General features: G+C 70.5%; 52 protein-coding genes and 2 pseudogenes (2 of these 54 cut by a window edge). 25 read left to right on the top strand and 29 right to left on the bottom strand.

The annotated features are described in order from the left end of the window. Nucleotides 1–776, top strand: partial view of a Gfo/Idh/MocA family protein gene (locus SM447_RS20115; RefSeq protein WP_474574377.1) — the 3' portion only. It extends 358 nt beyond the left edge of the window; the window shows 776 of its 1,134 coding nt (coding positions 359–1,134); its start codon lies beyond the left edge, outside the window; it ends in the stop codon at nt 774–776. Nucleotides 777–895: 119 nt separating this feature from the next. After that, nucleotides 896–1,849: an NAD(P)-dependent alcohol dehydrogenase gene (locus SM447_RS20110; RefSeq protein WP_474574376.1), complete on the top strand. Its 954-nt coding sequence runs from the start codon at nt 896–898 to the stop codon at nt 1,847–1,849. Nucleotides 1,850–2,163: 314 nt separating this feature from the next. Here the strand turns inward: SM447_RS20110 and SM447_RS20105 are convergent. From SM447_RS20105 to SM447_RS20095, 3 genes and pseudogenes are all read right to left on the bottom strand, one after another. Beyond that, nucleotides 2,164–2,247 (bottom strand): annotated as a pseudogene (locus SM447_RS20105) (hypothetical protein); the annotation flags it as partial. A 31-nt stretch (nt 2,248–2,278) separates the two neighbouring features. Next, nucleotides 2,279–2,815 carry a GNAT family N-acetyltransferase gene (locus tag SM447_RS20100; protein WP_474574375.1) on the bottom strand — a complete coding sequence of 179 codons (537 nt, stop codon included), beginning with the start codon at nt 2,813–2,815 and terminating at the stop codon, nt 2,279–2,281. 8 nt (nt 2,816–2,823) lie between these two features. Beyond that, a complete protein-coding gene (locus tag SM447_RS20095; RefSeq protein WP_474574374.1) occupies nt 2,824–3,507 on the bottom strand; it encodes an alpha/beta fold hydrolase in 684 nt (227 codons plus the stop codon). A gap of 54 nt (nt 3,508–3,561) precedes the next feature. On the opposite strand from SM447_RS20095, the gene SM447_RS20090 reads away from it, so the two are divergent. Further along, nucleotides 3,562–4,542 (top strand): helix-turn-helix transcriptional regulator, encoded by a 981-nt coding sequence (locus SM447_RS20090; RefSeq protein WP_474574373.1) that lies wholly within the window; start codon nt 3,562–3,564, stop codon nt 4,540–4,542. Between the two features lie 196 nt (nt 4,543–4,738). On the opposite strand, the gene SM447_RS20085 is transcribed toward SM447_RS20090, so the two are convergent. Continuing rightward, a complete protein-coding gene (locus tag SM447_RS20085; protein WP_474574372.1) occupies nt 4,739–4,918 on the bottom strand; it encodes a hypothetical protein in 180 nt (59 codons plus the stop codon). Here SM447_RS20085 and SM447_RS20080 point away from each other — a divergent pair, their 5' ends adjacent. The 3 genes from SM447_RS20080 (at nt 4,919) to SM447_RS20070 (ending at nt 8,603) form a co-directional block, all read left to right on the top strand. Next, entirely contained in the window at nt 4,919–6,058 is a 1,140-nt protein-coding gene (locus tag SM447_RS20080; RefSeq protein ID WP_474574371.1) for a hypothetical protein, read from the top strand. A gap of 65 nt (nt 6,059–6,123) precedes the next feature. Next, nucleotides 6,124–7,368, top strand: a complete 1,245-nt coding sequence (locus SM447_RS20075; protein WP_474574370.1) for an AAA family ATPase — start codon at nt 6,124–6,126, stop codon at nt 7,366–7,368. Beyond that, nucleotides 7,365–8,603, top strand: coding sequence for a vWA domain-containing protein (locus SM447_RS20070; RefSeq protein ID WP_474574369.1), 1,239 nt, complete (start codon nt 7,365–7,367; stop codon nt 8,601–8,603). The genes SM447_RS20075 and SM447_RS20070 overlap by 4 nt, the downstream gene beginning before the upstream one ends. Before the next feature lie 51 nt (nt 8,604–8,654). On the opposite strand, the gene SM447_RS20065 is transcribed toward SM447_RS20070, so the two are convergent. The 3 genes from SM447_RS20065 to SM447_RS20055 form a co-directional block, all read right to left on the bottom strand. Beyond that, on the bottom strand, nt 8,655–9,365 hold the full coding sequence (locus tag SM447_RS20065; protein WP_474574368.1) for a hypothetical protein: 711 nt from the start codon (nt 9,363–9,365) through the stop codon (nt 8,655–8,657). A 73-nt stretch (nt 9,366–9,438) separates the two neighbouring features. Continuing rightward, nucleotides 9,439–9,594, bottom strand: coding sequence for a hypothetical protein (locus tag SM447_RS20060; RefSeq protein ID WP_474574367.1), 156 nt, complete (start codon nt 9,592–9,594; stop codon nt 9,439–9,441). 88 nt (nt 9,595–9,682) lie between these two features. Further along, on the bottom strand, nt 9,683–10,906 hold the full coding sequence (locus tag SM447_RS20055) for a cation:proton antiporter domain-containing protein (RefSeq protein WP_474574366.1): 1,224 nt from the start codon (nt 10,904–10,906) through the stop codon (nt 9,683–9,685). Nucleotides 10,907–11,067: 161 nt separating this feature from the next. Here SM447_RS20055 and SM447_RS20050 point away from each other — a divergent pair, with 161 nt between their 5' ends. Both SM447_RS20050 and SM447_RS20045 read left to right on the top strand, forming a co-directional pair. Continuing rightward, the gene (locus SM447_RS20050) at nt 11,068–11,343 is read left to right on the top strand and encodes a BON domain-containing protein (RefSeq protein WP_474574365.1); all 276 of its coding nucleotides are present in this window, start codon (nt 11,068–11,070) and stop codon (nt 11,341–11,343) included. Between the two features lie 55 nt (nt 11,344–11,398). After that, nucleotides 11,399–11,914, top strand: coding sequence for a DUF421 domain-containing protein (locus SM447_RS20045; RefSeq protein ID WP_474574364.1), 516 nt, complete (start codon nt 11,399–11,401; stop codon nt 11,912–11,914). Nucleotides 11,915–11,978: 64 nt separating this feature from the next. On the opposite strand, the gene SM447_RS20040 is transcribed toward SM447_RS20045, so the two are convergent. Both SM447_RS20040 and SM447_RS20035 read right to left on the bottom strand, forming a co-directional pair. After that, nucleotides 11,979–12,386 (bottom strand): four-helix bundle copper-binding protein, encoded by a 408-nt coding sequence (locus SM447_RS20040; RefSeq protein ID WP_474574363.1) that lies wholly within the window; start codon nt 12,384–12,386, stop codon nt 11,979–11,981. Between the two features lie 266 nt (nt 12,387–12,652). Continuing rightward, nucleotides 12,653–13,255 (bottom strand): TetR/AcrR family transcriptional regulator, encoded by a 603-nt coding sequence (locus tag SM447_RS20035; protein ID WP_474574362.1) that lies wholly within the window; start codon nt 13,253–13,255, stop codon nt 12,653–12,655. A 52-nt stretch (nt 13,256–13,307) separates the two neighbouring features. Here SM447_RS20035 and SM447_RS20030 point away from each other — a divergent pair, with 52 nt between their 5' ends. After that, complete coding sequence (locus tag SM447_RS20030; RefSeq protein WP_474574361.1) at nt 13,308–13,814, top strand: GNAT family N-acetyltransferase; 507 nt, start codon at nt 13,308–13,310, stop codon at nt 13,812–13,814. A gap of 7 nt (nt 13,815–13,821) precedes the next feature. On the opposite strand, the gene pflA is transcribed toward SM447_RS20030, so the two are convergent. Both pflA and pflB read right to left on the bottom strand, forming a co-directional pair. Beyond that, a complete protein-coding gene (gene pflA / locus SM447_RS20025) occupies nt 13,822–14,601 on the bottom strand; it encodes a pyruvate formate-lyase-activating protein (RefSeq protein ID WP_474574360.1) in 780 nt (259 codons plus the stop codon). Further along, on the bottom strand, nt 14,601–16,856 hold the full coding sequence (gene pflB / locus SM447_RS20020; RefSeq protein WP_474574359.1) for a formate C-acetyltransferase: 2,256 nt from the start codon (nt 16,854–16,856) through the stop codon (nt 14,601–14,603). Before pflB ends, pflA begins: the two co-directional genes overlap by 1 nt. A gap of 170 nt (nt 16,857–17,026) precedes the next feature. On the opposite strand from pflB, the gene adhE reads away from it, so the two are divergent. The 5 genes from adhE (at nt 17,027) to SM447_RS19995 (ending at nt 27,074) form a co-directional block, all read left to right on the top strand. Next, nucleotides 17,027–19,687, top strand: coding sequence for a bifunctional acetaldehyde-CoA/alcohol dehydrogenase (gene adhE, locus SM447_RS20015; RefSeq protein WP_474574358.1), 2,661 nt, complete (start codon nt 17,027–17,029; stop codon nt 19,685–19,687). A gap of 121 nt (nt 19,688–19,808) precedes the next feature. Further along, nucleotides 19,809–20,570: a DNA-formamidopyrimidine glycosylase family protein gene (locus SM447_RS20010; RefSeq protein ID WP_474574357.1), complete on the top strand. Its 762-nt coding sequence runs from the start codon at nt 19,809–19,811 to the stop codon at nt 20,568–20,570. A 121-nt stretch (nt 20,571–20,691) separates the two neighbouring features. Then, nucleotides 20,692–23,784, top strand: a complete 3,093-nt coding sequence (locus tag SM447_RS20005; protein WP_474574356.1) for a type 2 lanthipeptide synthetase LanM family protein — start codon at nt 20,692–20,694, stop codon at nt 23,782–23,784. 76 nt (nt 23,785–23,860) lie between these two features. After that, nucleotides 23,861–24,070: a hypothetical protein gene (locus SM447_RS20000; protein WP_474574355.1), complete on the top strand. Its 210-nt coding sequence runs from the start codon at nt 23,861–23,863 to the stop codon at nt 24,068–24,070. A gap of 112 nt (nt 24,071–24,182) precedes the next feature. Further along, nucleotides 24,183–27,074 carry an ATP-binding protein gene (locus tag SM447_RS19995; protein ID WP_474574354.1) on the top strand — a complete coding sequence of 964 codons (2,892 nt, stop codon included), beginning with the start codon at nt 24,183–24,185 and terminating at the stop codon, nt 27,072–27,074. Between the two features lie 22 nt (nt 27,075–27,096). On the opposite strand, the gene SM447_RS19990 is transcribed toward SM447_RS19995, so the two are convergent. From SM447_RS19990 to SM447_RS19980, 3 genes are all read right to left on the bottom strand, one after another. Then, nucleotides 27,097–28,617: an ATP-binding cassette domain-containing protein gene (locus tag SM447_RS19990; protein WP_474574353.1), complete on the bottom strand. Its 1,521-nt coding sequence runs from the start codon at nt 28,615–28,617 to the stop codon at nt 27,097–27,099. Further along, a complete protein-coding gene (gene lanKC, locus SM447_RS19985; RefSeq protein WP_474574352.1) occupies nt 28,614–31,295 on the bottom strand; it encodes a class III lanthionine synthetase LanKC in 2,682 nt (893 codons plus the stop codon). The genes SM447_RS19990 and lanKC overlap by 4 nt, the downstream gene beginning before the upstream one ends. A 96-nt stretch (nt 31,296–31,391) precedes the next feature. Then, nucleotides 31,392–31,505, bottom strand: coding sequence for a class III lanthipeptide (locus SM447_RS19980; protein ID WP_474574351.1), 114 nt, complete (start codon nt 31,503–31,505; stop codon nt 31,392–31,394). A 231-nt stretch (nt 31,506–31,736) separates the two neighbouring features. Between SM447_RS19980 and SM447_RS19975 the strand changes: the two genes are divergently transcribed. Next, nucleotides 31,737–32,522 carry an SDR family oxidoreductase gene (locus SM447_RS19975; protein WP_474574350.1) on the top strand — a complete coding sequence of 262 codons (786 nt, stop codon included), beginning with the start codon at nt 31,737–31,739 and terminating at the stop codon, nt 32,520–32,522. Between the two features lie 131 nt (nt 32,523–32,653). Here SM447_RS19975 and SM447_RS19970 read toward each other — a convergent pair whose 3' ends face one another. From SM447_RS19970 to SM447_RS19960, 3 genes are all read right to left on the bottom strand, one after another. Then, a complete protein-coding gene (locus SM447_RS19970; RefSeq protein ID WP_474574349.1) occupies nt 32,654–33,739 on the bottom strand; it encodes a hypothetical protein in 1,086 nt (361 codons plus the stop codon). Beyond that, nucleotides 33,736–34,302, bottom strand: a complete 567-nt coding sequence (locus SM447_RS19965) for an RNA polymerase sigma factor (RefSeq protein WP_474574348.1) — start codon at nt 34,300–34,302, stop codon at nt 33,736–33,738. The genes SM447_RS19970 and SM447_RS19965 overlap by 4 nt, the downstream gene beginning before the upstream one ends. Nucleotides 34,303–34,610: 308 nt before the next feature. Next, nucleotides 34,611–35,342 carry a phosphotransferase gene (locus SM447_RS19960; RefSeq protein ID WP_474574347.1) on the bottom strand — a complete coding sequence of 244 codons (732 nt, stop codon included), beginning with the start codon at nt 35,340–35,342 and terminating at the stop codon, nt 34,611–34,613. A gap of 61 nt (nt 35,343–35,403) precedes the next feature. Between SM447_RS19960 and SM447_RS19955 the strand changes: the two genes are divergently transcribed. Beyond that, nucleotides 35,404–35,631: a hypothetical protein gene (locus SM447_RS19955; protein WP_474574346.1), complete on the top strand. Its 228-nt coding sequence runs from the start codon at nt 35,404–35,406 to the stop codon at nt 35,629–35,631. Between the two features lie 36 nt (nt 35,632–35,667). Here SM447_RS19955 and SM447_RS19950 read toward each other — a convergent pair. From SM447_RS19950 to SM447_RS19940, 3 genes and pseudogenes are all read right to left on the bottom strand, one after another. Then, a pseudogene (locus tag SM447_RS19950) lies at nt 35,668–35,996 on the bottom strand (hypothetical protein). A gap of 82 nt (nt 35,997–36,078) precedes the next feature. Next, nucleotides 36,079–37,314, bottom strand: coding sequence for a serine hydrolase domain-containing protein (locus SM447_RS19945; protein WP_474574489.1), 1,236 nt, complete (start codon nt 37,312–37,314; stop codon nt 36,079–36,081). Nucleotides 37,315–37,515: 201 nt separating this feature from the next. Continuing rightward, nucleotides 37,516–38,202, bottom strand: a complete 687-nt coding sequence (locus SM447_RS19940; protein ID WP_474574345.1) for an HAD family hydrolase — start codon at nt 38,200–38,202, stop codon at nt 37,516–37,518. Nucleotides 38,203–38,421: 219 nt separating this feature from the next. Between SM447_RS19940 and SM447_RS19935 the strand changes: the two genes are divergently transcribed. Both SM447_RS19935 and SM447_RS19930 read left to right on the top strand, forming a co-directional pair. After that, entirely contained in the window at nt 38,422–39,420 is a 999-nt protein-coding gene (locus SM447_RS19935; RefSeq protein ID WP_474574344.1) for an RNA polymerase subunit sigma-70, read from the top strand. 175 nt (nt 39,421–39,595) lie between these two features. Continuing rightward, a complete protein-coding gene (locus tag SM447_RS19930; protein ID WP_474574343.1) occupies nt 39,596–40,051 on the top strand; it encodes a DUF6069 family protein in 456 nt (151 codons plus the stop codon). A 140-nt stretch (nt 40,052–40,191) separates the two neighbouring features. Here the strand turns inward: SM447_RS19930 and SM447_RS19925 are convergent, their stop codons facing one another. From SM447_RS19925 to SM447_RS19910, 4 genes are all read right to left on the bottom strand, one after another. Next, nucleotides 40,192–40,746 carry a hypothetical protein gene (locus SM447_RS19925; protein WP_474574342.1) on the bottom strand — a complete coding sequence of 185 codons (555 nt, stop codon included), beginning with the start codon at nt 40,744–40,746 and terminating at the stop codon, nt 40,192–40,194. Between the two features lie 83 nt (nt 40,747–40,829). Beyond that, entirely contained in the window at nt 40,830–41,612 is a 783-nt protein-coding gene (locus tag SM447_RS19920; RefSeq protein ID WP_474574341.1) for a dienelactone hydrolase family protein, read from the bottom strand. A gap of 182 nt (nt 41,613–41,794) precedes the next feature. Further along, nucleotides 41,795–42,709 (bottom strand): DUF2470 domain-containing protein, encoded by a 915-nt coding sequence (locus tag SM447_RS19915; protein ID WP_474574340.1) that lies wholly within the window; start codon nt 42,707–42,709, stop codon nt 41,795–41,797. A gap of 107 nt (nt 42,710–42,816) precedes the next feature. Continuing rightward, complete coding sequence (locus SM447_RS19910; RefSeq protein ID WP_474574339.1) at nt 42,817–43,113, bottom strand: DUF1540 domain-containing protein; 297 nt, start codon at nt 43,111–43,113, stop codon at nt 42,817–42,819. A gap of 315 nt (nt 43,114–43,428) precedes the next feature. On the opposite strand from SM447_RS19910, the gene SM447_RS19905 reads away from it, so the two are divergent. Next, on the top strand, nt 43,429–44,391 hold the full coding sequence (locus SM447_RS19905) for a hypothetical protein (RefSeq protein WP_474574338.1): 963 nt from the start codon (nt 43,429–43,431) through the stop codon (nt 44,389–44,391). 35 nt (nt 44,392–44,426) lie between these two features. Here the strand turns inward: SM447_RS19905 and SM447_RS19900 are convergent, their stop codons facing one another. Then, nucleotides 44,427–45,008, bottom strand: coding sequence for a GNAT family N-acetyltransferase (locus SM447_RS19900; protein ID WP_474574337.1), 582 nt, complete (start codon nt 45,006–45,008; stop codon nt 44,427–44,429). A 36-nt stretch (nt 45,009–45,044) separates the two neighbouring features. Beyond that, complete coding sequence (locus SM447_RS19895) at nt 45,045–45,920, bottom strand: SDR family NAD(P)-dependent oxidoreductase (RefSeq protein WP_474574336.1); 876 nt, start codon at nt 45,918–45,920, stop codon at nt 45,045–45,047. 231 nt (nt 45,921–46,151) lie between these two features. Here SM447_RS19895 and SM447_RS19890 point away from each other — a divergent pair, with 231 nt between their 5' ends. The 3 genes from SM447_RS19890 to SM447_RS19880 all read left to right on the top strand — a co-directional run bounded on the left by SM447_RS19890 (nt 46,152) and on the right by SM447_RS19880 (nt 50,342). Beyond that, entirely contained in the window at nt 46,152–48,458 is a 2,307-nt protein-coding gene (locus tag SM447_RS19890) for an LLM class flavin-dependent oxidoreductase (protein WP_474574335.1), read from the top strand. Then, nucleotides 48,448–49,554: an LLM class flavin-dependent oxidoreductase gene (locus tag SM447_RS19885; protein WP_474574334.1), complete on the top strand. Its 1,107-nt coding sequence runs from the start codon at nt 48,448–48,450 to the stop codon at nt 49,552–49,554. The genes SM447_RS19890 and SM447_RS19885 overlap by 11 nt, the downstream gene beginning before the upstream one ends. 89 nt (nt 49,555–49,643) lie before the next feature. Continuing rightward, a complete protein-coding gene (locus tag SM447_RS19880; RefSeq protein WP_474574333.1) occupies nt 49,644–50,342 on the top strand; it encodes an NADPH-dependent F420 reductase in 699 nt (232 codons plus the stop codon). A gap of 10 nt (nt 50,343–50,352) precedes the next feature. On the opposite strand, the gene SM447_RS19875 is transcribed toward SM447_RS19880, so the two are convergent. Beyond that, a complete protein-coding gene (locus tag SM447_RS19875) occupies nt 50,353–50,880 on the bottom strand; it encodes a MarR family winged helix-turn-helix transcriptional regulator (protein WP_474574332.1) in 528 nt (175 codons plus the stop codon). Between the two features lie 92 nt (nt 50,881–50,972). On the opposite strand from SM447_RS19875, the gene SM447_RS19870 reads away from it, so the two are divergent. The 3 genes from SM447_RS19870 to SM447_RS19860 all read left to right on the top strand — a co-directional run bounded on the left by SM447_RS19870 (nt 50,973) and on the right by SM447_RS19860 (nt 53,190). Continuing rightward, nucleotides 50,973–51,185 (top strand): helix-hairpin-helix domain-containing protein, encoded by a 213-nt coding sequence (locus SM447_RS19870; RefSeq protein WP_474574331.1) that lies wholly within the window; start codon nt 50,973–50,975, stop codon nt 51,183–51,185. Between the two features lie 211 nt (nt 51,186–51,396). Next, on the top strand, nt 51,397–51,936 hold the full coding sequence (locus SM447_RS19865; RefSeq protein ID WP_474574330.1) for a GNAT family N-acetyltransferase: 540 nt from the start codon (nt 51,397–51,399) through the stop codon (nt 51,934–51,936). A 60-nt stretch (nt 51,937–51,996) separates the two neighbouring features. Continuing rightward, nucleotides 51,997–53,190, top strand: a complete 1,194-nt coding sequence (locus SM447_RS19860; RefSeq protein ID WP_474574329.1) for an MFS transporter — start codon at nt 51,997–51,999, stop codon at nt 53,188–53,190. Between the two features lie 289 nt (nt 53,191–53,479). Here the strand turns inward: SM447_RS19860 and SM447_RS19855 are convergent, their stop codons facing one another. Next, entirely contained in the window at nt 53,480–53,830 is a 351-nt protein-coding gene (locus tag SM447_RS19855) for a histone-like nucleoid-structuring protein Lsr2 (protein ID WP_474574328.1), read from the bottom strand. Nucleotides 53,831–54,224: 394 nt separating this feature from the next. After that, on the bottom strand, nt 54,225–55,964 hold the 3' portion of the coding sequence (locus tag SM447_RS19850) for an SAM-dependent methyltransferase (protein WP_474574488.1). It continues 399 nt past the right edge of the window; 1,740 of the gene's 2,139 nt are visible here — the last part of the coding sequence; the start codon falls outside the window, past its right edge — the gene reads right to left on this strand; the stop codon is at nt 54,225–54,227.

Raw genomic sequence — 55,964 nt, 5'->3', positions numbered from 1 at the left:
GATGTGCGCCGGACACCGTCCTGGGCACCGGTACGCAGACCGCCCGAGCGGCGATCGACGGTGGACTGATCGGACGCCCGCTGTCCGCATCGGCCGTCATGGTCACCCCGGGACACGAGCGCTGGCACCCTGACCCCGACTTCTACTACGTCCCGGGCGGTGGCCCGCTGTTCGACATGGGGCCCTACTACATCTCCGCCCTGGTCCACCTGCTCGGGCCGGTCCGGGCGGTGATCGGGGCGGCCAGCCAGCTGCGTGACACCCGGGTCATCGGCTCGGGCCCCCGCCTCGGGCAGCGGATCCCCGTCGAGGTGGCGACCCACGTGACCGGTGTCCTGGAACACGCGGGCGGCGCCCTGAGCACCCTCACGACCAGCTTCGACGGTGTCGCGACGACGGCCGCGCCGATCGAGGTGCAGGGGGAGGACGGCACCCTCGCCGTACCGGATCCGAACAACTTCGACGGCGAGGTCCGCCATCTCGCGCTCGACAAGCCCGGGTGGCGCGCCCTCGAACCACGGGCCGGCTACGTCGCCGCCTCCCGGGGGGTCGGCCTGATCGATCTGGTCCGGGCCGACGGGACGCGTCCGCCACGGGCCAGCGGCGAGATGGCACTGCACGTACTCGACATCATGACCGCCCTGCTCCGGTCGGCCGCCGAGGGTCGGCGGATCTCGCTGACCACTGTTGTCGAACGCCCCGCACCCGTCCCGTTGACCCCGGCCGAGGACTGGCTCTCAGCCCCGCGCCCGGCCGCTGAAGACGCCGACATCTGAACCTCGCCGCATCGGCGGGTCGCCGGTTGCTTGTCGCTGTGTGCTAACAAGAAAGCCGCGCTTGCGAACCGTGGACGTGCTGTGCCGGAGTGCCTTTGTGGAAGGCTAGGAGTACGCGGATGAGAGCGATCGTCTACGACCGGTACGGGCCCCCGGATGTGCTGCGGATCGAAGACGTGCCCCAGCCGTCTCCAACGGCCCGGCAGGTGCTGGTCAAGATTGCGGCGACCTCGGTCAACCTGAGCGACTGGGAGACCCTGCGGGGCTCACCGCTGTATTCGCGTATCGGTGGGCTGCGGTCACCGGCACGCCGGACACTCGGCTCGGACATCGCCGGCCGGGTCCATGCGGTCGGTCCGGACGTCACCCGCTTCCGACCCGGTGACGAGGTGTACGGCGACAATCTGATGCTCAAGGGTGGCTTCGCGGAGTACGCGATCGCTCCCGAGTCGGTTCTGGCCCACAAGCCCGCCGACCTCACCTTCGCCGAGGCCTCAGCGATCCCGCAGGCGGGCGTCATCGCGTGGCAGGGAACCAGAGGCGCCGCCGCCGGGCAGCGGGTCCTGATCAACGGTGCCGGCGGAGGATCCGGCTCGTTCGCCATCCAGTGCGCCAAGCAACTCGGCGCCGAGGTGACTGGCGTCGACAACGCCGGCAAGCTCGACTTCATGCGATCGGTCGGCGCGGACAAGGTGATCGACTACGGCTGCGAGGACTTCACCCGCAGCGGTCCGTACGATCTCATCCTCGATCTGGTCGCACACCGGTCCGTGTTCGCCTACCGCCGGGCACTGGCCCCCGGCGGTCGCTACCGGTGCGTCGGCGGATCGGTTCCGGCGCTGCTGCGCGTACTGACGATCGGTGCCGCGGCTGGCCGGCTCACCCGCCGCCGACTGGGTGTGCTCGCCGTCAAGGAAGGGCCGGCGCATTTCGAACCGGTGGCCGACCGCTGCGCCAGGGGCGACCTCGCCATCCACATCGACCGGACCTTCACCCTCGACGAGGTGCCCGAGGCGTTGGCCCATGTCGGAGAGGGACGCGCACTCGGAAAGGTCATCGTGACCGTCAACTGACCAACGGGGTCCGCACCTGCCGCCGCGCTTCCGCGCGAACCGTCAGCAGGTGTCGGCGTCGGGACCGGACGGGTGTCAGGTCACCGGCGCGTACCAGTGCGCGCCGGTGACCCGGATCCGTCTGGATTGTTGCCGGTTCCACTCCACCCGCATGCCGTGCTTGCGGAGCACCGGGAATGCGATGTCGTCCAGGAGCCGTTCCAGGCCGGCCTGGTACCGGGCCTGCTGTGCGGCCTCTGGTAGGGCGTCGTAGGCGGCCTCGTCGAAGTCCGCCGGGGATAGACGCCGTAGCCGAGGTAGACCTCGCCGTCTCCGCTCGCGAGCAGCGCCTCGGTGTCCTGCTGGTGATACCAGAGGTATCCGTGCCAGTGCCGGGAATCGTCGCGCTCGTCGTGGATCTCGGCGGCCGCGCAGGTGCCGCAGCAGCTGCTACGGGCCGGGCGCCAGCTTCTCGAACAGTTCGTTCGGCGTGTCGTAGTACCTCGTCGTCCGGCCGAGATGCGTCATGCCGAGCCGACGGCAGACGGCCTGGGAGGCACGGTTGTCGGGATCGGTGACCGCCACGACCCTCGTCAGGCCCTGGCCGAACGCGTCGTCCAGGACTGCCGCCGCGGCTTCGGTGGCGTAACCGTGCCCCCAGGCGTCCGGATGCAGGTGCCAACCGATCTCCACCTCGGTCGGCCCGTCGGCCGATTCACCCGCCGACAGGGGAATCGGTTTGAGCAGGAGGTTTCCGACCAGCCGGCCGTTCGCGGCTGTGGTGATGGCCCAGATTCCGTGGATCGGGTCGTCGATCGCGCGTCGGCGTGCGATCGAGGCGAGGGCGTCCTCGCGGTTCTTCATGACGGTGGGCTGCGCGCCCAGGAACCGTACGACCTCCCAGCGCGACTCGAGATCCAAAAGGAAGTCGGCGTCCGCCTCGCGCCACGGGCGCAGCAGGAGTCGGTCGCTCGCGATGGTGCGCATGCCGCCTCTTAGACCCTCGCCAGGATCGTCGCCAGTTCCGCCGGACGCGTGATCATCGGCCAGTGGCCGGAGTCGATGTCGACCAGGGTGACGTGCTTCGCGCGGGCCAGCTCGGGCACGTCTCCCGCGGCGATACACTCGCGTGCCTGGCTCGGCGTGAACTCGGGGCAGACCACCACGACGGGTACGTCGAACCGCCGCTCGTCGGTCAGCCGCACGACGCCCCTGGCCACGCCCTCGGGGACCGGGACCGCCGCCGCCGCGAACGCCTGCCGCGCCGGCTCGTCGAGGTCGGCCGCGTCCGCTCCCTCGAACGGCTCCCAGCCCGGGAACGGCATGACGCCGTCGACGATCGGGAAGAAGTCGGCATACGGCTGCCCGCTGCCCGACGGGAACCCGCCGATCAGCACCACCTTGGTCACCCGTTCGGGCCGCGCGTCGGCCGCCAGCCACGCCAGGGTGCAGGCGGCGGAGTGCCCCACCACCACGGACCCGCCGGGCTCCGCGTCGACGGCGGCGAGCACCGCGGCCACCTGGTCGGCGAGGGTCGCCGAGGTAAGCCCGTCGCCCTGGCCCGGCAGGGTCACCGGCACCGCGTGACGCCCCCGTTCCGTCAGCTCGGACGCGACGTCGGTCCACGCCGAGCCGTCCAACCACAGGCCACCCAACAGCACGATCTGTTCGTCGGTCATGCGATCAATCTAGGACCGGTTCCGGACGATCTACTTCCGGTATTCTGCTTTCTTGTGTCGACCGGTCCGAGCCCGACCGCCCGGGCGCTGCGCGCTCTCGAGATCCTGCAGGCCCGTCCCGGCGTGACCGCCGATCAGCTCGCCTCCTCGCTGGGCGTGACGGAGCGGGCCGCGCGGCGCTACGTCGGCATCCTCCGCGAGGCCGGCATCCCGATCGAGTCGGCTCGTGGCCCGTACGGCGGCTACCGGCTGGGCCGCGGCACCCGGCTGCCGCCGGTCGTCTTCACCGAGGAGCAGGCCCTCAGCCTGGTGATGGCCGTGCTCGACGGACAACCGGCCGCGATCGACGCCGACGACCTGGTCGGCTCGGCGCTCAGCAAGGTCATCCGGGCCCTTCCGGAGAGCGTCGGACGGCAGGCGGCGGCGCTGCGTGCCCACGCCTCGGCCGCTCCGGACCGGCAGTCGACCCGTCCCGACCTCACCATCATGAGCGCGCTGGTCACCGCCGTCGCCGACCGCCGGCGCGTCCTGGTCACCTACCGCAGTGAAAGCGGTGAGGAGTGGGACGCCGAGGTCGACCCGTGGGCGGTCGTAGCGAGGTACGGGCGCTGGTACCTGCTGTGCCACTCGCACCGCGCAGACGCGATCCGCACCTACCGGATCGACCGGATCCGAGCCACGCGGCACACCCCGCACGGCTTCACACCGCCCGGCGACCTGAATCCGGTCGCTCTCCTCGAGGAGAACCTGGGCAGCGGCTGGAAATACCCCACCCGCGTGGTGTTCCACGCGCCACAAGAGGAGGTGGCACCGTGGATCCGTCCCCCGATGGGCCGCCTCGAACCAAACGGCGACCGGTGCGTGCTGGTCGGCAGCACCCGAAACCCCGCGATGTACGCCCAGGAGTGGCTCGCCACCGTCCCGTTCGATTTCGTCGTCGAAGGGGGGCCCGAACTACGCGCCGCCGTGGCCACGGTCGCGGCCCGCTTCGGCGCGGCACTCTCACCCGCGTCGGAAACACCGTCGCGAGGCTGACCCTGATATCGACGCTGTCGACGGCGGCGGGCCTTGGCGTGGTTCAGGACGGGGCGATATGATCCGCCGCGATGAATCCTTCTCTCAGATTGGGGGTCCGGTTCGTGCAAGGTGAGTGCTGATGCGCTCCCCGACCGCGAATGCGGATACCCGCCTCTCCCTCTGGCGACGCGTACGCGAATACGCCGTGCCGCCCTCAATGATCGAATCCGCGACCGCTCGTCGTCGCGTCGGTGACTGGGCCGGCGCGTGCGCCGCCGCGAACGTCGATGTCGACCTGGACCTGCGCGCCGTAGTTCGCGGCCACGGCCGGGATCTGGCTGCCCGTTTGCGGGCCGATCTCCGGCACCTCGCGCCTGACCTGTTGCGCTGGCACATGCCCAGGATCGCTCCTGACGGGCTGCTGCGCCCGGGCCTGACTATCTCGCTGACGCGGTACGGCCTGACGGAACACGACGGCGCTGAGCCGGTGCACCTCGTGGCCCGGACGCCACCGGCCTGGGCGGATGCGGGCCAGCGGATCAGCCTCGCCCTGTGGACCGGGACCCGAGACGAGGGCACCCATCCGCATCCGCGACCCGACCACCGGTTCCGCCTCGACCTGCACCGTCACCTGTGGGACGTACGGAGAGCCGACGAGCTGCGGAGTCGTTCGGGCGCCCAGCAGCCGACCTCTCATTCCGTGTGCGCGACGCGTTCTGACCCGACCTGGGACGCGCTGCGCGAGTGCGGTTACGCGGTGCACCGGTGGGCGGCCGAAGCGGCGCTGCTGCTCCATGCCGAGGGTGGCAACAGCGGTGCCGTGGCGGTCCGCCTCGGCACTCGACGTCGTCTGCGCCTGGACGTCGCTCCGGCCGGAACCGACCTGCGAACGCCCCCGGTACGTATCGCCGGAGCGTCCCGGGCGGGAGCCGTCGCCGGACTGCCCGTGTTGCCCCATGCGGCGACCTGGACGGCGCCTGACCTGGAGTTGCTGCACCGCGGGCTGATCGAGGTCGACCGGCTTCACCCGCTGGTGGCCGCCGCACTCGCGCCGGGTCACCCAGCGGTCGGCGCGCCGGCTTCCCCGGGGTTGGCAGCGGCGCCACGCCTCGTGGCCTGCCGGGGAGCCTGGCACCGCATCGGCCTGGTGAACGGGGCACTCACCGCCCTCGACCACGACCCGGCGGAAGTCCGCCGAGAGGAACTGTTGGCCGCGCTGACCGGCACCCCGCTGCCCTGCCTGCGAGCTGTCGACGAAGCGCGTCGCCGACCGGAGAACCTTCCCGACATCCGTGCCCGCCTGGATCACGGGGACACCGCCGGCGCGCTGGCCGTCGTCGAGGCGTTGCTCGGACCCGACGCCCTGCTACCCGACGGGGAACTGCGGCAGGAACTGGAGAACGCCGCGCTGCGGCGGATCACGCACGGGCTGTTCCGAGCCGGGCTGACCGGACACGGACCTGCTCCCTGCTCCAGGGACTGGCAGCGCAAGCGTGACCAACGCAGCCGTCCACGTCACGCGACCGCCCGCTGACCAGCGGAACCTTCTCCCTCCCCGGCTCCAGGCCGGACCCACCGAAACCTCACAGGTGATCTCACATGCTGTCCATCCGTACCTCCGTGGAGCCCATGCCCGTGACCCAGCTCGACATCGCCGCCGACCTGGTCGCGCTGTTGAATGACACCAACACCGAGATCCACTGCAACCCGCAGTTGGAGGCACTGACCCTGGCGGTGGCCGCTGACCTGCCGGTGCTGCTCTGGGGTGAGCCGGGAATCGGCAAGACCGCCGCGTTGACCCAGCTCGCCGCCACTCTGGACCTGCCGCTCACGACGGTGATCGCCAGCGTTCACGAGCCCTCCGACTTCTCAGGGCTGCCGGTCGTCGGCGACGACCCGACGACCCAGGGCGTCCCGATGGCACCGCCGGACTGGGCCGTGCGCCTGGTACGCGGCGGTCGCGGACTGTTGTTCCTGGACGAACTTTCCACCGCCCCGCCTGCCGTGCAGGCCGCCCTGCTGCGTCTCGTGCTCGAGCGACGGATCGGCAGCCTGCGCCTGCCGGCCGGGGTCCGCATCGTGGCCGCGGCCAATCCACGATCCTCGGCCGCCGATGGCTGGGAGCTGAGCCCGCCGCTCGCCAACCGCTTCGTCCACCTGCAGTGGACCCACGACCAGGCAGTTGTGGTACGCGGCCTGGGCGGTACCTGGCCCCGGGCGACGCTGCCCCGGCTCGACCCGGCGCGGCTGCCGGAAGCCGTCGCCTTCGCCCGTCTTGCGGTGTGTGGGCTCCTGTCGGCCCGCCCCGGGCTTGTGCACCGGCTACCCACGAGTGAGGCTGGCCGCGGTGGTCCGTGGCCATCACCCCGCAGTTGGGAGATGACCCTGCGCCTGATCGCCTTCGCGACCGCGGCCGATGCCTCCCGAGATGTTCTGTCGATGCTGGTCAGAGGCACTGTGGGCGACGGCCCGGGACTGGAGCTGCTGGCCAGCCTGGACCGGTTGGACCTCCCGGACCCCGAATCGTTGCTCGCCGACCCGGCCGCCGCCGTCCTGCCGGAGCGAGGCGACCTGTGCCAGGCCGTCCTGGACGCCGTGGTGCAGGCGGTTCGACGGCGGCCGGAACGGTCCCGCTGGGACGCGGCCTGGGAGTTGCTGGTCCGGGCGATGGAGACGGGCGCCCCGGACCTGGTGGTCGTACCCGCGTCCACCCTCGCCCGGCTGCGCCAGGAAGACTGGGACGTGCCCGCGTCGATGGATCGGCTCGCCGGGGTGGTGTCCCTGTCTCGGCGCGCCGATCAGGCGGCGGCCCGAGTCGCGACCACCGCGGGAACCGACCGATGACCGCCCGGATGCTGGACCGGGACAAGCTGTTCACCGCCCGGCTGCACGCCGTCCGGGTCCGGCCCTACCTGGCGACGGCACTGTTCGCCCTGCACGTGGTCGAAACGCGGCGGGTACCGACGATGGCGGTGGACCCGCACTGGCGGTGCTACGTCTCGCCCGCGTTCGTGGACCGGACGCCCGTGGAGGAACTCGCCGGCGTGTGGGTGCACGAGGTGTCGCATCTGTTGCGTGACCACCACGGCCGCGGCGACCGGTTCGCCCGGAAACACGGGCTGGCCGGGCCGGGGGAGCGGCTGCGGATGAACATCGCCGCGGACTGCGAGATCAACGACGACGTCTTCGGTGACGGGCTGGCCCGTCCGGACGGCGCGGTCGAGCCGAGCCTACTGCTGCTGCCCGAGGGACAGTTGATGGAGGACTACCTGCGGCAGTTCCGGCTCGGGCCGCGCACCCAGCACTGGGCCTGGCTGGACTGCGGCAGCGGCGCCGACGGGCGGCGGCGGGAATGGGACCTCGGACCGGACGGGGCGCAGGCCCTCAGCCCGCAGGAGCAGGACGCGGTGCGGTTCCGGGTGGCCGAGGGCATCACCGGCCGGCCCGGGAGCGTTCCCCAGGGCTGGCGGCGATGGGCGGAGCAGGCATTCCATCCACCGCAACCGTGGCGGGAACTACTGGGAGCGGCGGTGCGCTCGGCGGCCTCCGCGGCCGGCGTGGGCGAGGACTACACCTACGGCCGACCGTCGCGGCGTTCCGCCGGCGTAGCTGGTGTCGTCCTGCCGGCACTGCGTCGCAGGCACCCACGGGTCTGCGTCATCATCGACACCTCCGGCTCGGTCAGCGACGCCGAACTCGGTAGTGCCCTGCTCGAGGTCGCCGCGATCGCCCGGGCCGTGGGCGGCCGCCGTGACGTGGTGACCGTGCTGCCATGTGACGCGACGGCCCAGGTCGTCCGCCCACTCTGCCGGACCGAGGACATCGCACTGGTGGGCGGTGGGGGCACGGATCTGCGTACGGGCTTCGCCCGCGCGCTTCGGCAGAACCCGTGCCCGGACGTCATCGTCGTGCTGACCGACGGGCAAACGCCCTGGCCGGCGGCGCGGCCGCCCTGTCGTACCGTCGTGGGGCTGTTTCACCGCGCTGGCGGGTGGAAGGAGGACGATCCGGACTACCGGCCGGACTCCCCGCCCGAGTGGGCACGGGTGGTCACCATCGGATCCGCTCCCGCCGGGTGATGCGCTGCCAGCGTCAGCAGGTCGCGGTGCACGAACCCCTCGACGGAGCCGTCACTGCGGTGCCTGGGGGGCCGTCCGTCCCGGCTCCGCCTCGTCCCGTTGGCGGCTGAGGAAGAACGCGCCGAGCGCGCCGGCGAGGGTGCCGAAGACGAGCACGGAGTAGGCGGCGAGGACCAGTTCGAGGACCTGGGAGAAGGTGTCGGAGGCGGTCAGCGGCTCGCCGGTGATGGTGGTCAGCGCGACATCGTGCAGGGCCTGCCCATACGTCCGGTAGGAGCCCGTGACGACCAGGAGTTGCCCGGCCGCGAGGATGATCGTGGTGGTCACCACCGCGAGCCAGGCCAGCCGGTCGGTCAGGAGGCGGCCCGCCGATCGGGAGCCGCGGACCGCGGCGGCGACCACGCCGGTGCCGCGGGCGGCGCGCAGCGCGGTGGCGGCGCGGGCGAACCGTAGGAAGGGTACGGCGAGGAAGATCACCTGCCACCAGTTGCGCTTCCAGAACTCGCGGGCGCAGTGACGGGCCAGCCACGCACGCAGCCCGAACTCGGCGACGAAGACCGCCCACAGCACCCAGCTCGCGACGGTGAGCACCGAAGCGAGAGGTTCGTCATCGGTGAGGGCCTGGCCGAGCACCAGCAGCAGGAACAGCAGGCCGAGGACGCCCATCGGCTTGTCGAGCCGGCGAGTGAGGCCGTTGAGCCGGGCGTCCTCCTCCTGCCGGGTACGGCCCACATCACCGTCGTGGCGGGGATGATCGGTCATCGTCCGGCCCGTCGGCTCACGCCTGACCCGGACTTCTCGACCCGGTTCGGCATGCGCAACGTCGCCCGGATCGCTACCTCTTGGCCTGCGTGGCCATCTGCGTCCGTTCGCCCTTGTCGACCTTGCGCAGCGTTCCGCGAAGTTGCCCCTCGGTCATCTTGGAGTTGCCCTCGATGCCCGCGTCGTGGGCCTGCTGGCGAAGCTCGCGCAGGCGTTCCCGGTCACCCATGTCAACCTCCCCGTGGTCTGGCGGCGGGGCCCGGCGTCCGCGCCCGGTAGTCCCCGCCGCGTTCCCGGTGGTCGCGGGTGCAAACGCCTCAATCGGCCCCTGGGCTGCTCGATGCCGGCGATCGCCGGGCGTACCAGCGACGGCCCGGGGCGGCGGTGACACCGTGCACCACCGTGCTCGCCACCACCGCCAGGCTGCCGGCGGCCCACAGCCGGGGGTCGCGGACCCCCTCCTCCTGGCTGTGCGCGAGATAGAACAGCGCCGACACCCCGATCGGCCCGAACCAGCCGAGGAACACCATGCTCCGCCAGGACATTCCCAGGACCGGCTTCAGCGTGAGCACCACCGGCAGCCGGCGCAGCACCAGCACCGTGACGGCGAAGACGCCGAGCGGCCAACCGAGATCGACCCAGTCGTGCCATGGCACCTCGACACCGAGCAGGAAGAACAGTGGCAACACCAGATAGCGGGTCAGTGCGTCGTCGAGCCGTTGCTGCGACGCGCGCGACCGGTCGCCGACAACCGCGTTGTAGGCGAGACCGGCGACGAATACCGCGAGGATCCCGTCCGTGTGTGCCAGCCGGGCGACTCCCAGGGTGGCGACGCCGAGCACGATCGTGAAGATCAGCAGGGAACCCAGGTCCACGTCTTCCCGGCTCTCCGCGGCCAGGACCGCCCGGCCCGCCGTGTAGCCGACCGCCACGCCGATCACCAGAGCTCCGACGACCGTCCAGGCGACCTCGACAAGATCACCACGGAGGGACCCGGACGTCACGATGGACAGGGCGAGCACGACGAGGGCGAAGGCGAGACCGTCGTTGGCGCCCGACTCGGCGCTGATCACCTGACGTAGCCGTGCCGGGAGCTGCCGCTCGGCGGGCCCGCCGGAGACGACGCTGGATGCCAGGACCGGGTCGGTCGGTGTCACGCATGCGCCGAGCAGCACCGCGAGGGCCACTGGGAGGCCGAGGACGAACCACGCCAGACCGGCGCTGATCAGTGCCATGCCGACCATCGCGACGGCGAGCAGCACACCGACCGGACGGACCACCGACCGGTAGTCCGACAGCGGGAAGCGCAGCGCGACCGCCATCAGCGAGATGGCCAGCAGTACCCGGCTGGCCTCCAGCATCAGCGCGGTGGCCTCGGGACCGGGCAGATCGATCAGTCCGAGAACCGGACCGGCGAGCACGCCCACCAGCAGCGCCAGCAGCGGCTCACTGACCGGCACTCGACGGATGGAGCTGGACCAGAAGGCCAGCAGCACCGCCAGTATCCCCACCAGGGCGTAGCTGAGGTGCAGCCGGTTCATCCCTGGTCGCTACCCTCTTCCTCCCACCGCATACCCGTTTGATTTCTTCCGGGCGGGTGGGATCGTCATCGGGATGGGTAGGAATCGTCATGGATTCGTCGTGTTGTGCGACGCGGCCGCCGGGTACGGCAGTCGGATAGACCCGTCCCGAGGAGTCAGCCATGACCCATCCCTGGTTCTTCCCGCACGACCTGCCCGCGTTGTTCCACGCCGAGCCCACCACGGAGGACGGCCGGCTGGCCTGTCAGGTGCTCGAACAAATGCAGCGGCACGCCCTTCTGCGCAACGAACGCATCTGCATCGAGGTGCAGAACCGGGTGGTGATCCTCGACGGCACCGTGAGCACGGCCGAGCTGAGCGCCGAGGCTCGTGCCGTCGCCTGGCGTACCCCCGGCGTGCGCGACGTCAGCAACCGGCTCCGCTGGCTGGGCCGGTGACCACGCCGACCGACCGCGGCCCGGTCGGCGGCGAGCTTTCGGGTACGTCAGCGCCATGTTGCTGAACGATCCTGCCGAGCTGGTGCGTCTGCTCGTGATCGCGGCGATCATCTACCCGGCGCTGGTGGTGATCCTGCGGGTCTCCGGCAAGCGGACGTTGTCCAAGCTGAACGCCTTCGATTTCGTCGTCACTGTGGCGTTGGGTTCGACGCTGGCGACGATCCTGCTGTCACGCGACGTCTCGCTGGTGGAGGGGATCCTCGCCCTGACCCTGCTGGTGGCGTTGCAGTATGGCGTCGCACTGCTCGCCGTACGCTGGCCGCCGTCGCAGAAGCTGCTGAAGGCCCGGCCGACGATGTTGCTGCGGGACGGGCAACTACGGCAGCGGACCTTGCGGTCGACCCGGGTCGCGGAGAGCGAGATCCGGCAGGCCGCCCGGAGCCGGGGCGCCGGCGATCTCCGCGACCTCGCGGCCGTGGTCCTGGAAACGGACGGCAGCCTCAGCGTCATCACCCGCGCCCAACTCGGCGACGGCAGCACCCTCGCCGACGTCCGCGACGAAGGACGCTGACCGGGGAGGGCGGGCGGCTGACGATCAGCGCATACTGCTTCGCCCCGGTGCCCGCGCTTGCGGTTCAGCTGATGGTGGACAGCAGGTCCCGGCAGGCCTGCTCGCAGGCGCGGCACGCCTCCGCGCAGATCCGGCAGTGTTCGTGCTTGTCGGCGTGGCCGGCACATTCGTCCCCGCACGACCGGCACGCGGTCGCGCACGCCTCCAGCAGGCTGCGGGTGATGTTCGCGTCGTAGCCGGTGTGCCGGGACAACACCCGGGCCGTGGTCGTGCAGATGTCAGCGCAGTCCAGGTTCGTTCGCACGCACGTGGTCAGCTCCGCGACCATGTCCTCGCTCAGGCAGGCGTCCGCGCACGCGGTACAGGCCTGAGCGCAGTTGTTGAGGGCGTCGATCACCGCCGCCAGCCTGGCACGGTCCAGGTTGATCGACTTCGGGTACGTGTCGAGCATCGGCATGGTGGTGCTCTGCATCGGAAATTCCCTTCGGTCGGTTTCCTCTGCCCTACCCGAAGACTCCTGATGCACACTCGCCGCCGGACAACTCCTCGTCGCCGACAGGGTCGTCAGTCGGCGACGACGAGCGCCTGAGGTGCGGCGGCCTTCATCCGGGTGCGTAGCCACTTGGGCTGGGTGGCGGTCTCTCCTTCGCAGCGCTTGACGACCGCGAGCAGCTCCTCGTCGCGGGCACCGTAGGCGGCCTGTCCGGGTGGGTGTCCGATCGGTCCACTGAGCGGACGTCAGGGTGCCGTGTCGGCGGCGCGGCCGAGGAGGTGCAGTTGATAGCGGACCGCGGCCGACACGCGCTCGTGATCGGCGGTGGCCAGCAGGTCGAGCAGGGCGCCTCTGAGCACCGCCAGGGCGAGGGTGCGGCGCGCCGCGCCCTCGGCGCTGTCTCTTTCCCGGGGTGGCTGGTGGGCGGCCAGGACGGTGAGCCAGTCGTGCACCGTCGCCGCGGCGAACCCGCCCCACACGCCGTCAGGCTCGACGAGGGAGCTGGCGTAGGTCTCGGCCCACAGCTTCAACAGTTGCTGATGCTCTGCGGCGGCCAGCCATTCCCACAGCCGCTCGACCGCGGTGGTCAGGTCGCCGCCGGCCGGGTCACCCGACATCGCGGCCTGGTCGAGGAGCGCGAGTTCGTCGGCGCGGGCCCGGGCCAGTACCGCACTCACCAGGCCCTCCTTGTTTCCGAAGAGGAAGACCAGTACGCGCGGGCTGGAGCCGATGGCCGTGGCAAGTGGGCGCAGAGACAGACGGGCCAGGCCGTTCTCCAGCACGTACCGGTAGGTGGCTTCCAGGAGTTCCAGCTTGCGCGCCGACGGGATCGCCGTTTCCTCGGACATCGGGGTAGTCTACCCTCCACTGAAACAGTCGTTTCACTGCGAGGGGAGCCGCATGAGACGGGATCGTTCGCCGGCCGACATCACCGTGCGCCCCGCCGACCGTCCGGGCGACCTGGGCTGGGTGGTCATGACCCACGGCGAGGTCTACCACCAGCAGTTCGGCTGGAACACGGCATTCGAGGCGCTGGTCGCGAAGATCGTCGCCGACTACGCCCTCGACCATGACCCGTCCCGCGAGGCGGCCTGGATCGCCGAAGCCGATGGCGAGCGCGCCGGATGCGTCTTCCTGGTCACCGGCGACGAACCCGAGACGGCCCGGCTACGCGTCCTGCTGGTGACCCCGGCCGCCCGCGGCCTCGGCGTCGGCACCCGCCTCGTCGAGCAGTGCCTCTCCTTCGCCCGCCGCGTCGACTACCGGCACGTCGTGCTCTGGACCAACGACGTGCTCCACTCCGCCCGCCGGATCTACCAGGCCGCCGGATTCACCCTCACCGAGGAGGAACCCCACCACAGCTTCGGACATGACCTGGTCGGCCAGACGTGGACCCTGAAGCTGTGACGAGTGGTCACAGGGCCAGCAGGCCCCGCTCCGCGAACCGGGCACGCACCCGGTCGAGCAGTTCGGGCGTGGGCGGCTCGGTGTCGGCGCAGGGAAACGGCACCCCCAGCGCGCGGTACTTGTGCTCGCCGAGCCGGTGGAACGGCAGCACCTCCACACGCTGCACGGTCGGCAGGGTGGCGACGAAGTCGGCGACGCCGGCCACATTGGCCGGGTCGTCGGTGAGGCCCGGCACGAGGACGAAGCGGATCCAGATCGGGGTGCCCCCCTCGGCGAGACGGCGGGCGAAGCGCAGCGTCGGCGCGACCGCACCGGTCCGGGTGACCCGGCGGTAGGTCGCCGGATCCCAGCTCTTGATGTCCAACAGCACCAGATCGGTCGCGTCGAGCAGTTCCGGGGTGGCGCGATCGCCCAGGAAACCGCTGGTGTCCAGGGCGGTGTGCAGGCCCATGTCCTTGCACCTGCGCAGCACGGCGGCGGTGAACCGTGCCTGTTGCAGCGGCTCGCCGCCGCTGAGCGTGACGCCACCACCGGCCACCTTGATGAACCGCTCGTACCGCCGGATCTCGGTGACCAGCTCGTCGACGGTCATCGGCCGGCCGCTGCGCTGGTACCAGGTGTCGGGGCTGTGGCAGAAGCGGCAGCGCAGCGGGCAGCCGGCGAGGAAGGCGACGAATCGGGTGCCGGGTCCGTCCACTCCGGTCGACGTGTCGAAGGAGTGGACGGACCCGACCACCGCACCGGCGGGGACGACGTGCGGGCGCGACGGCCAGACGATCGTCGTCATCAGAGCCGGCCGTGGAAGGTACGGGAGATGACGTCGCGCTGCTGCTCGCGGGTCAACCGGACGAAGTTCACCGCGTACCCGGAGACCCGGATGGTCAGTTGCGGGTACCGCTCGGGGTGCGCCATGGCGTCTTCGAGGGTGGCCCGGTCGAGGACGTTGACGTTGAGGTGGAAGCCGCCCGAGTCGGCGTAACCGTCGAGCACCCCGACCAGGTTGTCGATCTGCTCGTCGCGGGTGCGGCCCAGCCCGTCCGGGGTGACCGTGCTGGTGAGGGAGATGCCGTCGCGGGCGCTGGCGTACGGCAGCTTCGCCACCGACAGCGCCGCCGCGACCAGGCCGTGCGTGTCCCGGCCGTTCATCGGGTTCGCGCCGGGGGCGAACGGCTCGCCGGCCCGGCGACCGTCCGGGGTGTTGCCGGTGTGCTTGCCGTACACCACGTTCGACGTGATGGTGAGGACCGACAGGCTCGGCTCGGCACCCCGGTAGGTCGGCTGCGCCCGCACCTTCTCCATGAAACGCTCCACCAGGTCGACGGCGATCGCGTCGGCCCGATCGTCGTTGTTGCCGAAGGCCGGGTAGTCACCGTCGATGGTGTAGTCGGTGACCAGGCCGGTCTCGTCGCGCAGCACCTTCACCTGGGCGTGCCTGATCGCCGAGAGGCTGTCCACGGCGACGGAGAGCCCGGCGATTCCGGTGGCGAGGAAGCGGTGCACTGGGTGGTCGTGCAGCGCCATCTCCAGCCGCTCGTAGGCGTACTTGTCGTGCATGTAGTGGATGACGTTGAGCGCGCGTACGTAGGTGCGCGCGAGCCAGTCGAGGGTCCGGTCGAACGCGGCCAGGACGGTGTCGTAGTCCAGCACGTCGTCGGTGACCGGCGGCGTGGCGGGCGCGACCTGCTCGCCGCTGATCTCGTCCCGACCGCCGTTGATGGCGTAGAGCAGGGCCTTGGCGAGGTTGGCGCGGGCACCGAAGTACTGCATGTCCTTGCCGACGCGCATCGCCGACACGCAGCAGGCGATCGCCGTGTCGTCGGAGTACACCGGCCGGATCAGGTCGTCGTTCTCGTACTGGATGGCGCTGGTGTCCAGCGACACCTGGGCGCAGAAGCGCTTGAAACCGCTGGGCAGGTCGGCCGACCAGAGCACGGTCAGGTTCGGCTCCGGCGCCGGACCGAGGTTGTACAGCGTCTGCAGGTACCGGAAGCTGGTGCGGGTCACCAGCGGCCGACCGTCCGCGCCGACGCCGCCGATCGCCTCGGTGACCCAGGTGGGGTCGCCGGAGAACAACTCGTCGTACTCCGGGGTACGCAGGAACCGGATGATCCGCAGCTTGATCACGAAGTCGTCGATCAGCTCCTGCGCGGCGGACTCGGTGAGCCGGCCCTCGGCGATGTCGCGGTCCAGGAACACGTCGATGAAGGTCGACGTGCGTCCCAGCGACATGGCGGCGCCGTTCTGTTCCTTCGTGGCGGCCAGGTAGGCGAAGTAGAGCCACTGGATCGCCTCGCGGCCGGTGGCGGCGGGCGCGCCGATGTCGTAGCCGTAGCCGGCGGCCATCTCCCTGAGTTCGCCGAGGGCGCGGATCTGCTCGGCCAGTTCCTCACGGTCGCGGATGACCTCCTCGGTGCACGGGCGATCGTCCAGCGACGCCTTGATCGCCTCACGCTCGGCGACGAGGTGGTCGACGCCGTAGAGCGCGACCCGCCGGTAGTCGCCGATGATCCGGCCGCGGCCGTACGCGTCGGGGAGTCCGGTGACGATGTGCGAGCGCCGCGCCGCCAGCACGTCGGCGGGGTAGGCGTCGAAGACGCCGGCGTTGTGGGTCTTGCGGTACGTCGTGAAGATGCGGCGCACCTCCGGGTCGATCTCGAAGCCGTACGCCTTGAGCCCGCTCTCCACCATCCGCAGCCCACCGTTCGGCATGATCGCCCGGCGCAGCGGCGCGTCGGTCTGCAGGCCGACGATCAGCTCGCGATCCCGGTCGATCCAACCGGGCGCGTGCGAGGTGATCGTGGCGGGGGTGTGCGGGTCGACGTCGTAGATCCCGCGCTCGCGTTCGGCCACGAACATGTCGCGCAGCCCGTTCCACAACGCGGTGGTCCGGGCGGTCGGCCCGGCGAGGAACCGGGCGTCGCCCTGGTACGGGGTGACGTTGTCCCGGACGAAGGCGGCGACGTCGACCCGGTCGCGCCAGGCGTCGCCGCGGAAACCGCGCCACGGGTCGGGCCGCACCGTCGTGCTCTGCTGCTGGACCATGTCTCCTCCTGGAAGCTCTCTTCGAGCCTCCTCCCGGAGTGACCGGGCGGTCAGGGGCGAAAGACCCGGGTGGTCCGGGCCGCTAGCCACCGGCGTGGACACCGCTACAGCGACGACGATCAGAGTGCGACCGGACGACGTGACCGGCACCGACGATCGGAGTGATCCGTATGACCGCCGCGACTGCGACGAGCCGCCCGCCTGCCTCGGCCCCGCCGCCGGAGAGCGGGACGGCCGGCAAGCCCGGGACGGCCATCGAAACCTTGGTCGGCAATGGGCTCAAGGCCCTGGACGACTACGCCGCCTTCGACCAGGAGCTGATCGACCGGATCGTGGCGAAGGCATCCGTGGCAGCCCTGAGCCGGCACGCGGACCTGGCCCGGACGGCGGTGGCCGAGACCGGCCGTGGCGTGTTCGAGGACAAGGCCGTCAAGAACATCTTCGCGTGTGAGCACGTCACCAATCACATGGCGGGCCTGAAGACGGTCGGAGTCATCTCCCGCGACGAGATCAACGGCATCGTGGAGATCGCCGAGCCGGTCGGCGTGGTCTGCGCCGTCACCCCGGTCACCAATCCCACCTCGACGACCATCTTCAAGGCGTTGCTCGGCCTGAAGACCCGAAACCCGATGATCTTCGCCTTTCACCCGGCCGCCCAGCGGTGCAGCGCCGAGGCGGCCCGGGTGGTCCGGGACGCCGCCATCGCCGCGGGCGCGCCCGAGCACTGCATCCAGTGGATCGAGCAGCCCTCCGTCGAGGCCACCGGCGCGCTGATGAAGCACCCGGGAGTGTCCACGATCCTGGCCACCGGCGGAAACGGCATGGTCCGGGCGGCCTACTCGTCCGGGAAGCCGGCCCTCGGTGTGGGCGCCGGCAACGTGCCGGCGTACGTCCATCGCGACGCGAAGCTGCGCCGGGCGGCGCACGACATCGTGCTGTCGAAGTCGTTCGACAACGGCATGATCTGCGCCTCCGAACAGGCGGTGATCATCGACGCCGAGGTCTATCCGGCGGCGATGACCGAGTTCCGGCGACTGCACGCCCATGTCGCCACCCCCGACGAGAAGCGCCGGATCGAGGAGCTGATCTTCGGCGCCGCCGCCGGTGGCACCGACTGCGCCGGTGCGCGGCTCAACCCGCAGGTCGTCGGCCAGAGCGCGGTCTGGATCGCCGAGCGCGCCGGCCTGACCGTGCCGGCTGACACGTCGGTGATCCTGGTCGAGGTGGACCACGTCGGCCCGGCCGAACCGCTCACCCGCGAGAAGCTCTGCCCGGTCCTGGCGGTGCTGCGCGCCGAGTCCACCGAGGACGGCATCCGGCACGCCGAGCAGATGGTCGAGCTGAACGGTCTCGGCCACAGCGCGGTCATCCACACCGAGGACGCGCAACTCGTCGAGGAGTACGGGCGGCGGGTCAAGGCGGTGCGCATCATCTGGAACGCTCCCGCGTCGCAGGGCGGCATCGGCGACATGTACAACGCGTTCCTGCCGTCGTTGACGTTGGGTTGTGGCAGCTACGGACGCAACTCGGTGTCGAACAACGTCACCGCGGTCGACCTGCTCAACGTCAAGCGGATCGGCCGGCGGACCAACAACCTGCAATGGTTCAAGGTTCCACCGAAGATCTACTTCGAGCCGAACGCGATCCGCTACCTGGCCGACATGCCCGACGTGCACCGGGTCACCGTGGTCACCGACCACACGATGACCCGGCTGGGGTACGTCGACCGGCTGATCACCGTGCTGCAGCAGCGGCCCGAACGGGTGGCCCTGCAGATCATCGACGACGTCGAACCGGAGCCGAGCGTCGGCACGGTGGACCGGGGCGCGGAGCTGATGCGCTCGTTCCAGCCCGACACGATCGTCGCGTTGGGCGGGGGCTCGGCCATGGACGCCGCCAAGGTGATGTGGCTGCGCTACGAGCACCCGGAGGTGGTCTTCGCCGACATGCGGGAGAAGTTCTTCGACATCCGCAAGCGGGCGTTCAAGTTCCCGACGCTGGGGGAGCGGGCCCGACTGGTCTGCATTCCCACCACCTCCGGCACGGGTGCCGAGGTGACTCCGTTCGCGGTTATCACCGACACCGCCACCGGAAAGAAGTTCCCCCTCGCCGACTACGCCCTCACGCCGAGCGTGGCCATCGTCGACCCGGTGCTCGCCGCCGACCTGCCGCCCACCATCACGGCAGACAGCGGTTTCGACGCGCTGACCCACGCCACCGAGTCGTACGTCTCGGTCTACGCCAACGACTTCACCGACGGGCTCGCGTTGCAGGCCATCAAGCTGATCTTCAACTACCTGGAGCGGGCGGTGCGCGACGGCGCTGCCGACGCCGAGGCGCGGGAGAAGATGCACAACGCGGGCACCATCGCCGGCATGGCCTTCGGCAGCGCCTTCCTGGGCATCGTGCACGCCATGTCGCACACCCTGGGAGCCACCTTCCACGTGGCCCACGGACGCACCAACGCGATCCTGATGCCGCACGTCATCCGCTACAACGGCACGACACCGGCCAAGCTGACCGGGTGGCCCAAGTACGAGCACTACCGGGCACCGGAGCGGTTCCAGGACATCGCCCGGATGCTGGGCCTGCCGGCGGCCACCGCCCAGGAGGCGGTCGAGTCGTACGCCGCCGCGGTGGAGCGGCTACGCGACGCCGTCGGCATCGAGCCCTCCTTCCAGGCCATCGGCGTCGACGAGGAGGCCTTCCTCGCGGCGCTGCCGCAACAGGCGCTCAACGCCTACGAGGACCAGTGCGCACCGGCCAACCCGCGGATGCCGATGCTGGACGACATGCAGACCCTCATGCGAGCCGCCTACTACGGCAAGTGACCCGCCGCCGAGTTCGGCGCTCCGGCCCCACCTGGTGGAGCCGGGGCGCCGGGCGCGGTTTGCCCCGGGCGGTGCCGGGTAACCGCCGCCGTGCCCGCCGCGTCCCACCCAGGCCGCTGACGTGCCCGAAGGGCACCTCATCCACCGGTATGCCCGCGAGCAGCACGCCGCGCTCGCCGGGCGGGTGCTGGCCGTCTCCAGCCCGCAGGGCCGCTTCGACCCGGGCCCGTACGACGGGCGGCGGCTGCGCGCCGTCGAGGCGTACGGCAAGCACCTGCTCTATCACCTGGACGGCAGCCCGACCCTGCACGTGCACCTCGGCATGCGAGGGCTGTTCCTGCGTCAGGACCACCCGGACGCGGTGCCACGCGCCGGAGTGCGGATGCGCCTGGCCGGTCCCGACGTCGCGTACGACCTGATCGCCCCGATCCGGTGCGAGCCGCTGGCCACCAGCGGCGAGCGGGCGCTGCGCGAATCGCTCGGACCGGACCCGCTGCGCGCCGACGCCGACCCGGCGGCGGCGGTACGCCGGCTGGTCGCCGCCCGGGGCGCGGTCGGTGCCGCCGTGCTCGACCAGAGCGTGTGGGCCGGCATCGGCAACGCGTGGCGGGCCGAGCTGCTCTTCCTCGCCGGCCTGGACCCGGACACCCGGGGGATCGGGCCGCAACCGGCCCGGCGGCTGTGGCAGCTCGCCGTGCGGCACCTGGCCCTCGGCCGCGACGCCGGCCAGGTGGTCAGTGATCCGGCGGCACCGGAGGAGCGGTGGGTGTACAAGCGGCAGACGTGTCGGCGCTGCGGTGCGCCCGTGCGGGTCTGGCCGCTGGGAGGCCGCTCGGCCTACGCCTGCCCCGTCGATCAACCGAGCGTCGCAGCGGCGACGTAGGCGGGAGCCCTTTCCCGCTCCCACGACGCCCCGTGCGCGGGTGCCGCCCGGCCGGTGCCGCGAAAAAGTACGTGGTATCCACCCATGAACGGGCGGGGTCGGACCGGCATGCTCTGCGCGTATGAGCGTCGAGCCGATGCGACGGGCCGACGGCGCCCACGCTGCCGCCGGGCTCGACGACGGCTGGTGGGTGTCGGCCCTGGCGTTGCACGAGCGGGCCCGCGGCGTCGACCAGGTGACCGAGCGGCGGGATGAGGCATCCCGGGCCAGGTTCCACCGGTGGCGGGACCGGTACGGTCCGCATGGCGGGCCGATGTTCCGGCAGCGGCTTTCCGACGTCGGGCTCGACGAGGCCGGCCTGCGGCGGTTGCTCGCCGAGCCGCCGGCCGCGCTGGCCGCACGCGTCGCACGTCCCGGCTGGGTGGGGACGGTCGAGGCGGCGATCCGGTCGGCCGCCGTGCCGCCCACCGGGGCACCGGTGCCCGACCGCTGGCAGGAGGCGTTCGCCTGGCCGATGCGGACACTGGTCGCGGCGGCGGTCGAGCAGGCCGTCGCCCGGCTCACGCCGTACCAGGCCGCGGCGCGGCTCGACCTCGTCTCGGTGGCGGAAGGATTCCGCGCCGACCTGAGCTCCCGGCTGGTGAGCCTGGCTGCTCGCGCGATCGTGGTGGAGTTGCACGCCTGGCGTGACGGCGGCCGGCTGCGCGAGAGCGATGGCCGGCAGCGGTTCGCGGAGTTCGTGCGGCAGCTCACCGGGCCGGCCGGGCTGCGCCGGTTCTTCCGCACCTATCCGGTGCTGGCCCGGCTGCTGGCGGAGACGAGCCGCTTCGAGGCAGAGGCGGTGGCCACGACGCTGACCCGTTTCGCGGCCGACCGGGCCGACATCGTCCGGGTCGTGTTCGACGGAACCGATCCCGGCCCGCTCTGCGCCATCGGGGCCGGTCAGGGCGATCCGCACCAACGGGGGGACGTCGTCCGGGTCCTCCGCTTCACCAACGGGGCGCGGATCGTCTACAAGCCGCGTGGCATCGGGACGTCGCTGACCCTGACCGAGCTGATCACCTGGCTGAACGCCGCCAGCCCCGGCCTGGACCTGCGCACTCCGACCGTGCACGGATGCGGCGAGTACGGCTGGATGGAGTTCGTCGCTCCGACGCCGCTGACCGACGCCGCCGCCGCGGCGACCTACTACCGGCGCCTCGGGTCGTTGCTGGCGCTGCTGTACGTCGTGCACGCCACGGACATGCACTGCGAGAACCTCGTCGCCGCCGGCGACCAACCCGTCGTGATCGACGCGGAGACCCTGTTCCATCCGAGCCTGCCCGGAATCGGCGGCAGCGACCCGGCGGCCCGGGTGCTCGCCGGCTCGGTCGCCCGTACCGGGCTGTTGCCGTCTGCCGAGGTCGGCGAGCACGGGGCGGACACCTCCGCGCTGACCGGCTCGGTGGGTCCGACGACCTGGCGCTGGGAGTCGGCGGGCACCGACCAGATGCGGTACGCCGGCCGAGCGACGCAGGTCGTCGAGGGGCCGAGCCGACCACGCCTGGGCGGTCGGGTCGTCGACCCGGCGGCATACCAGCGGGACCTGCTGCACGGTTTCCGTTCCGGCTACGACGCCGCCTGTCGGGACCGGCGGCGGCTGACGGAGATAGTCCACCGCCGCGCCGACGTGCACGTGCGGGTGGTGCTCCGGCCCACCCGCGAGTACCACGCCCTGCTCACGGCCGCGGTGGATCCCGACGTGCTGCGCGACGGGCTCGACCGCGACCAGGTCTTCGACGCGTTGTGGACCTCGGCGCCCGACCAGCTGCGCCGGTCCGCGGCCCCGCACGAGGCGGTCGACCTGTGGGCCGGCGACATCCCGCTGTTCCGGACCCGTCCGGGCAGTAGCGAGGTGTGGACCGCGGAGCACGCCCTACTGCCGACGCCGTTGGCGGGACCCGAGAGCGACCGGGTGGCCGGGACCGTCGGCCGGCTCGGCGACGTGGATCTGCAGGATCAGGAGTGGATCGTCAAGGCGACGATGGCCACTCGCCGACCGATGCCGGCCCATCGGCTCGACCGGCCGGCGTTGACGAACCTGGACGCGGTCGCGGCCCCGCCGCAGCGGCTCCTCACCGCGGCGTGCGAGGTGGCTGACCGACTCGTCGCCCGCGGCATCGCCGACGGCGACCGGGTCAGCTGGCTGGGCGTCGAGCCGGTCGACGAGCGGCGGTGGCTGCTGCTGCCGACCGGGCTGGGCCTGGCGCACGGCACGCTCGGCATCGCGCTATTCCTGGCCCAGGCCGCCCGGCTGAGCGGAGTGCCGAGGTACGCCACGGTGGCCCGCAACGCGGTGCGGTCGTACCCGCAGCTGCGCAGCCTGCTCGCCGAACAACCGCACCTGGCGGCCGCGGTCGGTTGTGGCGGCCTGTCCGGCCTGGGCGGGATGGCCTACGGGCTGGCCCGGCTGGCGGTGCTGCTCGACGACGCGGAACTGGCCGCGCTGGCCGCGGAGACGGTCGACCTGGCCGCCACCGTGATCGGGCCGGCCCCGCCCGACTGGCGCGACGGCATCGCCGGTTGCCTGGCCGCGATGCTCGCGGTGCACCGCGAGTTGGGGCTGCGGTCGGCGCTGACACTCGCCCAACGCTGCGCCGACCTGCTGGTCCGGTTCGTCCGGCGGGCGGTACCGGGCGACGCGCCGGAGGGCTTCGTGACGGGCTGGGGTGGCATCGCGTACGCCCTGCACCGGATGGCGGAGGTGTCCTCCCGCTACCGGCCGCTGGCCGCCCGTGCCACGGCCCTGACACCCTCCACCTCCCCGATCTTCGAGGGCGTTCCCGGCTGGTGCGCCGGGGAGGCCGGACGGCTGCTGGCCGCCACGGTCGCGGACCGCCCGGCCGCCGCCGTCGAACGGGATCTGCGGGCGCTGACCGTCCGGCAGGTGCCGCGGGACCTGAGCCTGTGCCACGGTGAGATGGGCGTCGCCGAGGTGCTGACCGTACTCGCCGAGGACGGCCACCCGCAGGCGGCGCGGGAGCGTAACCGCCGCGCCGGGCTCGTGCTCGACGCGATCCACCGGCACGGCCCGATCTGCGGGACTCCCGACGAGGTGGAGACGCCGAGCCTGCTCACCGGGCTGGCCGGGATCGGGTACGGGCTGTTGCGCCTCGGCCTTCCCGCCCAGGTGCCCTCGGTGCTGCTACTGCAGGCGGCGGAGCCGAGAGGATGAGCCAGGCGTCGCCGGTTCGAGGTCGTTCGGTCACAATGGACGGAGCCCAATGAGGCCCGCTACCCCGGGAGGTTGCATGTTCAGCGGCGATGACAACCAGACGCACCGTGTCGAGCGCCACGACGAGCCCAAGCACCGTAGATCGACCTTCGGGGTGCGGGCCGCGATCCTCGCCGGACTGGTCGTCGCCACCACCGGCGGCGTCGCCGCCGTGGAGTTCACCGAGGACCCGGTTCGGATGATCGCCGAACCGCACTCGACCTGTTGCCCCCCGGAAGAACGCTGATCGCGCCGATGTCGTCGCCGGGCCCGGCCAGGCGGGCCGACGCCACCGCACCGGGCCCGACCCGACACGCGCCGTGGACGAGGATGTGCACCGACGGTAACATCCGCCAGCCGTGAGGAGTCGTTCGTCAATCATCGTCGGCCGGGACGACGAGCGACGTGTCATCGAGGAGAGGCTGGCCGCCGCCCGGGCGGGTGCCGGCGCGGCCGTCTTCCTCGTCGGTGAGGGAGGCATCGGCAAGTCCCGGCTGGCGGCTGCCGCCGCAGACCTCGCCTACGCCAGCGGTATGCGACTGATGCAGGGACGCAGCAGCACCACCGGGCCACTGGTGCCGTACCGGCCGCTGACCGAGGCGATCCTGTCGCTGGTGCGCTCCGGCGACGCGGTGGACCTCGACGCGCTCGGTCCGTACCGGCCGGTGCTGGCCCGGCTGGTGCCGGACCCCCGTTCCGCCGGGATGGAGCACAGCGACGCCTCCCTGGTCATCCTCGCCGAGGCCGTGCTCCGGTTCACCGCGCTGGCCGGGCAGGGCACCGGCTGCCTGGTGACGTTGGAGGATCTGCACGACGCCGACTCAGAGACCCTCGGCGTGACCGAGTACCTGGTCGACAACCTGTCCCAGCAACACACCCTCCTGCTCGGAACGCTGCGCTCCGAGCCGTGCCCCGCGCTGGACCTGGCCCGCTCGGTCGTCCAGCGCGGGCATGGTCTGCTGATCGAGCTGCACCGGCTCGACCGGGCCGAGGTGCTCCAGATGATCGCCAGCTACCTCGAGACGACGATCGGGGACGTTCCGCCGGCGGTCACCGAGCTGGTCTGGGCCGGTAGCACCGGCAACCCCTTCCTCGTCGAGGACCTGCTGGCCAGCATGTGGCACAGCGACGTGCTCGTGGAGACGCCCACCGGCTGGCGGCTACACGAGGAAGCCTTGGCCAACCGCCCCGACACGTTCCTCCGCAGCGTCCGTCGCCGCACCGAGCAACTGTCCGGGCCGGCCCGGGATCTCATCATGGCGGGCGCGTTGCTCGGCTCCCGGTTCCCACTCAGCGTCGCGCAGGCCGTGACCGGCATGACCGACCGGGAGCTGCTCACCCACCTGCAGGGCCCGGTCGCGGCGCAGCTTGTCGCCGCCGACGACCGGGCCCCGGACTGGTACCGGTTCCAGCATCCGCTGGTCCAGGAGGCGCTGCTGAGCCTGCTGCAGCCCGCCGAACGGATCCGGCTGGCCCGCCGGGCGGCCGAAGCGGTCGTCGCTGTGCATCCCGGCCTGCCCGGCGAGTGGTGCCAGGTCGCTGCCACCCTGCGGCACGCGGCCGGGGAGCGGATCGCCGCTGGCCGGCTCTTCGCCGAGGCGGGGCGACGCTCCCTCACCGCGGGTGCCGCCAGCTCGGCGGTCGCCCTGCTCGAACGCGCGTGGGACCTGCTGGCTGAGGACGAACCCGCCGGCCGCGCGGACGCGTTGGAGCCGCTGATCTACGCGTTGGTCGAGGCCGGACGGATGGACCGCGCGCTGGCCGCCGTGCAGATCGTCGAGCAGATGGGCGGGGCGCTGGACCGGCGGCGGCTGGCCCGCCTGCACACCCGGCTCGCCTGGGCCGCGATGCTGGCCGGCGACCCCGACGAAGGGCTGGAGCGGGTGCGGGCCGCCCGCACCCTGCTCGGCACCGACGCGCCGCCCGCCGACCTCGCCGAGGTCGACGTCGTCTCCGCCCACCTGGAACTGGACCGGCCCGGGCCGGACCTGACCAGGGTCGAGCAGATGGCCCGGCAGGCGGCACGGGTGGCGCAGTCCGTGCCCCTGCCGGTCGTCGCCTGCCAGGCCTGGCAACTGCTCGGCGCGCTGGTGCGCCAACGCGACGCGGCGGAGGCCACCACGTGTCTGGAACGCAGCCGGGTGATCGCGGTGGAACACGACCTGCCGATCTGGGAGATACACGCCCTGGTCCGGCTCGGCAACGACGACGCGCTGCGCGAGGCTGACACGGCGCGTCTGGAGCAGGCCAGCGCCCAGGCCGCCCGGATCGGCGCGGTGACCGCCCGTCACCAGGCGGAGGCGAGCATCGCCCTGCAGGCGATCCTGCGCGGCGAGTTCACCCGGGCGTCGACCCTGATCGAGCAGGTGCGCATCGCCACGGGCAGGCTGCGGCTCCGGGAGACGACCGAGTACGTCCGGCTGCTCCAGGTGGTCCTCGCCGCCCACCGCGGGCGCCGGAGGGAGATGGACACCGCTCTCGCCCAACTCACGGCCGAGCACGGCGAGCAGAGCCGCAACAGCCCCCGCATCCACGGGCTGGCCCGCGCGTTCTGCGCCCTGCTGGAGGAGAACCGGCAGCGGGCGGGGGAGGAGCTGGCCCTGGCGTTCGCGGCGGAGGACCGCCATCCCGGTACGGTCCAACTCGTCGGACAACACGGCATCGGCCTCCTGCTCGCCGCGATGTCAGCCGATGGTGAGGTGCCGCCGGGCACCGCCTTGAGCCCGTTCCGCTGGGACCGCCAGTTCGCGCTCTTCGCGCGGGCGGTGGCCGCCGGGCGGGCCGGAGACGCGACCGGCGCGACCAACGCGGTCGCCGAGGCGCTACGGGTCGGTCAGCCGTACCCGATGGGGCGAAACCTGGGACTGCGGCTGGTCGCCGAGGCGGCCCAGCGCGACGGGTGGGGTGATCCGGTCGACTGGCTGCGGACCGCCGAGGAGCACTTCCACCAGGCCGAGGTCAGCGCCGTCGCCGGCGCCTGCCGTACCCTGCTGCGTGCCGCCGGCGCGCGGGTGCCGCAGCGACGGACCAGCTTCGACCAGGTGCCCGAAGCGCTGCGGTCGGTCGGGGTCACCGCGCGGGAGTTCGAGGTGATGCGGCTGCTGGTCGACCGCCTCAGCAATCGGGAGATCGCCGAGCGCCTGTTCCTGTCCGCCCGCACGGTGGAGCGGCACATCTCCAATCTGATCGTCAAGACCGGCCTGCGGAACCGGATCGCGCTGGGCGAGTTCACCCGCGAGCACTGCGGCTGACCGCCGTCGGCCCGCCACCGGATCAGCGCCGTGCCCCCGCCCCGGACAGCGTCACCACCCGGTCGAACCGGTCGTCGAGTTCCTCGTCTCCGTGCAGCACCATGAGCAGGCCGCGACCCTGGGTGTGCTCGGTCAGTTCCCGCAGCGCCACATCTCGGGCCTCGTCGTCGAGGTTGGCGAACGGTTCGTCGACGAGGTAGACGTCGGCGTCCTCGCAGAGCAGGGCGGCGATGCCGACCTTCTGCCGCTGCCCGGAGGAGAGCCGGGTGGGCAACTGGTCGTCCAGCCCGCCCAGTCCCATCGAGGCCCGCAGACCCTCGTCGGGGACCAGGTCGCGTACCGGCAAGGGTGGCAACTGAACCGGTGCGGTAAGCGAGGCGACCCGGGGCGGCAGCGTGACCAGACCGGCGTCGGGTGCGAGAGTGCCGGCGACGATCTGCAACAGCGTGGTCTTCCCGCAGCCGTTGGGCCCGCGCAGCAGCACGTGCTCACCGGGCTGCAGCTCGAAGTTCTCGATCGACACACGGGTGTCGGCGTCGTACGAGACCCGTACCCCGTGCAGCAGCACCATCGGGCCGCGCTCGTGGTACGGGGCCGTGGTGAGGCCGCGCAGCGTGTGGATCCGCCGTAGCACGGCGGCGTTGCGACGGAACTGCGGGATGGTGTTGATGACGGTGAGGATGCCGGTGACCGCCCGCCACAGTGCGTTCACGAAGGCGAGGAAACCACCGAAGGACATCCGGCCGGCGAACACGAAGAAGGCACCGACGACCATGGCGGCGGTGTCCGACAGGTTCATGGTGAGGTCACTGAGCGTGCGTTGCCGGAGGTTGAGGCGATGATTGACGAAGGTGATGTCGAGGAATCCCGACAGCGCCGTGCGGTTGGCCGCCCTGGTGCCCGGCAGCAGCAGCGGCAGTCCGCGCACCGCACGGACAGCCTCCAGCGTCCGGGTCAGCTTGTTGATGTATCGGGCCTCGGCCTCCCGCTCGGGATCGGTGTTGTCTCCGATCCGTTTGGCGATGCGGTTGCTGACGAACACCAACGGCGGAACGATGACCAGCAGGATCAGACTCGCCTGCCAGGACAGGTAGAGCAGCACGCCGACGAAGACGACCGAGGCGACGACCTGCTTGGCCACCCGGACGGAGACGTCGATGGCCGGCAGCACGCCCTCCCGGACGTCGTTGTGGATCCGGCTGACGTACGAGGCGTTGCCGGCGGTGGACATCTGCCGGCTGTCCAGCCCGAGCGTACGGTCCAGCAACTCCATTTCCAGCGACAGCACGAACGAGTTCTCGAACCGCTTGCGCCACCACGAATTCGCGTAGGCCCCGAGGTTGATGGCGAGGCCGAGCAGCAGATAGAACGCGCCGAGGGTGAGGAACCGGCCGAAGTCGCCGGCCAGGACCGCCTGGTCGAAGATGGCCTTGATCAGTAGCGGATGCAGCAGGGCCTCGGTGCCACCGAGGATCGCTTCGATCACGAGGATCAGCACGAACCGGGGCCGGTTGCCGTGCAGCGTGCGCCACAGCTCGCTCACCGTGGCGCCTCGTCGAGCAGAAAGTCCGTCGTCCCGCCGTGGTTGACCCGGTGCAGCACCCGCAGCACCCCGGCCGAGCCGGTCATGAGGTCACAGGCGCACCGCAGCAGCCCTTCGCCGGGCATCGCCAGCGGGGTGGTGTCGCCGTGCCGGGGCACCCCGAACCGCTGCGCGGGTTCGAAGAGGAAGACCTTCCGGACATAGTCGAGCTGCCGCAGGGCGACCTGACGGTACGACCGGTCGCCGAGGATCTCGGCCGCGTCCAGCAGCGCGTCGGCGATCCCGCTCATGCCGAAGGCGTAGCCCGGCATCGCGGCGTAGTCGATGTCCAGGCTCCGCAGGACCGGTCGCGCCGCCGCCAGGTCGCCGTAGCGAAGCAGCACCTGTGCGACCCCGGCCGAGCCCACCTCCACGTACGGCAACAGGGTCCGGTTGTGCTCGAAGGTGAGCGAATCACCGTCCCCCCAGGGGCGGGCGTTGGCCATCTCCCAGTCCAGCGCCCGCCGGCCGAGCCGCAGGTAGGACTCGTCCCGGGTCACCTGGTACATCCGCAGCAGGAACAGCGCGACGCCGGCCTGACCGAAGCCCAGTCCGGTCAGTGGGCCGTCGATGGCGAACTCGTTGAGCCAGTAGACGTGCTCGCCGTCGCGGTGCGCGCTCTCGCGGAGCAGCTCCGCGCACCGCCGGGCTGCGGCGAGGTCACCTTCGGCGTGCCCGCGCAGGTAGAAGCGAAGGTTGACCATGCCGAGCCCGGCGAGCCCGTAGTAGAAGGTGTAGTCCTCCGAGCCGGTGACCCGGCGGTTGGCCTGTGCCAACAGTTCCCGTGCCGGATCGTGGGTTCCGATGTCGTCGAGGGCCCAGGCGATGCCCGCCAGTCCGCTCATCAGCCCGTTCGGGTACTCGTCGATCTCGATCCCGTTCACCCGCTCGTCGAGCCAGGTACGCCACTGCGCCCGGATGGGCAGCCCGGAGCGGTCCAGCGCCCACAGCACGCCGGTGGCACCGAAGCCGAGGCTCAACGGGTTGGTGAGGTGCGCGAACGGGTCCACCGGGAACAGCGTGCGCCGGTCAAGGTCGGCCGTGGCCTCGATGAACGCGCCGACTCCGGCCTCCACCTCGGCGAGTCCGAGCCGTTCCTCGACCACCGGCGGGCGGGCCGGCAGCTCGACCCGCTCGATCAGTTCGGCCTCGTTCTGAAGCTGGTCGAGTACCTCGCCGAGCGACGTCTTGGCCTCGGACAGGTCGACGAGCATCTTGTGGATCTCCTCGGGCCAGCCGAGGTTGTCGGTGTAGACCCGGTAGAGGTCGAAGACGTTCTCCCGCAGGAACGACATCGCCGCGATGGGGAAGATGAAGTAGGACATGATGGCCGCGACGCTGTACAGGTCGCCCTCGGTGGAGGAGGCGCCGCCGAAGCGCCGCGAGTGGCTGAAGCCCGGCGTGTACAGCTCGATCGACTGCTGTAGGTGCTGGTCCTCGTCGGTGGATTCGGCCAGCCGGCACGATTCCAGGTCGATGACGGTGACCTGGAAGGTCTCGCGGTCGATGAGCAGGTTGGTGGCGGTGAGGTCGCCGAGGATCACGTGCCGTTCGTGCGCGGCCTGGATCGCGCCGGCCAGACCGCGGAAGACGGTGAGGAAGACGCGCAGGAAGTCCCGTGACGCGGCGGCGTCGAAGCGCGGCTTGACGAGCGGGTTGTGCTCGAACAGGATCGCCCGGATGTCGGAGCCCTCGACGAACTCCTCGGCGAGGAAGTGGTGCTCCCAGTGGCGGAACGCGGCCACCGGGGCCGGGAACGAGCCGACGTCGGCCAGCCGGTTCAGGAACGTCCACTCGCGCGCGTTGATGTCGACCGCGTCGTGGCCCTCGCGCAGGTTGAGGTGCGTGTGGGGACGGGCCTCCTTGATCACGACCGGCCGGTCGCCGTTCGCGGTGTCCTCGGCGCGGTAGACGCCACCGCTGCTGGAGAACTGGATCGCCTCGACCACCCGGAAACGCCCGCCGAGGAGTTCCTCGTCGTCGGCGTCCTCCGCCGGCTTCCAGTCGTCCAGCGGCCACGGCAGCCACCAGGGTTGGGAGAACGCCGGCTTCCGGTCGTCGGGCAGCGGCCCGTCAGGCCCCATGATGTACGGCACCCGCCGGCCCATGGCGTCGACGGTGTGGGTGTCCAGCAGTTGGCCGTAGCGGAAGTAGAGCGCCCTGCAGTCCCGGTAGCGCAGGTCGGAGAGCACGTACGCGCCCTCGGCGTCGGCCAGGAGCCGCGCGAGGTCGGCGAGGCACCTGCGGAACTCGTCGTCGTCGTTCGGATAGATCGTGATGAGCTTGCCGGAACTGCCCCGAGCCATGCCCTTGGAGTTGAGCATCTCGAAGATGTTGAGATCCAGCGCGACCTTGAAGTCGACGCCCTGTTCGACCAGGTAGCCGATGACCGTGCCGACGACCTCGCGCACATGGTGCCGCGACGCGGAGACATGGATCTTCCACCCCTGCGTGGGCAGGGCGGGATTGTGCCGGTAGCTCCACCAGATGCCGGAGCGGACGAACCGCGACCGGGTCTCGTCGTCCAGCTCGGACAGAAAGTGGTCCGGTCGTGGCCGGTAGTAGACGTCGAGCGGATCGTAGAAGAGCGTGTCGTCCCAGGCGAAGAGGAACCGGTTGACCCATCGTTCGTCGCGCATACCAACCTGCCCGCGTGGCTCGTCATGAGTGGGTACGTCCGCCGGTGAAGCGAGGGGCCAGGTAGGGCACGGGGGCGTCCCTACCTGGCCCGGACATCACTTCTGCTGCTCGTTGTTGCAGCAAGAGTGGGTGCTGCTGCTGCAGCTGTTGCCCAGCACGCCGTACTCGACGGCGCGCGGCTGCATGGTCTGCAGACGGAGAACGCTCATCCTGTTCACCTCCTCCGCTGGACGTAGTAGCTCGGAGTACCGGCAGACATCAGCTCCTGCCGATGCGCTCAAGCTAGTGAGAGCCGGGGCGGCGGCACATGCGGGACCGACCCCCACCTTCGACGACACCCGGTCCCGGAAGGCCGGACGAAAGTGCGTGGCTCTCCCGGATTGACGCGCCGCGCTCCTTAACCGGGTGCGCCCAGGAACCGGCTTCAGCACAATCGTCGGATGCCGATGATCTCTTTGCGGGACCGAGTGGTGATCGTGACCGGGGCGAGCCGGAGCGTCGCCATCGGTGCCGCCGTGGCCCGGCGGTGTGTTGCGGAAGGGGCGGCCGTCCTGTTGCATTCCTGGGTGCCCTACGACGTCGAGCAGCCGTGGGGCGCCGATGAGCAGGGGCCGGAGGAACTTGCCGCCGAACTGCGCCACCAGGGAGGCCGGGTCGAACACGTCTCCATGGACCTGAGCGCACCGGACGCGCCGGCCGCGCTGGTCGACGCCGCCCGGGCAACCTTCGGGCACGTCGACGCGGTGGTAGCCAATCACGCGCGTAGCGTCGACCAGTCGCTGGAAGACCTCACGGCCGCGGAACTGGACCTGACCTTCGCGGTCAACACCCGGGCCAGCCTGCTGCTCGTCAAAGCCTTCGCCGCGCAGCACGACGACGCCCGCCGGGGCGGGCGGGTACTGCTGTTCACCTCCGGGCAGTACCACGACGCCATGCCGAAGGAACTGCCGTACATCGCTTCCAAAGCCGCGTTGCACGAGGTGACCCGGAGCCTCGCCGTCCACCTCATGCCCCGGGGTGTCACGGTCAACTGCATCGACCCGGGGCCCAACGACACCGGCTACGCCGACGACGGGACGCGAGCCGCCATCGCGGCGATCAGCCCCGGCGGACGCTGGGGCACCCCGACCGACACCGCCCGCCTGGTCACCTGGCTGCTCAGCGACGAGGCGGACTGGGTCACCGGCCAGACGATCGCCTCCGACGGCGGTTGGTCAGCACGGTGAACCCCCGCGTGCGGCCGCCGTCCATACGGGTCGTTTCCCCGCCGCCGGTGCTGTCCTCGGGCGTGCGACTCGGGGCAGACGTCGGGGCGCTGGGGATCGGCTGATCCCCAGCGCCCCGGGAACTGGGACGGCTACTCGCAGCCCAGGGCGGATTCGTAGCCGGTAGGAGGCTTACCGGCGGCCACCTTGTCGGCGGTTTCCCAGAACACCTCGGGCCAGTCACCCTCGTCGTTCATCTGGTGCAGCACCTTCCACCTGTGGCTGCCACGCAACGCGTCCGCGGCTCGCTGGAGGGCAGCGTCGTCGCCGGCCTTCTTCGCGCGTAGCCACTCGGCGATCCATCCGCAGCCGACCCGGCTGGTCACCCTGGCACCGAACTGGTAGGCGTCGTTGGTGCCGAGGTCGTTGAGCGTGGCGGTGTCGAAGCCGGGAGGCAGCGGCACGTCGGCGAGTACCTTGGCGGCCTGCTCCACGACCCGCTCCGGTGTGACGATCTCCGCGGGCAGCGCGGCCAGCCACGTACGGGCGTCCACGCGTACGACGTCGGCCAGAACTCGATCGAACTCGCTGCGGGTCCACGCGCCCCCGGTACGCAGTTCGACGAAGGACCCGTCGCGGGGCTGGAGCATGACCGCGAAATCGCTGGTGCTGTAGCGGAACAGGTCGGCCGGCCAGCCGTCGACCTTCACCGGCTCCGGGCTGCTGACGTGGAGCCGGTCCTCGTGGTAGCCGTCGTACTGGCCCGCCGGATACCAGTTCATCGCCAGTTGCCGTGCGCCGTTGCTGAACTCGATGGTGCCTTCCTTCTCGGCGAAGCCGTAGACGGTGGTCGCCTTCCAACCGGGCTGGTCGATCAGCAACCGCGGATTCTCCTCGGCTGCCTTGAGCACCATCGCCATGTACGCGGCCGGGTCCACCACCTCGGAGGTGGTCGTCGGGTCCGCCGGACCCCCTTCCGGCGGGTCAGTTCGCATGATGATCGAAACGGTCAGGACACCGGCGAGAACGGTGGCAGCGACGCTTGCGCCGGCCAGGCCGCTCAGCAGCCCGCGCCGTGGCCGGCGGCGGTCACCCGGCGGCTCGGCGACACGTTCGAGGGTCGGCACGGACATGATCTCCTCCAGGAGGTCTTGCGCGGTCCCGTCGAGGTGTCTGACGACATCGGGTCGGTACGGATCTGCGTCTCGGACCATCCGGTCGAGCTCCTCGTCGGTCATCTGCCCTCCTCGGGGATGCGTGCGGCCATGACGTCGAGTACATGTCCGGACGGGCGGAAGTCGTCACCGACGAGGTCTCGTAACCGGGCCCGAGCGCGCGAGAGCCGGGTACGGACCGCAGCCGGTGTCACGTGCAAGACCGCGGCGGCCTCGCGTGGCTCCAGGCCCTCCCAGAAGGTCAACATCAACACCTCCCGGTCCAACTCACCCAACCGGGCCAGCGCGGACTGAACGGTGAGCCGTTCGGGTACCTCGTTGCCCGGATCGGCGCCGACAGCGGCCTTGAGTCGTTGCCGCAACCGGTCGCCCAGCCGTTCGCGGCGTGCCCTGCCGCGATGATGGTTCGCCAGCACCCGCCGGGCGACGCCGTACAGCCACAACCGGGCCTCGGCCTCCGACGGCATGTCACGGCTGCGCCGCCAGGCGACGAGGAAGGTCTCGGCGACCACGTCGGCGGCGTCCTCGGGCTGCTCGACGCGCCGCATCGCGTACGCCAGCAGCGGCTCGAAATTGACCGCATAGACGCGTCGGAAGCGATCCTCGTGCTCATGTCCGGAAGCCACGTCTACTCCATGTCCGGTACGACGCCCATCGTGACAGCCCTGATCAGGATCGCAACGCTGCGAGCGCTTCTCGTCCAGGCCCGCGACGGGCACGGGAAAGGGGCACTGTGCCCGCCTTCCGGGTCACCATCCACGCAACGTCGACGAGTCCCCTCGTGTGATGGCCGCCAGCGCCTCCCGCACGTAGTCGACGACGTCGCCCGGCAGGGCCGAAGCCTCCGACCAGCGGAGTTCGTCGCACTTGCCCGGCTCGGACGGCGGCAGAGGTACGCAGTCGACGGCCAACAGACCCGTCGTCGAACGCGTTCTCAGACCGCCCGAACCTCGGCGAGCCGCTTGACCGCGTAGTCGTCGTCCCAGCAGACGGCAGCCTCCCATGCGGCCGACGCCTGAGCGGCGATGTCGTACGCGCCGTCGTCGAGGCCGGCCGCGTTCTCGGGCAGCACAAGGTCGAGGTCGGGGACGTCGACGTGCGACTCGTCCCAGTCGATCAGCGCGACCTCATTCGCGGTCATGCGGACGTTGCCCGGATTGAGGTCGCCGTGCACCACGCATGTCTGACGTCCGGACAGTCGGGCCCACGCCGCCCGGCATCTGGCAACGCCATCCGGGGGCATCGCGCCCAGGTCGATCCTCGTCCCGGTCTCGGCGTGCAGGAGGTCGGTCGACGACCGCCAACCGGGGCGCTGCGGCCAGCCCTGTGTCAACCGATGCAGCTCACGAAGCGTACCGGCCACGCGACGCCAGTCGGCCTGCGTCTCGGGTGGCCCGCCGGCCAGGTAGGTCATCACCACCAGACCGTCCGCGAACAACCGGCCGTCCACGGTCGGGATCGGCACCGGAACGGTCAGACCTGCGCCGTCGAGATAGACGAGGAGTTCGGTCTCCCACGCGAGATCGGCGTCGCTCCTGGTGCCGAGACGAGCGACCGCGAGACGCCCGTCGAGGCGCACACTCCACACATCGTTGGCGACTCCTCCGGAGAGCCGTTCGACGCGGGCGACGTCCGAACCCCACTGCCGAAGTGTCGCCCACCCCACTGGCCAGACCCTACGGCGTAATTCGGTCGCGTGCGGATCCGTCCGCGACGACGATACGGCGATGCCCGGTGCACCTGAAGGATTCACCTATCGCCTCCGCAAGAACGGTGACGTGGAACTGCTCCATCATGGCCGCCCTGCGACCGTGCTCCGGGGTGCCGCCGCGGCCCGGTTCCTGATCGACGTGGACAGCGAGGATCCTCAGGAGTTGATGGCGCGCATCACCGGCAACTACAAACACGGCAACGAGCGGACCGCCAGGAAGCATCCCCGCAACCGGCACCGGTAGCGCGCGTCTCTCGGACATCCGTGCATTGGTACGTCTTCAACGACGCCAGAACTTGCGGGGTGCGAACCCCTCGCGGCGCAGCCAGTGCTCCGTGTAGACGATCCGCTCCGCCTCAATGACCACCAGAGTGTCCTCGGGCGGCTCGTTCAGTGTCGGCCCCGCTCCGCATGTTCGTTCTCCCAGCGGAACGCCTCCCAGTATCGTGCCCGGTCCGGATGCCCCGGTCCAAGCACGTTCGGACCCGTGGTCGCGAGCACGCACATGTTCTGCGACGACAGCAGGTTGAGAATGCGCTCCTCAAGCCGTTCACGATCGAGCCGTTGAGCTGGCGTGGGCCCCGCCAGCCATGGATTCGTCAACGGCATACCCAGTCCCCGATCATGACCAGCACCGTACCGCAACCCTGGCGTGCCCACAGGTCATGATCGACAGCATGGCCCGTGGCGGTTAGGGCACCGCCACCGCCGGGTCGTTGCCCGGCATACGGATCACGCTGGGCAGTTGCGGCACCGCCTGCGCCGAGCGGCCACCCACCTCGCTGGTCGGGCACATCGCGGTGAGCAGGAAGGTGTGCCAGGCGAGGTCGATCGGGTGCGGATCGGGCAGGCCGACCTGGTAGTGACTGATGTTGATTCCCGACGACACCTGGCGAGCACCGTCCCGGCTGTGCATCGAGAACATCAGGTGACCGATGACCGCGCCGTCGTGGCCCCAGAACTCGCCGCACGGCGTGGGCAGCGAGTAGATGCCCAGGCCGTAGCTGCCGGCCTCGGGCAGTTCCGGCAGCACCGGTACGCCCTTGAGCATCTCGTCGAGGGTGGCGGGACTGAGCAACTCGCCGCCGAGCAGCGCCCGGAAGAAGGTGTTGAGGTCCGCCGTGGTGGCGATCATCTCGCCCGCCGTCCACGCCCAGCTCATGTTGAACTCGCTGAGGTCGCGCACTCCGAACGGGGCGAAGTAGGCGCCACTGTGCGGGCCCCGGATCCTCGGGTCGGTGCCGGGGAACGACGTTCCGGTGAGCCTCAGTGGTCGGAGGACGCGTCGCTGCACCTCAATCGTCGCGTCGTTGCCGGTGACCGCTTCGATCAGCAGTCCGGCCAGGAGATAGTTGGTGTTCGAGTAGCTGAACCGGGCACCGGGAGCGTTGGTCGGTGGCATCGCCAGGCCCGTGGCGACCAGGTCCGCCGGAGCGTACGTGGTGACCTGCATCTGGTTGATCGCCGCGTACGAGTTGATCATCGCGTTGGTGTAGTTGCCGATGCCGCTGGTGTGGTTCAGCAGCATCCGGACGGTGACCTGGGCGCCGAGCTCGCCCGGCACGATGTCGGGCAGCCACTGCCCGATCGGGTCGTCGAGGCCCAGCCGGCCCTCGTCGACGAGCTGAAGCACGGTGGTGGCGACGAACGTCTTGGTGATGCTGCCGATGCGGTGCCGCAGCTGCGGCTGCATCGGACGCGGCCTGGTCAGAAACGCCTGGCCGGCGGCGTCGCGCCAGTCATGCCGGCCGTCGCGCACGGCGGCCAGCACGCCTGGGGCGCCGGCTTCGGGCACCGCGGCGAGGGCGGCGCGCAGCTCGGCACGGTCCAGTCCGCCGGCCGCTGGCCGGGCCGACAGACCCGGCTGCGCCGCGGCGGACGCGGGTACGACAGCGATCGCGGCCACCAGTGCGACGCCAGCGGCCACGATCCTATGCATCCGAAGATTGTTAGACATATTTGAATGCTGTCGGTACCTCTGGTTGCACGCATCCTGCCCAGGCGGGAGATTCGACTCCGGCTGCGGTACGAGCGAGGGCCAACCGTAGACGGACGCTGCCATGATCCGGTACCTCGGGGACGTGACCTCACCGACGTCCAACCGATCCGCGCCGATGATCACAAACGCTCATCGAGGGCTGGCGGTCAATGCCGTCGGTTCGAGGAGGAGGCGAGCGATCTCGTCGATGGACGCCCCGGGTAGGTGCCAGGTCGGCGTGAATCCGTCGGGCAGCGCTGTGCCGACGTAGATCGAGATGCGGGCTGCCCGGAGCATCGGCACGTCGTTCGGGGTGTCGCCCACGGCCGCGATCTGTTCGGGGGCGACGTTGAGCGTCTTGGCGTACTCGGTGAGCAGGGTGGGTTTGGTTGCCGGGAAGACGTGACGGAATCCGTCGCTGCCATCGAGTTCGGTGCCGAAGTGTGCGTCGACGCCGAGGCGGCCGGCGAAGTAGGCGACGTTCGGAGCGTGGGCGAGGGACACGATGAGCGTGCCGATGCCCGCCGCGCGCAGCGCGGCGATACCCTCGATCGCGCCGGGCGCCAGCGGGATGCCGGCGAGCACCGGGTCCATGTCGTGGGTACTGAGGTGCTGGAGGTACTCCCACATCTCGAGGCGCGCCGCCGTGATCTCCCGTTCGGTACGCGCCTGTTCCCAGACCGACGTCTCAGCGGCGAATCCGAACGCATCGGCAATGGCCTCCAGACACGTCTGCCCACGGGTGAGGGTGCCATCAAGGTCGAAGGCGACCAGCCGAATTCCGGCCGACGGGCCGACGAGAGTCCGTTGATCAGGGTCCGTGCGCTGGTCTGGCATCGCTACTCCGCATCGGGTGCAGCCCCGGCGGCTACCGGTCACACGATTGGGTTTCGCCTGGAGTGTAGGGCAGGCCCACCGCTTGCGTGACCGTCAGGCGGTGCCCGTGCGTCGTGCTCCGCCACTGGATCAGCCTGGCCCACCGACTGCGGTGATGAGTTGTCGGGCCCGCACCAGTCACACCTACGACGGACAACGACGAGACGTGAGGATGACGTGATGAAGGCGGACACTCGGCTGAAGGAGCTGGACGTGGACGGTCTGGGTGAGGTCGACGAGCTGGCGTTCTCAGGGCTGGCGCAGCGGCACCGGCGTGAGTTGCACGTGCACTGCTACCGGATGCTCGGGTCGTTCGAGGATGCCGAGGACACCGTGCAGGAGACGTTCCTGCGAGCCTGGCGACGGCGGGAGACCTTCGAGGGGCGGTCGACGTTCCGGGCCTGGCTCTACCGGATCGCCACCAACGCGTGCCTGGACCTGCTCGCCAAGTGCCGTCCGGAGCCCGCGACCGGCGGCGAGGTGCGGTGGCTGCAGCCGTATCCGGACCGGCTGCTCGACGAGCTGCCGGCAGTCGACGCGGACGAGCCGGAAACCGTCGCCGTCGCCCGCGAGACGATCGAGCTGGCGTACCTGGTCGCGGTCCAGCACCTCGCGCCGCGCCCACGGGCCGTGCTGATCCTGCGGGACGTGCTCGGCTGGCCGGCCAAGGACGTCGCCGAGCTGCTCGGGGACTCCGTCAACTCCGTCAACAGCGCGTTGCAGCGGGCCCGCGCCGGCATGCGGGAGCACCTGCCCGCCGAGCGGCAGGACTGGACCGGCGGCGAGGAGGACGCCGCGACGCGCGAGCTGGTGCGCCGCTTCACCGAGGCCAGCGTGGCCACGGACGTCGATCGGCTCGCCGCGATGTTGCGCGCGGACGTCCGGTGCTCGATGCCGCCCACCCCGGGCCTGCAGGTCGGCCGCGACGCGGTGGTGAACGACTGGATCGAGGACGGCTTCGTGGACATGACGGGTCTGCGCGGCATCCCGACCGCCGTGAACCGGCAGCCCGCTGTCGCCTTCTACCACTGGCGGCAGCGGGAGGGCGTGTACCTGCCGCTGACGCTCGATGTCCTGCGCATCACCGGCGGGGAGATCACCGAGATCGTCACCTTCCACGACGACCAGTTCGCGCGGCTCGGGCTGCCGGAGCGCCTGCTGGCTGACGGCACCGAGTAGTCCCCGGTGTGGTCGGACGCGACGCCGGGTTCTGGATCCGCGGCACCGGCGTCCGCGCCCTGCGCAACCCTGGCCGTCGCACGGCGCGGATCCGCATCTTCACGCCCAGGGCCAGAACCGTCACCAGCCGGTCGGCCCACCCCGTACGCCCGTCACCGGGTGATGGAGGAGAGCCATGAACAGCATGAAGGACCCCCGACCCATCGCAGCCCCGGCCACCGGCCGGATCAGCCACACGCACCGACTCCGCCGGCTCGCCGTCACCGGCTTCCTGGCCACGCTCGCCGCGATGGCGGCCACCACTCTCGCCGCTGCGCTTGCCCGGGCCGTTGGCGTCGACTTCAAGCTCAGCGATGCCGGCGACTCGATTCCGTTGCCCGGGTTCGCGGTGGTGACCGGCTTCTTCTCGGTCGTGGGCATCGTGATCGCCGCGACCCTTCTTCGCTGGAGCACTCGCCCCGCCGAGCGATTCGTGCCGACGGCATTGACGCTGACCGCGATCTCGATGATCCCGCCCCTCCTCGCCGGGGCGAACGCCGCCACCACCGCCGCCCTGATCGGGTTGCACCTCGTCCCCGCGGCGGTGATGATCCCTGCCCTGGCGCGCAGCCTCCGCCGCCGAGCCGATTGACGATTCGGCATCCGAGCGAGACGGGCTCTGCGGTCTGCCCGCGCGAACGACGAGGCGGGCGACGGTTGCGAGGGCGCGCGTACCCATGCGGCCAGGACGGTCACCGCGCGGTGACCGTCCTGGCCCGAGTCCCGTCGTGGTCAGCTCAAGGTGAAGGTCACGTTGTCGACGTCGAAGGCGGTGACGCCGTTGCCGGCCGTCTCGCTGGCGAGGAAGGTGGCGGTCGCGGTGCGTTCGGTGGTCGCCGTCCCGGTCGACATGGTGTACTGCCGCCACTGTGATCCACCGTCGAAGGCCAGGGAGAATCTGGTCTTCGGGGGTACCCCGGTGACTGCCAGCCCGACGTTGAGGTAATCGCCGCGGACGGTCTCCGTGGTGGTGGTCCGGACCCAGAAGCGGACCGTCAGGTCGCAGTCGGCCGGCACCGTGACGGTGGTGCGCAGCAGGTCGGTACGGGTGACGTCGAGCCCGGCGAAGGTGGCGTACGCGCGGCCGGTGTGTGCGGGCCGGGTCGCGTCGCCGATCACGACGATGCGGGGGCCGGCCTCCCAACCGGTGGTGCCGCGCTCGAACCCCGGGTTCGCATGGATCTGCCCGGTGCAGGGCGCATCGGTCGCCGGCCGGCCGGCGGGCGCGCTACCCGTCGCCGTGAGCAGCAGCGCAGCGGCCGAGACGATGGTGACGAAGGCCTTCATCGGTCCTCCCCATGGCCGGGATATTCGAGGTTGTCGATGCGAATCGACCATGCACGATGGGCGTCGAGGCGTCAAGCCCTGGATCAGCCGCAATCCCTGCCGTCCGCTGCCGACCTGCCGGCTCGGCCACACATCAGATGCCGGGCGAAGAACCGGTTCGCGTCGTCGCCCTCAAACTGCGGGATACCGGTGTGCCCGCCCATGTTGGCGTGCAGCGTCTTCTCCCTGGAGCCGAAGGCGTCGAACAGGTCCAGGGCGAGCTGCCGGTCGTTTCCTTCGTCGTCCCACTGCAACAGGACCTGTAGCGGAATGGCGACCCGCCGGGCCTCCTCGAACATGCTGCGCGGCACGTAACTGCCGGCGAAGAGAAGGGCGGCCGCGATTCGCGGCTCGACCACCGCCAGCCGTACGCCGATGGCGATCACCCCTCCCGCGTACCCCACCGGGCCACCGACCTCGGGCATCGAGAGCAGGGCGTCCAGGGCGGCCCGCCACTCCGGGACCGCCTTGTCGACAAGTGGGAGAACCAGCCGGTCGACGATCTCGCCGTCGACCGGCCCGCCGGCCGCCAGCGCCCGGTTCAGGTCGGCGCGGGCCTCTTCGGCGGTGGCGAGACGGGGCCGGTCACCGGCTCCGGGCAGCTCGATGGTGGCCGAGGCGAAGCCCTCCGTCGCGCAATGCCGGGCCCGGGCCGCCAGTCGGGGGCACATCCTGCTCAGCCCGCCCGGATGGCCGGCCAGGATCAGCGGCGCCGGAGCGTGTGCGGACGCGGATGCCGGCGTCCACAGGATTCCGGGAATGTCACCGAGAGTGAAGTGACGTTCGAGGACATCCTCGTCCAGGCGAGTTTCGGAGGTGAAGCGCATGGTCGTGCCTTTCGGGAGTGCTCCTGAACGGCGCTCCCGGGCGACCTACCGCCCGACCGTGACCCCTGAGGGGAGCACCCATGTCGATACGCTCACGGGTACCACCTCCTCGGTCTTTCGCACGGCCACCGGGAAAGTAGCAGTGGTCGCCGTGGTCCGCCAACGAGTATGACGGCCGGCCGTCATACCGACGCTATGCCGCACACGTGCTCTGGTAGCTCACAGACGGTCACCGGAGCCTGCTCGCCGTCGGACGTGTCGCGGGGCGGACGGGCGGATCCGCGCCGTGCCGCCTCGGCGAGCAGTGTCCGCAGTCCTTCGGCGAGTCCACCGCCGGTGGCGCGACGGGCGAACGGCAGCCGGACGTCGGTGTGCCGGTGCGGTGTCTCGGCGCGGAGCACGATGCCGCCGGCATCGATGGCGACCGGTACGACCCGCGTAGCCGCTTCGGTCAACGCCGGGTCGAGCAGCGTGGCGAGATGGTCGACGACATCGCGGTGATGCTGGGTGAGGTGGCTCAGGTGTGCGGCTTCGGCGGCGGCGAGCGGGTCCGGCCGGGCGGTTCGATAGGCGCTGATGTTCACCGTGGTTGCGCAGATGTCGTCGGTGAGACCGACCTCGACCGGTTCGACCGCCCACAGAGCGACCGGAGGCAGGTCGAGCAACGACATGATCGTGTCGTCGTCGCACAGGTCGAGGCTGGCCGGGTCGAACCGACGGACGGTGCCCAGCACCCGCACTCTGGCGCGTACCCGCGATCGCACGGCGACCGGCACGAGTTGCGTCACGTCGAGCCGTACCGCGCCCGATCGACCGCGTGCGGCTACCAGCAGGCCGCCGGTTCGGCTCATCGCGTCGACCGCGAGGACCACCGTGCCGTCGGGGAGGACGGCGTGCGATCCGATGAGGTCGACGGCGGTGTCGCCAAGGCTGAGCCGCAGGGACGGGCTGGCGGACAGGGCGGATCGTGCCGCGACGGCGCCCGACGTCAGCACGCCGTGCGCGCTGGCCGCTGACGTCTCCGCTGTCGCGTCGACGTCAGCGGCCAGCGCGGCGTGCGTCAGCTCCGCCGGCCGCCCGGCTGGATGGAACGCCATGTCAGTCCCCTCGGCCACGAGTGAAGGTGAGCTCGGCCCGGGATCTGACTTTAGTAGGTTAGCCTTACCTTCGCCAAGGCGGCGTCGCGCCGTGCGGGCGGTGGCGCTCAGGCGGGCTGGTAGGTGAGGCAGTCGCTGGCGGTGGCCGCTGGCCCCACGGTGATGGACTCTGCCGTGCAGGCGAGGTTGGTGTTGTAGACGCATTCGGAACGTGCGCACGCCCCGACGGCGCCGGTCACCTCCGCGATCCCGCCCTGGACCGAGGACTCCACGAACGTCGCACAGGATGCGGCGTCGCCCGTCGACGCCACGGTGATCGCTGGCGCGTGGCAGCCGTTGTCGTTGAAACTGCACGCCGTGGCGGCGCACTCGCGTACCGGGGGAGTCTGCAGCAGCGTCTTCATGGTGTCCTCCGTACCGTTGGCCGGCGTACTCTCGTGTCGATCCATATTTGCCGTGGGGATGGCAGATAAACCCCACGGCCGTCGGTATCCTGCGTTTATCCGAATAACGCCACTCTAGCAGCGGAAAGTGCGCAACCGGGGAGCCTCGTCGTCATTATCGCCACCCATTTCGCAATGGAAGTGAGCCTTACCTAAATTAGGTGAGGCTTCCTTTGGCTAACCTGCAATCGACATAACGTCCGACCGTCCTGGTAGGGAGCAGGCGGGAGGGCGGCAGCCGACGGGTCCTTGCACCCTCATCGTCAAATGAGTGGCGTGGCTGATGACATCGAACGACGGCTGATCGCGGCAGCCGAAGCCCTCCGTGACCATGAGGTGACCACTCGGCGCTGTACGGATCTGCGCCGCCGGATGGACGAGACGAGCGAGCAACTCACCGCGCTGCGCGCCAGGCACGCGCGCGAGCAGGAGGACGTGCAGCGGCTGGAGAGCCTCTCCCTGACCCGGGTGCTGGCCTCGTTGCGCGGTGCCCGTGACGACGCGCTGGCGCGCGAACGCGCCGAGGCCGAGGCCGCGCGTTACCGATTGGCCGAGGCCGAGGACCGGCTTGAGGCGCTGCGGCGGGAGTACGGCCTGGCGCAGCTGCGGCTGGGCCAGCTCGCCGCAGCACCCAGCAATTACGCCGCTGTACTCGACGACAAGGAGCGGCACCTGCGAGATTCCGGTGACCCGCGTCGTGCGCGACTGCTGGAGTTGGCTGAGGAGCGGGGACGGCTCGCCGCTGAGGGCAATGAGGTGGCTGAAGCGGGGCAGGCCGCCCGCGCCGCGTCGCACGCCCTGTCCGAGGTGCGGAAGAAGCTCCGCAGTGCCTCCGGCTGGTCCACCTATGACACGTTCTTCGGCGGCGGAGCGGTCAGCAGCGCGATCAAACACTCCCGGCTGGACGAGGCGGCCCAGGCGGCGGCTCGCGCCGACCGTTGCCTCGCCGTGCTGCGAACCGAGCTCGCTGACGTCCCCGGGGTCACGTTCACGGCCCCGCAACTGGCGGTCGGCGGCCTGACGCGCTTCGCCGACGTCTGGTTCGACAACATCTTCACCGACCTCGCGGTGGGAGACCGGATCAAACGGGCCGAGCAGAACGTCGCCCGGTCCGTGCAACTGGTGCGCGACGTGTTGGTTCGGCTGGAGCAGCGGGCCGTCGAAGGGCGGTCGCGACTCGCCAGGATCGACGCCGAGCGCCGCGACCTGCTCACTCGACAGTCAGAGATTCCACGTTGACGGTACCGGCGCGGCCGGCGACCTCAGCCGAGGGATCAGGTGCCGGTTCCCGGCTCCGACCACGGCTGCCACTCCCGTCTGAGCAGCCCGTAGACCCACGAGTCAGAGACCAAGCCGTTGACGACGCAGTCCTCCCGCAAGGTGCCCTCACGCAGGAAGCCGAGCTTCTCCAGCACACGGGCGGATGCCACATTGCGGGTATCGGCCTCGGCCTGGACGCGGTTCAGGTCCAGCGTGTCGAACGCCCACCGCAGCAACGCGCGTGCGGTCTCCGTCGCGAAGCCGTGGCCCCACGCCGCCTCGTTGAAGCAGTAGCCCAGCGATGCACTGCGGTACTCCGGATTCCACCGGAGCAGACCGCACCAGCCGATGAAGGCCCCGTCGGAGACGCGATCCACCGCCACTCGCGCCCCGGTGCCCTCCTCTGCCATCTGTCGGGAAGCCGCGATGAACCGCGTGGAGCGTGCCCGTTCGGTCCACGGGGGCGCGTCCCAGTAGCGCAACACGTGGGCGTTGCTGTGCAGCGCGAAGAGGTCGTCGGCGTCAGCGTCGTCGAAGGGACGCAGTCGAAGCCGGGCGGTGTGCAACGTGGGGGTCGGCAGCGGCATGGACGTCATGTCCCTCGTGAGACGTAGCCCGTTCCGGTCCCGGCCTCAGAGATGGTCGCGAAGGATCCGGGTGGTGATGTCGTGCAGGTGATTCTGGGTGACCGGGTCGGTGGCCTGTGGGTTGGGGGGTGCGGGTTGGCGCTGATCGTAGTAGGTGCCGTTGTCGTCGCGGCGTGAGACGACGTAGCGGATGGTGGCTGCCGCCTGGTCAGGTCGGTCGCCGCCCACCGAGAACATGGCGTGCAGAAGCGGTGTGGAGATCACGCCGGGATGCAGGCTGACCACGGTCATCGAGCGACGCGGCCGGTGGCTGGCCAACCAGCAGGAGTAGGTGACCAGCGCGAGTTTGGAATGCGCGTACGCGGTCGACGGCGAGTACGGGTGACGGGCCAGGTCGAGGTCGTCCAGCAGCAGTCTCGCGGAGAGATGGGTGGCGGAGACGACGTTGACGATCCGGCCGGGTGAGCCGTCTCCGATCAGGTCGATGAGCCTGGTGCTCAGGAGGACGGGAGCGAGGTAGTTGGTCTGGATGGTGACCTCGTTGCCGGCGTCGGTGACCGTGCGGGTGGGCGCCCCGGGCCGCGCGGCGTTGTTGATGAGAACGTCGATCCGATCGGTGGCCCCACGGATCTGCTGGGCCAGGTGGACGACGTCGGCGAGGTCGCTGTAGTCGGCCGAGACGTAGGGCAGCTCGGCGTCCGGGCGGAGCCTGGCCCGCACCCTGCGCAACAGGTCGGTGACGTCGCGCGGTGGTTCCAGGCCGTGCAGGATCAGCCGGCTCGCGTGATCGGCCAGCGTCAGCGCCGTGGCGCGGCCGATCCCGGTCGTCGCGCCGGTCAGCACGACGGTCGCGTCCTGACTCGCGGTGACGGAGGCCTCGGTCGGCCCGGCGATCGGGGCCGTACCTGCGGTTCGTTCCATGATGCGCCCCTTGGTCCGTCGGAAGACCGCCGGTCCCGATGACCAGTGTGCCTTCGTGCTGCCGATCAGGTGGGGGATCGCGCGAGAGGTGCCGGCGCGGGTGTGGCGAGGGCGGTCACCACGGGCGGCGCACCGTCGTCCGGGAATTCTGCGGCACGGGAAAACGTTGCGACCCAAAAGATATGTAGGACATAACATCTTCTGAACAAATGACTATCGAGGATGGGTGAAATGCCTGACTACGGCCATGACCTCCTGTTCGGCACCTTCCTGACACCCAGTGCGCAGGATCCGGACCGGGTGGTGGCACTGGCTGAGTTGACCGAGGCGGCTGGACTGGACCTGGCCACGTTCCAGGACCATCCGTACAACGCCGAGTTCCTGGACACCTGGACCCTGCTGAGCTGGGTGGCGGCCCGTACGCGACGGCTGAGAGTCTCCGCTAACGTGCTGAACCTTCCGCTGCGCCCGCCGGCCGTGCTGGCTCGGGCCGCGGCGAGCCTGGACCGGCTGTCTCACGGCCGGTTCGAGCTGGGTCTCGGTGCCGGTGCGTTCTGGGACGGCATCGAGGGCATGGGTGGCCGTCGGCTGACCCCGGGGCAGGGCGTGGCGGCGCTGCGGGAAGCGATCGACGTCCTGCGTGGGGTCTGGGACGAGGACGCCACCGGTCCGCTGCACCGGGACGGTAGGTACTACCCGGTTCCCGGCATGCAGCGCGGGCCCGCGCCGGCACATGACATCGGCATCTGGCTCGGCTCCTACCAGCCGAAGATGCTCGCGCTGACCGGCCAGAAGGCAGACGGCTGGTTGCCGACGCTGGAGTACCTGCGTTCGCCGGACCGGGTGACCGCCAACCGGCTCATCGACGAGGCGGCCGTCGCGGCCGGACGTGATCCTCGGGAGGTGCGGCGGCTGCTCAACCTGTTCCAGATCGACATCTCCTCGCGCAGCCGCGGCTTCCTCCAGGGACCGCCCGAGCAGTGGGTCGAGCACCTGCTCCCGCTGGTCATCGAGGAGGGGTTCAGCGCCTTCCTGATCGGACGCGACGACCCACGGCTCATCCAGACGTTCGGGCAGGAGGTCGCGCCCGCGCTGCGGGAGGCCGTCGCCAAGGAACGTGCGGAGAGTCAGCGGTCGACCGGACCGGTCCGCTCCGCCATCGTCCTGGCCAAGCGTCAGCCCGGCATCGACTACGACGCGCTGCCCGCGTCACTGACCGGCAGATCCATCGAGCCTGGTGACCGGGAGTACGAGCGGGTGCGGCACAGCTACAGCTGGCACGGATCGCCCGCCCTGGTGAACCGTCCGGAGACCGCCGCCGAGGTGGTCGACGCCGTGAACTACGCCCGCACGCAGCAGGTGCCTCTCTCCGTACGCAGCGGCGGGCACGGCATCAGCGGCCGATCGACGAACGACGGCGGCATCGTCATCGACATGTCGAGGATGAACAAGGTCGAGGTGCTCGACCGGGCCACCCGCCGCGTCCGACTGGAGCCCGGGGCCCGCTGGGGACACGTGGCCCAGGCCCTCGCCCCGTACGGCCTGGCGATGAGTTCCGGGGACTACGGCGACGTCGGCGTCGGCGGCCTCGCCACCACCGCCGGCATCGGATACCTGGTGCGCAAGCACGGCCTGACCATCGACCACGTCGTCGCCGCCGAGATCGTCACGGCGGACGGCCGCCTGCTCCGCGTCGACGAGCAGCACCACCCCGACCTGTTCTGGGCGATCCGTGGCGCCGGTGGCAACTTCGGCGTCGTCACCGCCCTCGAACTGGAGGCATACGAGGTCGACAACGTCGTCTACGCACAGCTGCTGGCCGATGCGACCGACACGGCCCACCTGCTGCACCGCTGGGGACAACTCGTCGAAGCGGCGCCACGCGAGCTGACCAGCTTCCTCGCCCTCTTCCCCGGCCGCCGCGGCAACCCGCCGATGGCACAGGTCACCCTCGTCTACGCCGGAAACGACGTGGAGGCAGCACAGTCCGCCCTGAACCCGTTCGCGGAGATCGGACCGATCCTCGACCAACAGGCGCAACTCGCGCCGTATCCGGCGATCGTCGCGCCCCCCGGCAACCGGCACCGGGGCCAGGGTCTGCACGACGCCCGAAGCGGCCTGCTGCACCACATCACACCGCAGGCGGCGGACGTCATGGCACACATGATCCGTTCCGGCGACGTGAGCATCATGCAGTTCCGGTCCGTCGGCGCGGCGGTGAACGACGTCGCCCGCGACGCCACCGCCTACCCGCACCGGCGGCAGAACTTCTCGGTGCTCGCCGCCACGGTCCCGGACCGCCGGCCCCAACTCGACAAGCTCTGGGCCGAGTTGTACGCGCACCTGGACGGCATGTACCTCAGCTTCGAGTCCGACACCGACCCGAGGCGACTGCTGGACGCCTGGCCTGAGCCCACCCTCAGCCGACTGCGCGCCGTCAAGGCCACGTACGACCCCGACAACGTGTTCAACCGCAACTTCCCCATCCCACCGGCACCCGCACCGCAGCCTGAAGAGGAGACCGGCAATGTCACTTGAGATCGGCCTGATCACGTTCGGCGAGCTCACCGCCGACCCAGCCACCGGCCGGCTGCCCAGACCGCGCCAGCACCTGCGTGGTCTCGTCGAACTCGCCGAGGTCGCCGACCAGGCGGGACTGGACGTCATCGGCGTCGGTGAGCACCACCGCTCCGACTTCGTCGCGACGGCGCCACCAATGGTTCTGGCGGCGATGGCCGAACACACCAACCGAATCCGCCTGACCACCGCCGTCACCGTGCTCAGCTCGGACGACCCGGTTCGCGTCTGGGAGCAGTTCGCCACCCTCGACCTGCTCTCCGGGGGCCGCGCCGAGATCATTGCCGGGCGCGGGTCGTACACCGAGTCCTTCCCGCTCTTCGGCTACGACCTCGCCGACTACGACGACCTGTTCCGGGAGAAGCTCGACCTGCTGTTGCGGATCCGGGTGACGAATCCGCTCACCTGGTCGGGCGGACGTTTCCGCCCACCGCTTCACCAGGCCGACATCGCACCGCGGGCCCTGCAGGAGACGCTGCCGATCTGGGTCGGCGTCGGCGGCAGCCCCACCTCGGCGATGGAGACCGGCGCGCGAGGGCTGCCCATGATGCTCGGCGTCCTGCTCGGCACCGTCGGCAGCCATTCGGGCAACGTCACCCTCTACCGACGGGCAGCCGAGCAGGCCGGACGCGACCCGGCGGCGCTGCGAGTCGGTGTGGCCGTGCAGGGCTACGTCGGTCGTACCAGTCAGGAAGCGCGACAGACGATGTATCCCTACTTCACCGCCGGATTCCGGGACAACAACCACCAGCGCGGCCGAGGATTCGTGCTCTCCCCGGAGCGGTTCGACGCCTTCACCGGCCCGCAGGGCGCCCTCGTCGTCGGCAGCGTCCAAGAGGTGATCGACAAGGTCGCCGCCTATCACGAGGCGTACGGCATCAGCCGGCTGCTCCTGCACGTCGGATTCGGCGGTATGCCCCAGGCGCAACTCCTCGCGTCCGTCGAACGCCTCGCCAGCGACGTGGCCCCGGTACTGCGCCGCGAACTCGCATCGTCGGCCGTGAGCCAGCCCGAACCAGCAGCGGCCGGGCCGGCACGAGAGGGAGACCGAGAATGACGCCCGACCGGCCGGGTCGACACCGGCCCTCCGGGAGCCACGAACGGGAGACCATCCACCTCGGGAACGACCGAAGGAAGGGCACGACCATGGCGCGGTCACCGCTGCGGCGGATCGCGGTGCTCGGCGCCGGCCGCACCGGCCCGGTGGTCGCGCGGCTCGCCGTCGAGACCGGTCATCCGGTGTCGATCGCGGCGTCGGGCGACCCGGAGGCCATCGACCTGATCACGACGGTCCTGGCACCGGGAGCACGGCCACGGTGGGCGGCCGACGCCACCAGAGACGCCGACCTCGTGGTCCTGGCGATCCCGCTGCACCGGTTCCCGGCATTCGACCCGTCCCTGGTGGCCGGCAGAATCGTCATCGACATGATGAACTACTGGCCGCCCGTCGACGGCATCCAGGAGATGTTCGAAGATCGCCGTTACGGCAGCAGTGAGGTCGTCCAGCGGCGACTCGACCGGTCGTCGGTCGTCAAGGCCCTCAACCACCTCGATTACCACGACCTTGCCGCCGACCGTAGACCAGCGGGCTCGCCGCAGCGCCGGGCACTTGGTGTCGCCGGCGACGACCCGGGCGCCGTCCAGGTCGTAGCCGACCTCGTCGACCGCATCGGCTACGACGCCGTCGCGCTACCCAGCCTGCGTGCTGGCCGCCTGCTCGAACCCGGTGGCCGGGTCTTCGGCGTACCGCTCAGCCGCAACGAGTTCCGGACCGCCCTGTCTGCCGACCCGGACAGTACCGCTCCTGATCGCGCAGGCGTCCCGAGCGAGTCTTCGTCCGGCTGACCCGTCTGAGTCAGCTGCCCGATTCCTCCGCCGGAGACAGGACGCTCGTCACCGCGGCGCACGGGTCGGTGCCGGGTGCGGCAGCGTGGATCGCCTCGGCCGCACGCGCGGCGGAATCCCGGAAGGCATCCCGCTGGCTCTCAGGCAGCCCGCCCAGCACGTGGTCCTCCGCGCGGGCGACGCGGCGCTCGGCCTCGGCGAGTGTCCGGCGCCCACGTTCGGTGGCCACGATCCGCCGGGCACGCCGGTCGCGCGGGTCCAACCGCCGCTCGATCAGACCGGCGTCCTCCAGATCGTCGATGACGTACGTCAGGACGCTGCGGTCGATCACCAGGCGGGCGGCCAGGGCCCCTTGCGTGGGCACCTCCTCGTGTACGACGACTGCCAGGATGTGATAGCCCCGGCTGCCGTGTGGCAGGTCCTTCAGCGCCTCTTCGACGTGCTCGTGCCAGCGGCGCAGCACCATGCCCAGGGACCAGCCGAAGTTCGAACCGCGCTTGCGGTCGGCCGGCAGTTCGCAGGGGTCGGCGGCGGACATCACCCGACGCTATCAAGCAGTTTGTTGATCAAAGCATATTTGCCCGTCGAGAGAGGTTGGTTGCCGGCGGGCGGCCGGACTAGCGTGACGGCGTGAGTACTCGCCATGTGCCCACACAGATCGGTGACCTGCCTCCGATCGGGCGACCCGCCAACAGCGCCCTACTCGCAGCCGGCGTCACGACGCTGGCGCAGGTGGCCACCTACCGCCGCCGTGACCTACTTGCCCTGCACGGGGTTGGGCCGAAGGCGGTCGACATCCTGGCGGCGGCACTGGCCGACCGTGACCTCAGCTTCGCCGACTGACGCAACGGCCAACCGCCGTGACCGCCGGCGTCGTCACTAACCGGTTGCCGGTCGGGACGGTACTGCCTAGCTTGCTCATCGTGCGGGTGGTCGATCGGTTCGACCACGTGGTGTTCGCCATCCGGGACGGCCTCCCGGGCACCCCCGTGCATCGCACGTTCTTGGAACGCTTTCCGGGCACGGCACTGGCAGATTGGTGAGGGGAGCGGCTATGCCTGAACTGACGCCGCCGGTCGTACGGGTGCATCGATCGTTCGTTGCCGCCATGACCGAGTTCCGCGCCGAGGGACGCGGCAGTTCCGAAGACGCCAGCATGATCGGTTTCGAACTGCGGGAGTTCGGGCGCCGTTGGCCGGTTCTCGAGGGCTTCGCGGCGTACGTCGACTGGTTGCGTTCGCAAGCGCTCGAGGAGTCACCCCGACCCGACGGCCACGTGCCGTCCACCACGCTGTGGTGGGTCCAGGACGACGACTACCTCGGCCGCCTCGCCATCAGGCATCGGCTGACCCCGTACCTGCGGGAGATCGGTGGGCACATCGGCTATGACGTGCGGCCGACGGCTCGGCGGCGCGGTCATGCCACCGCGATGCTGCGCGCCGCGTTGCCGGTGGCCTACGGTCTGGGCATCGAGTCCGCGCTGGTGACGTGCGACGTGGACAACGTCGCGTCGCGAAAGGCGATCGAGGCCAACGGCGGCATCCTGGAGGACCAACGCGGCGGGAAGCTGCGATTCTGGGTATCCACCGCGTGACCGGAGGCGGCGCCGTACCCCTCGATCCGCTGCCCACCGAGAGTGATCTACGGTGCAGCGATGCAGCGACCTGGTGTACAGCGAGCTCTGATCGCTGCCGTCCAGGTACTCGCCCTGGCGGTGTGGTTCTCGGCCTCCGCCGTGGTGCCGGCCCTGCGCGAGTCGTGGCAGATCAGCGCGACCGCATCGGTGTGGCTGACGGCCTCCGTTCAACTGGGGTTCGTGGCCGGTGCCATCACGTCGACGATGCTGAACCTGGCCGACCGGACGAGGCCGCACCTGCTGATGGCCGGCTGCGCGACGCTCGCCGCCGCCTGCACCGGCGCCTTCGCCCTCACCGTCGACGGCCTGGCCGCTGCCGTCCCGCTGCGGTTCTTCACCGGCGTGTTCCTGGCCGGGGTGTACCCGGTCGGCATGAAGCTGACCGGTTCTTGGACGCCGCCGGCCCGCCGGGGACTCGCCTTCGGGGTCATGATCGGCGCGCTGACCCTCGGCTCTGCCCTACCGCATCTGATCGGCGGGCTGGGCGACCTACCGTGGCGCGGCGTGATGGGCACCGCGGCCGGATGCGCGCTCCTCGGCGCGGCGGTCGCCGTGACCCTCGTGCGGGAGGGCCCGCAGTTCGCGCCGGGCCGGCCACCGCGTCCGCAGCCGCGGTACGCCCTGGCGATGTTCCGTCATCGTGGTCCACGGTTGGTGAACCTGGGTTACTTCGGGCACATGTGGGAGCTGTACGCGCTCTGGACCTGGCTGCCCACCTTTCTGGTCGCGGGTACGGCGGCCCGGACGGGCCGCGATGACGCGAACGTCAGCCTGCTCGCGTTCCTTGCCATCGGCGTCGCCGGGGTCGCCGGATGCCTGGCGGGCGGATGGGCCGCGGACCGGTTCGGTCGACCTCGAGCAGCGTCCACCGCCCTGGTGGTCAGCGGCATCTGCTGCCTCAGCTCGCCACTGTTCTTCACCGCCCCGCCCGCCGCCGTCGTGGTGCTGGGTGTGGTGTGGGGTGCGGCGGTGATCGCGGACTCCGGCGTCTTCTCCACCGCGTTGAGCGAGGTCGCCGACAAGCGGTACGTGGGAACCGCGCTCACCGCGCAGACGGCCATCGGCTTCGCCTTGACCGTCGTCACCATCCAGCTCGTACCCGTCCTGGCCGACGCGGTCGGCTGGCGCTGGGCGTTCTGGCTGCTGGTGCCAGGGCCGCTGGTCGGCGCGCTGGCGATGCGTGCGTTCGGCCACCAGCCCGCCCGCGCCTGAGCCGCGATGGGAATGGCTCGCCCGGAGTCTGTCGAGGAATACAGCGGCAAGAGGGCCGCGACGTTTCGCCGGCACCTTTCGGTGCGCGTCCGCGAGGGGAGGGCAATCCCGGAAAGCGGCCCGGATCATTTCACCGCGAAGCTGACCAGCGCGATTAGCGGCCGCCAGAGCGGGGACGCACCGGCGGTTCGGCACCTACCGAATGCAGCGCCGTACCTGCCGGATGCTGAATCGGCGGCACCGCCAGGTCCCGTGGGGGTGGTCGGGTGCGGCCAAAACGCGGCGTCGCTCAGCGGCCTGCCTTTGCGTGGTACTCGTCCACGATCTCCTGCGGAATCCGGCCTCGGTCGGAGATGTCCTTGCCGGCCTTCCTGGCCCACGCCCGGATCGCCTTGTTCTGCTCACGGTCGGCACTGACGGTGCCGTGACCACGAGGGGCGCGACCGCCGACAACCACACCACCGCGGCCGACCTTCGTGCCATGGGCGACGTAGGGGGCGAACACCTTGCGCAATTTGGAGGCGTTGCCGCTCGACAGGTCGATCTCGTACTGAACGCCGTCGAGAGCGAACTTGACCGTCTCTTCGGCGTCTCCACCGTCCAGGTCGTCAACCAGCTTATGAATGATCTGCTTCGCCACGTGCGCACATCCCTTTCAAACGAGGCCCGCTCAACATGTGTACGAACACAATATCCGCTTTCGTGCGCACCGCGTCAACGGGATCCGAGCAACAGCCTCGTATCGAAGACCTTCGTCCTCGTGGACGATCATCCGACCGTCCATACAATGCAAACTAAGTGAACGGCCGCGTTCTGTTGGCATCGTACGCCGGCCGTCCTCGACTTCACCGCACTCGTGCGAGAGCCAGATCCGGGCGCTGCACTGGCGGTCGAAATTGCACGTGCTTTTCGCGGTAGCCGGACGCCGTCACCGGCACGCACACGCCTACGACAACCATCAAGAAGTTGTACGACGGCCCCGGGACGAGCGAGCCGGCTGTCACGCGGCACGGCCCTCCGGCGGTCGTGGAGCGTCAGGTGAGATGCGCCCGTGCGATCCAGTGATGGTCGCGGGTCGGGCAGAGGCGCTCCGGCGGAGAGGGCAGCCAGGCGCACTCGCCGGCGTGAAGCTGCCGCAACGTGTAGGCCTCTGCCGTCCAGCCGTGCCGGTACAGGAAGGCGCCGAGATCGTCGAAGCCGAGCCGGAACGCGGATCCCCGCGACTTCATGAACGCCAGGAACGTCTCGTTGGCCGGGTCCGTGTAAAAGTCGGCATGTGGCGCGTCGACCAGCAGGACCGAACCGCGTGCGGACATGCTCTTGACGATTTCGAGCAGGCGGGTGAAGTCCTCGATCTGGAAGTAGGGGAGCAGTCCTTCGATGATCCAGACGGTGGGTTCTTCCGGCTCGTAGCCGGCCGCCAGCAGGCGTTGCGGCCACGTCTCACGCCGAAGGTCCTCGCCGAGGGAGAGCCGACGGCAGACAACCCGGTCCTGAACCGGTGCGAGCAGTCTCTCCTTGACCTCCAACTGGCCGGGGAGGTCGATCTCAAAGAACCTGGTACGGGAGGGAAGATCCAGGCGCCACGCCCGGGTGTCACCGCCCGCCGCCAGGCACACCACCTGGGCTATCCCTGCCGCGGTCGCATGGCCGAGCGCAACGTCACCGAAGCGCGCCCGGACGATGACGGATCCGACGGTGCCGCCGACGGCCAATGCCGCGTCGGCCTTCCTCTTGGCTGAGGGCGTGCTCAGCAGCGCGGCGTACGGGTCGACCAGGTAGGCGTCGGCGCGTTCGTGTTCGATGGCTCTGATGACGGCGGTGATGAAACCGGTTTCCTTCACGGCCTCGGCGTCCCGCCCGGCGACATCCGTCACCTCGCCCACCGACGTGCGGTCAGGCGTGCCCGCCCGACCGTGCCGGGCGACGGTCAGTGACGGCCTCGAGTTGACGAAGTCCTGGTCGAACTTTCCCGTCAACGCGTAGTTGCGGGATATCTCCGCCAGTTCCTCCGCACTGAAGATCTCGCGGACATCGTCGAATCCGTGCGGTGCCCGCTGGTGGGCCAGAGTGATCACTTTCTCCGGCCCCATCGTGCGATTCGCACTCTGGAGTTCCGTCATGGGCGGGCGGCGTTCGCCCTCATAGGACTGAAGGGCGCTGTCGACGTCGGGCTGGGTCGCCAGGTGCCACGCCAGCACACGAGCATCGACGATGGCCTGCGTGGCGCCGTTCGATCCAGCCGGATACATCGCATGGGCGGCGTCACCCACGAGCGTCACGCCGTGGAAGCTCCAGCGCGGAATCGGGTCTCTGTCGATCATCGGGTACTGCTGTACCTGCGCCGTGTCCTCGACCAGGCGCGTCAGGTCCACACCGGGGGGTGCCCAGCTTCCGAATAGACGCAGGACGGCCTCGCGGCTGTCCGCGACCTCGGTCGGGTGCCGCCGGATCGGCCCGGCCTCACCGGCCGGACAGGCGGCGACCCAGTTGATCAGAGACCTGTCCGTCGCGTCGTCGCGGTCTATCGGATACAGGACGAGTCGCCGCTTGTCGTCCCCGAGCACCGCCATGGTGCTTCCCGTCAGAAAGTGACGCCCCCACGCGGTTCCTCGATACATCGTCATACCGTTCGACGGCGGGGGACCCTCCGCCGGGTAGAGCGCCGACCGGACGGCCGAGTGGATACCGTCGGCACCGACGAGCACCTCTGTCTCGACCACCCGCTTCGAGCCGTTCCGGTCCACGAAGGTCCCGTACGTCCGACCCGGCTC

Source organism: Micromonospora aridisoli, assembly GCF_056150025.1.
This window is presented reverse-complemented; position numbering and strand designations above follow the sequence as displayed.

Excerpts from the sequence above, each read along its gene's own strand:
- SM447_RS19890 (WP_474574335.1), top strand. The coding sequence starts at position 46,152 with ATGCCTGACTACGGCCATGACCTCCTGTTCGGCACCTTCCTGACACCC.
- SM447_RS20035 (WP_474574362.1), bottom strand. The coding sequence starts at position 13,255 with ATGTCCGAGGAAACGGCGATCCCGTCGGCGCGCAAGCTGGAACTCCTG.
- SM447_RS20040 (WP_474574363.1), bottom strand. The coding sequence starts at position 12,386 with ATGCAGAGCACCACCATGCCGATGCTCGACACGTACCCGAAGTCGATC.
- SM447_RS20050 (WP_474574365.1), top strand. The coding sequence starts at position 11,068 with ATGACCCATCCCTGGTTCTTCCCGCACGACCTGCCCGCGTTGTTCCAC.
- SM447_RS19975 (WP_474574350.1), top strand. The coding sequence starts at position 31,737 with ATGCCGATGATCTCTTTGCGGGACCGAGTGGTGATCGTGACCGGGGCG.
- SM447_RS20000 (WP_474574355.1), top strand. The coding sequence starts at position 23,861 with ATGTTCAGCGGCGATGACAACCAGACGCACCGTGTCGAGCGCCACGAC.
- lanKC (WP_474574352.1), bottom strand. The coding sequence starts at position 31,295 with ATGCGCGACGAACGATGGGTCAACCGGTTCCTCTTCGCCTGGGACGAC.
- SM447_RS19915 (WP_474574340.1), bottom strand. The coding sequence starts at position 42,709 with ATGGCGTTCCATCCAGCCGGGCGGCCGGCGGAGCTGACGCACGCCGCG.
- SM447_RS19980 (WP_474574351.1), bottom strand. The coding sequence starts at position 31,505 with ATGAGCGTTCTCCGTCTGCAGACCATGCAGCCGCGCGCCGTCGAGTAC.
- SM447_RS20095 (WP_474574374.1), bottom strand. The coding sequence starts at position 3,507 with ATGACCGACGAACAGATCGTGCTGTTGGGTGGCCTGTGGTTGGACGGC.
- SM447_RS20100 (WP_474574375.1), bottom strand. The coding sequence starts at position 2,815 with ATGCGCACCATCGCGAGCGACCGACTCCTGCTGCGCCCGTGGCGCGAG.
- SM447_RS19865 (WP_474574330.1), top strand. The coding sequence starts at position 51,397 with ATGCCTGAACTGACGCCGCCGGTCGTACGGGTGCATCGATCGTTCGTT.
- SM447_RS20075 (WP_474574370.1), top strand. The coding sequence starts at position 6,124 with ATGCTGTCCATCCGTACCTCCGTGGAGCCCATGCCCGTGACCCAGCTC.
- SM447_RS20080 (WP_474574371.1), top strand. The coding sequence starts at position 4,919 with ATGCCCAGGATCGCTCCTGACGGGCTGCTGCGCCCGGGCCTGACTATC.
- SM447_RS20055 (WP_474574366.1), bottom strand. The coding sequence starts at position 10,906 with ATGAACCGGCTGCACCTCAGCTACGCCCTGGTGGGGATACTGGCGGTG.
- SM447_RS19875 (WP_474574332.1), bottom strand. The coding sequence starts at position 50,880 with ATGTCCGCCGCCGACCCCTGCGAACTGCCGGCCGACCGCAAGCGCGGT.
- SM447_RS20005 (WP_474574356.1), top strand. The coding sequence starts at position 20,692 with ATGAGCGTCGAGCCGATGCGACGGGCCGACGGCGCCCACGCTGCCGCC.
- SM447_RS19920 (WP_474574341.1), bottom strand. The coding sequence starts at position 41,612 with ATGCGCTTCACCTCCGAAACTCGCCTGGACGAGGATGTCCTCGAACGT.
- SM447_RS19935 (WP_474574344.1), top strand. The coding sequence starts at position 38,422 with ATGAAGGCGGACACTCGGCTGAAGGAGCTGGACGTGGACGGTCTGGGT.
- SM447_RS20110 (WP_474574376.1), top strand. The coding sequence starts at position 896 with ATGAGAGCGATCGTCTACGACCGGTACGGGCCCCCGGATGTGCTGCGG.
- SM447_RS20065 (WP_474574368.1), bottom strand. The coding sequence starts at position 9,365 with ATGACCGATCATCCCCGCCACGACGGTGATGTGGGCCGTACCCGGCAG.
- SM447_RS19895 (WP_474574336.1), bottom strand. The coding sequence starts at position 45,920 with ATGGAACGAACCGCAGGTACGGCCCCGATCGCCGGGCCGACCGAGGCC.
- SM447_RS19925 (WP_474574342.1), bottom strand. The coding sequence starts at position 40,746 with ATGAAGGCCTTCGTCACCATCGTCTCGGCCGCTGCGCTGCTGCTCACG.
- SM447_RS19900 (WP_474574337.1), bottom strand. The coding sequence starts at position 45,008 with ATGACGTCCATGCCGCTGCCGACCCCCACGTTGCACACCGCCCGGCTT.
- adhE (WP_474574358.1), top strand. The coding sequence starts at position 17,027 with ATGACCGCCGCGACTGCGACGAGCCGCCCGCCTGCCTCGGCCCCGCCG.
- SM447_RS19910 (WP_474574339.1), bottom strand. The coding sequence starts at position 43,113 with ATGAAGACGCTGCTGCAGACTCCCCCGGTACGCGAGTGCGCCGCCACG.
- SM447_RS19955 (WP_474574346.1), top strand. The coding sequence starts at position 35,404 with ATGCCCGGTGCACCTGAAGGATTCACCTATCGCCTCCGCAAGAACGGT.
- SM447_RS19860 (WP_474574329.1), top strand. The coding sequence starts at position 51,997 with ATGCAGCGACCTGGTGTACAGCGAGCTCTGATCGCTGCCGTCCAGGTA.
- SM447_RS19970 (WP_474574349.1), bottom strand. The coding sequence starts at position 33,739 with ATGACCGACGAGGAGCTCGACCGGATGGTCCGAGACGCAGATCCGTAC.
- SM447_RS20030 (WP_474574361.1), top strand. The coding sequence starts at position 13,308 with ATGAGACGGGATCGTTCGCCGGCCGACATCACCGTGCGCCCCGCCGAC.
- pflA (WP_474574360.1), bottom strand. The coding sequence starts at position 14,601 with ATGACGACGATCGTCTGGCCGTCGCGCCCGCACGTCGTCCCCGCCGGT.
- SM447_RS19940 (WP_474574345.1), bottom strand. The coding sequence starts at position 38,202 with ATGCCAGACCAGCGCACGGACCCTGATCAACGGACTCTCGTCGGCCCG.
- SM447_RS19930 (WP_474574343.1), top strand. The coding sequence starts at position 39,596 with ATGAACAGCATGAAGGACCCCCGACCCATCGCAGCCCCGGCCACCGGC.
- pflB (WP_474574359.1), bottom strand. The coding sequence starts at position 16,856 with ATGGTCCAGCAGCAGAGCACGACGGTGCGGCCCGACCCGTGGCGCGGT.
- SM447_RS19885 (WP_474574334.1), top strand. The coding sequence starts at position 48,448 with ATGTCACTTGAGATCGGCCTGATCACGTTCGGCGAGCTCACCGCCGAC.
- SM447_RS20070 (WP_474574369.1), top strand. The coding sequence starts at position 7,365 with ATGACCGCCCGGATGCTGGACCGGGACAAGCTGTTCACCGCCCGGCTG.
- SM447_RS20045 (WP_474574364.1), top strand. The coding sequence starts at position 11,399 with ATGTTGCTGAACGATCCTGCCGAGCTGGTGCGTCTGCTCGTGATCGCG.
- SM447_RS20060 (WP_474574367.1), bottom strand. The coding sequence starts at position 9,594 with ATGGGTGACCGGGAACGCCTGCGCGAGCTTCGCCAGCAGGCCCACGAC.
- SM447_RS19880 (WP_474574333.1), top strand. The coding sequence starts at position 49,644 with ATGGCGCGGTCACCGCTGCGGCGGATCGCGGTGCTCGGCGCCGGCCGC.